Annotated in this window: 47 protein-coding genes (2 of these 47 only partly in view); 26 read left to right on the top strand and 21 right to left on the bottom strand. The window is 66.6% G+C overall.

The window, feature by feature from the left end; translation table 11 throughout:
- A protein-coding gene (locus DFO63_RS04300) for an acyl-CoA dehydrogenase family protein (RefSeq protein WP_014037754.1) crosses the window boundary here: on the top strand, positions 1-394 show its end. 755 nt of this gene lie to the left of the window's left edge; the window shows 394 of its 1,149 coding nt (coding positions 756-1,149); its start codon lies beyond the left edge, outside the window; its stop codon occupies positions 392-394.
- Between the two features lie 76 nt (positions 395-470).
- Here the strand turns inward: DFO63_RS04300 and DFO63_RS04295 are convergent, their stop codons facing one another.
- Positions 471-1,382, bottom strand: coding sequence for a hypothetical protein (locus DFO63_RS04295; RefSeq protein WP_119006500.1), 912 nt, complete (start codon positions 1,380-1,382; stop codon positions 471-473).
- Positions 1,383-1,633: 251 nt separating this feature from the next.
- Between DFO63_RS04295 and DFO63_RS04290 the strand changes: the two genes are divergently transcribed.
- The gene (locus DFO63_RS04290) at positions 1,634-1,921 is read left to right on the top strand and encodes a hypothetical protein (RefSeq protein ID WP_119006983.1); all 288 of its coding nucleotides are present in this window, start codon (positions 1,634-1,636) and stop codon (positions 1,919-1,921) included.
- Positions 1,922-2,063: 142 nt separating this feature from the next.
- Here DFO63_RS04290 and DFO63_RS04285 read toward each other — a convergent pair whose 3' ends face one another.
- The 3 genes from DFO63_RS04285 to DFO63_RS04275 are packed head-to-tail and all read right to left on the bottom strand — an operon-like array spanning position 2,064 to position 7,177.
- Complete coding sequence (locus DFO63_RS04285; protein ID WP_049443195.1) at positions 2,064-5,237, bottom strand: multidrug efflux RND transporter permease subunit; 3,174 nt, start codon at positions 5,235-5,237, stop codon at positions 2,064-2,066.
- A 15-nt stretch (positions 5,238-5,252) separates the two neighbouring features.
- A complete protein-coding gene (locus DFO63_RS04280) occupies positions 5,253-6,521 on the bottom strand; it encodes an efflux RND transporter periplasmic adaptor subunit (protein ID WP_014037750.1) in 1,269 nt (422 codons plus the stop codon).
- Positions 6,521-7,177 (bottom strand): TetR/AcrR family transcriptional regulator, encoded by a 657-nt coding sequence (locus DFO63_RS04275; protein WP_014037749.1) that lies wholly within the window; start codon positions 7,175-7,177, stop codon positions 6,521-6,523. The genes DFO63_RS04280 and DFO63_RS04275 overlap by 1 nt, the downstream gene beginning before the upstream one ends.
- Before the next feature lie 250 nt (positions 7,178-7,427).
- On the opposite strand from DFO63_RS04275, the gene DFO63_RS04270 reads away from it, so the two are divergent.
- Complete coding sequence (locus tag DFO63_RS04270) at positions 7,428-12,404, top strand: NAD-glutamate dehydrogenase domain-containing protein (RefSeq protein WP_119006499.1); 4,977 nt, start codon at positions 7,428-7,430, stop codon at positions 12,402-12,404.
- Between the two features lie 147 nt (positions 12,405-12,551).
- Here DFO63_RS04270 and DFO63_RS04265 read toward each other — a convergent pair whose 3' ends face one another.
- Positions 12,552-14,348 carry a hypothetical protein gene (locus DFO63_RS04265; RefSeq protein WP_119006498.1) on the bottom strand — a complete coding sequence of 599 codons (1,797 nt, stop codon included), beginning with the start codon at positions 14,346-14,348 and terminating at the stop codon, positions 12,552-12,554.
- A gap of 283 nt (positions 14,349-14,631) precedes the next feature.
- On the opposite strand from DFO63_RS04265, the gene DFO63_RS04260 reads away from it, so the two are divergent.
- Together DFO63_RS04260 and DFO63_RS04255 are read left to right on the top strand one after the other, a co-directional pair.
- Positions 14,632-15,405, top strand: coding sequence for an NAD kinase (locus DFO63_RS04260; RefSeq protein WP_006376667.1), 774 nt, complete (start codon positions 14,632-14,634; stop codon positions 15,403-15,405).
- Between the two features lie 47 nt (positions 15,406-15,452).
- A complete protein-coding gene (locus DFO63_RS04255) occupies positions 15,453-16,397 on the top strand; it encodes a 5'-nucleotidase (protein ID WP_119006497.1) in 945 nt (314 codons plus the stop codon).
- Between the two features lie 88 nt (positions 16,398-16,485).
- Here DFO63_RS04255 and DFO63_RS04250 read toward each other — a convergent pair whose 3' ends face one another.
- From DFO63_RS04250 to asnS, 12 genes are all read right to left on the bottom strand, one after another.
- A complete protein-coding gene (locus DFO63_RS04250; RefSeq protein ID WP_119006496.1) occupies positions 16,486-17,037 on the bottom strand; it encodes a DUF2939 domain-containing protein in 552 nt (183 codons plus the stop codon).
- A gap of 42 nt (positions 17,038-17,079) precedes the next feature.
- The gene (locus DFO63_RS04245; protein ID WP_119006495.1) at positions 17,080-18,072 is read right to left on the bottom strand and encodes an aldo/keto reductase; all 993 of its coding nucleotides are present in this window, start codon (positions 18,070-18,072) and stop codon (positions 17,080-17,082) included.
- Positions 18,072-18,758 carry a DUF2461 domain-containing protein gene (locus DFO63_RS04240; protein ID WP_032127674.1) on the bottom strand — a complete coding sequence of 229 codons (687 nt, stop codon included), beginning with the start codon at positions 18,756-18,758 and terminating at the stop codon, positions 18,072-18,074. The genes DFO63_RS04245 and DFO63_RS04240 overlap by 1 nt, the downstream gene beginning before the upstream one ends.
- Complete coding sequence (gene sbcB / locus DFO63_RS04235; protein ID WP_014037744.1) at positions 18,755-20,194, bottom strand: exodeoxyribonuclease I; 1,440 nt, start codon at positions 20,192-20,194, stop codon at positions 18,755-18,757. The genes DFO63_RS04240 and sbcB overlap by 4 nt, the downstream gene beginning before the upstream one ends.
- The gene (locus tag DFO63_RS04230) at positions 20,194-21,561 is read right to left on the bottom strand and encodes an NAD(P)/FAD-dependent oxidoreductase (protein WP_119006494.1); all 1,368 of its coding nucleotides are present in this window, start codon (positions 21,559-21,561) and stop codon (positions 20,194-20,196) included. The genes sbcB and DFO63_RS04230 overlap by 1 nt, the downstream gene beginning before the upstream one ends.
- A gap of 31 nt (positions 21,562-21,592) precedes the next feature.
- Positions 21,593-22,867 carry a kynureninase gene (gene kynU, locus DFO63_RS04225; protein ID WP_049443201.1) on the bottom strand — a complete coding sequence of 425 codons (1,275 nt, stop codon included), beginning with the start codon at positions 22,865-22,867 and terminating at the stop codon, positions 21,593-21,595.
- Between the two features lie 204 nt (positions 22,868-23,071).
- Positions 23,072-23,593, bottom strand: coding sequence for a 3-hydroxyanthranilate 3,4-dioxygenase (locus tag DFO63_RS04220; protein WP_049443315.1), 522 nt, complete (start codon positions 23,591-23,593; stop codon positions 23,072-23,074).
- Positions 23,594-23,612: 19 nt separating this feature from the next.
- Positions 23,613-24,275 (bottom strand): carbonate dehydratase, encoded by a 663-nt coding sequence (gene can / locus DFO63_RS04215; RefSeq protein WP_014037740.1) that lies wholly within the window; start codon positions 24,273-24,275, stop codon positions 23,613-23,615.
- 72 nt (positions 24,276-24,347) lie between these two features.
- The gene (locus DFO63_RS04210; protein ID WP_101765762.1) at positions 24,348-24,986 is read right to left on the bottom strand and encodes an FMN-binding negative transcriptional regulator; all 639 of its coding nucleotides are present in this window, start codon (positions 24,984-24,986) and stop codon (positions 24,348-24,350) included.
- A gap of 7 nt (positions 24,987-24,993) precedes the next feature.
- A complete protein-coding gene (locus DFO63_RS04205; RefSeq protein WP_014037738.1) occupies positions 24,994-25,308 on the bottom strand; it encodes a hypothetical protein in 315 nt (104 codons plus the stop codon).
- A 7-nt stretch (positions 25,309-25,315) separates the two neighbouring features.
- Entirely contained in the window at positions 25,316-25,615 is a 300-nt protein-coding gene (locus tag DFO63_RS04200; protein ID WP_014037737.1) for a hypothetical protein, read from the bottom strand.
- A gap of 30 nt (positions 25,616-25,645) precedes the next feature.
- Positions 25,646-27,040: an asparagine--tRNA ligase gene (gene asnS / locus DFO63_RS04195; protein ID WP_014037736.1), complete on the bottom strand. Its 1,395-nt coding sequence runs from the start codon at positions 27,038-27,040 to the stop codon at positions 25,646-25,648.
- Positions 27,041-27,168: 128 nt separating this feature from the next.
- Between asnS and DFO63_RS04190 the strand changes: the two genes are divergently transcribed.
- From DFO63_RS04190 to zipA, 7 genes are all read left to right on the top strand, one after another.
- Positions 27,169-27,507 carry an iron-sulfur cluster assembly accessory protein gene (locus DFO63_RS04190; protein ID WP_006452998.1) on the top strand — a complete coding sequence of 113 codons (339 nt, stop codon included), beginning with the start codon at positions 27,169-27,171 and terminating at the stop codon, positions 27,505-27,507.
- Between the two features lie 94 nt (positions 27,508-27,601).
- Positions 27,602-28,144: a CbrC family protein gene (locus DFO63_RS04185; protein ID WP_101766424.1), complete on the top strand. Its 543-nt coding sequence runs from the start codon at positions 27,602-27,604 to the stop codon at positions 28,142-28,144.
- Between the two features lie 185 nt (positions 28,145-28,329).
- On the top strand, positions 28,330-28,767 hold the full coding sequence (rpsF, locus tag DFO63_RS04180) for a 30S ribosomal protein S6 (protein ID WP_006452997.1): 438 nt from the start codon (positions 28,330-28,332) through the stop codon (positions 28,765-28,767).
- 11 nt (positions 28,768-28,778) lie between these two features.
- Positions 28,779-29,009 carry a 30S ribosomal protein S18 gene (gene rpsR, locus DFO63_RS04175; protein WP_002804494.1) on the top strand — a complete coding sequence of 77 codons (231 nt, stop codon included), beginning with the start codon at positions 28,779-28,781 and terminating at the stop codon, positions 29,007-29,009.
- 105 nt (positions 29,010-29,114) lie between these two features.
- Positions 29,115-29,564 (top strand): 50S ribosomal protein L9, encoded by a 450-nt coding sequence (rplI, locus tag DFO63_RS04170; protein ID WP_014037734.1) that lies wholly within the window; start codon positions 29,115-29,117, stop codon positions 29,562-29,564.
- A 259-nt stretch (positions 29,565-29,823) separates the two neighbouring features.
- Positions 29,824-33,327, top strand: coding sequence for a chromosome segregation protein SMC (smc, locus tag DFO63_RS04165; protein WP_119006493.1), 3,504 nt, complete (start codon positions 29,824-29,826; stop codon positions 33,325-33,327).
- A gap of 46 nt (positions 33,328-33,373) precedes the next feature.
- Positions 33,374-34,111 (top strand): cell division protein ZipA, encoded by a 738-nt coding sequence (gene zipA / locus DFO63_RS04160; RefSeq protein WP_049443204.1) that lies wholly within the window; start codon positions 33,374-33,376, stop codon positions 34,109-34,111.
- Between the two features lie 101 nt (positions 34,112-34,212).
- Here zipA and DFO63_RS04155 read toward each other — a convergent pair whose 3' ends face one another.
- Complete coding sequence (locus DFO63_RS04155; protein WP_049443205.1) at positions 34,213-35,337, bottom strand: pyridoxal phosphate-dependent aminotransferase; 1,125 nt, start codon at positions 35,335-35,337, stop codon at positions 34,213-34,215.
- 258 nt (positions 35,338-35,595) lie between these two features.
- Between DFO63_RS04155 and ligA the strand changes: the two genes are divergently transcribed.
- From ligA to DFO63_RS04110, 9 genes are all read left to right on the top strand, one after another.
- Entirely contained in the window at positions 35,596-38,067 is a 2,472-nt protein-coding gene (gene ligA / locus DFO63_RS04150; RefSeq protein WP_182474413.1) for an NAD-dependent DNA ligase LigA, read from the top strand.
- A gap of 49 nt (positions 38,068-38,116) precedes the next feature.
- Positions 38,117-38,602 carry a GNAT family N-acetyltransferase gene (locus DFO63_RS04145; RefSeq protein WP_014037728.1) on the top strand — a complete coding sequence of 162 codons (486 nt, stop codon included), beginning with the start codon at positions 38,117-38,119 and terminating at the stop codon, positions 38,600-38,602.
- The gene (epmA, locus tag DFO63_RS04140; protein WP_119006492.1) at positions 38,599-39,555 is read left to right on the top strand and encodes an EF-P lysine aminoacylase EpmA; all 957 of its coding nucleotides are present in this window, start codon (positions 38,599-38,601) and stop codon (positions 39,553-39,555) included. Before DFO63_RS04145 ends, epmA begins: the two co-directional genes overlap by 4 nt.
- A 138-nt stretch (positions 39,556-39,693) precedes the next feature.
- Complete coding sequence (locus tag DFO63_RS04135) at positions 39,694-40,422, top strand: DUF3011 domain-containing protein (protein WP_119006491.1); 729 nt, start codon at positions 39,694-39,696, stop codon at positions 40,420-40,422.
- A gap of 47 nt (positions 40,423-40,469) precedes the next feature.
- Positions 40,470-41,534 carry an S-methyl-5-thioribose-1-phosphate isomerase gene (mtnA, locus tag DFO63_RS04130; protein WP_049443209.1) on the top strand — a complete coding sequence of 355 codons (1,065 nt, stop codon included), beginning with the start codon at positions 40,470-40,472 and terminating at the stop codon, positions 41,532-41,534.
- Positions 41,535-41,751: 217 nt separating this feature from the next.
- Positions 41,752-44,478, top strand: a complete 2,727-nt coding sequence (gene gyrA / locus DFO63_RS04125) for a DNA gyrase subunit A (protein ID WP_119006490.1) — start codon at positions 41,752-41,754, stop codon at positions 44,476-44,478.
- A 131-nt stretch (positions 44,479-44,609) separates the two neighbouring features.
- Positions 44,610-47,138 (top strand): membrane-bound PQQ-dependent dehydrogenase, glucose/quinate/shikimate family, encoded by a 2,529-nt coding sequence (locus DFO63_RS04120; RefSeq protein ID WP_119006489.1) that lies wholly within the window; start codon positions 44,610-44,612, stop codon positions 47,136-47,138.
- A gap of 126 nt (positions 47,139-47,264) precedes the next feature.
- Positions 47,265-48,353 (top strand): lysozyme inhibitor LprI family protein, encoded by a 1,089-nt coding sequence (locus DFO63_RS04115; RefSeq protein WP_119006488.1) that lies wholly within the window; start codon positions 47,265-47,267, stop codon positions 48,351-48,353.
- A gap of 47 nt (positions 48,354-48,400) precedes the next feature.
- Positions 48,401-50,032, top strand: coding sequence for a peptidoglycan-binding protein (locus tag DFO63_RS04110; RefSeq protein ID WP_119006487.1), 1,632 nt, complete (start codon positions 48,401-48,403; stop codon positions 50,030-50,032).
- Positions 50,033-50,083: 51 nt separating this feature from the next.
- On the opposite strand, the gene DFO63_RS04105 is transcribed toward DFO63_RS04110, so the two are convergent.
- Positions 50,084-51,073: a zinc-dependent alcohol dehydrogenase family protein gene (locus DFO63_RS04105; RefSeq protein WP_119006486.1), complete on the bottom strand. Its 990-nt coding sequence runs from the start codon at positions 51,071-51,073 to the stop codon at positions 50,084-50,086.
- Between the two features lie 118 nt (positions 51,074-51,191).
- Here DFO63_RS04105 and DFO63_RS04100 point away from each other — a divergent pair, with 118 nt between their 5' ends.
- The 3 genes from DFO63_RS04100 (at position 51,192) to DFO63_RS04090 (ending at position 54,152) form a co-directional block, all read left to right on the top strand.
- Positions 51,192-52,097 carry a LysR substrate-binding domain-containing protein gene (locus DFO63_RS04100; protein WP_049443215.1) on the top strand — a complete coding sequence of 302 codons (906 nt, stop codon included), beginning with the start codon at positions 51,192-51,194 and terminating at the stop codon, positions 52,095-52,097.
- A gap of 51 nt (positions 52,098-52,148) precedes the next feature.
- The gene (locus DFO63_RS04095; RefSeq protein ID WP_049443216.1) at positions 52,149-52,658 is read left to right on the top strand and encodes a DUF4952 domain-containing protein; all 510 of its coding nucleotides are present in this window, start codon (positions 52,149-52,151) and stop codon (positions 52,656-52,658) included.
- 63 nt (positions 52,659-52,721) lie between these two features.
- Positions 52,722-54,152: a serine hydrolase domain-containing protein gene (locus DFO63_RS04090; protein WP_119006485.1), complete on the top strand. Its 1,431-nt coding sequence runs from the start codon at positions 52,722-52,724 to the stop codon at positions 54,150-54,152.
- Positions 54,153-54,168: 16 nt separating this feature from the next.
- On the opposite strand, the gene DFO63_RS04085 is transcribed toward DFO63_RS04090, so the two are convergent.
- Positions 54,169-54,561 (bottom strand): DUF3037 domain-containing protein, encoded by a 393-nt coding sequence (locus DFO63_RS04085; RefSeq protein WP_049443217.1) that lies wholly within the window; start codon positions 54,559-54,561, stop codon positions 54,169-54,171.
- A complete protein-coding gene (locus DFO63_RS04080; protein ID WP_021202746.1) occupies positions 54,539-55,315 on the bottom strand; it encodes a HipA family kinase in 777 nt (258 codons plus the stop codon). The genes DFO63_RS04085 and DFO63_RS04080 overlap by 23 nt, the downstream gene beginning before the upstream one ends.
- 455 nt (positions 55,316-55,770) lie before the next feature.
- Between DFO63_RS04080 and DFO63_RS04075 the strand changes: the two genes are divergently transcribed.
- The gene (locus DFO63_RS04075; protein WP_049443219.1) at positions 55,771-56,100 is read left to right on the top strand and encodes a hypothetical protein; all 330 of its coding nucleotides are present in this window, start codon (positions 55,771-55,773) and stop codon (positions 56,098-56,100) included.
- A gap of 168 nt (positions 56,101-56,268) precedes the next feature.
- Positions 56,269-57,671 carry the 5' portion of a prolyl oligopeptidase family serine peptidase gene (locus DFO63_RS04070; RefSeq protein WP_119006484.1) on the top strand. The gene runs 1,060 nt beyond the window's last position, so the window shows 1,403 of its 2,463 coding nt (coding positions 1-1,403); its start codon is at positions 56,269-56,271; the stop codon falls past the right edge of the window.

Raw genomic sequence — 57,671 nt, 5'->3', positions numbered from 1 at the left:
CGGCATCGCCCGTGCTGCCTATGAAGCGACCCTGGCGTACGTGAAGGAGCGCAAGGCGTTCGGCGCGGCCATCGGTACCTTCCAGATGACCCAGGCCAAGATCGCCGACATGAAGTGCAAGCTGGACGCAGCGCTGCTGCTGACCCTGCGCGCGGCATGGGTGAAGGGCCAGGGCAAGCGCTTCAGCACCGAAGCAGCGGTGGCCAAGCTGACCGCTTCGGAAGCGGCGATGTGGATCACCCACCAGGCCGTGCAGATCCACGGCGGTATGGGCTATTCCAAGGAAATGCCCCTGGAGCGCTACTTCCGTGATGCCAAGATCACCGAGATCTACGAGGGCACCTCGGAGATCCAGCGCCTGGTGATCGCCCGCAACGAGACCGGGCTGCGCTGAGTTGCATGGCCGCGCCGCTGCAAGGGCGGCGCGGCCCCCTGCCATGCAGGGATGACGACATCCCACCGGCAGCGAGTCAGCGCGGCACATCGCACTGGAGCTGCCTGCCATCCCAGCGGCAGATGGGGCCGGACGGCGCTGCGCCCGGATTGACGATGATCCGCACGCCATACAGCTGCGCTGAATCCAGCCAGTTCTGGTAGCTCTGTTCGTCATTGAAGTGATAGGCGCCAGAGTAGCCTTCGCCGGTTTCGGCATTGGATGCCGCGCCATCGGGAATGCGGTTGCCGCTGGCGTCCACGCTTTCGCCGGAAACGTATCGGGCTCTATCGACGGAGTCCGGTGAGATCACCAGCCTGGTCCGGGAGCCATCGCGCCAGGTGATGACATAGGTGACCGTCTGCACCCCGAACAGCTTGCTGATCCAGCTCAGGACGATCGAAGAGAGGGTGGTGGCCAGCGAGTTCCACGCCGCGTGTTCGCTGTTGGCGCCGCTGAAGGCCTGGCCAATGGCGAGTTCCAGCTGGCTGCGGTAGGTTGCCGAATGGACCACGTCATAGGCGTTGAGGTCTTTCATTGCTGGCGGGAAGGTGATCCCGTTCGCGCTCTGTGGGTCGTCGGGATGGATGGGGACGACGGCGCCGCTGCCGAAGGCCTGCGGGACGAACTGTGTCCCGGATGCAATGTGGCCCTGCGGCAGTGCAAGGATCCGCTTGAACGTCGCGGTCACTTCCGCCGGGACCGCTGTGGGAACGGCACGATAGCGCCGCAGCTCGCGGTCATATTCCACGGTGTAGCCATTGAGCCGACGCTGGTCCGGGTCGACCACGACCGTCAGGCCCACTCCGGACTGGAGTGCGGCCGAGCGCGGGTCGGCGCAGGGGCTGCAGGGCACGACGCCACCCGCACGGGCGGGCGATGGTGAGGTGATGGCAGCTGCAAGCAGGAGGCAGGCGGCGAGCCGCTGACTGCGAGGAAAGCCGGGCATGGGAGCTCCTTGTACAGTCCATTGAAGGAGCGACATGGATAGCGTCGCCACGCGAGCAGCGTTGCGAGGCAGTTCACACCTTCTTCGGCTGTGTTGGCAGGCGTCAACGATCGCCGCAGATGACCTGGACGAGCCGGCACGAGCCGACAGCCGCTGTCTGGCAGCGTTGAAGTGGCTGGCCGGCACTGGATGATCACGACAGCGTTGGCCTTCCCACTACAATGCCATCCGCTTTCACGGAGAACGTGCAGATGATCTACCGCGGTTGGGGAATCATGACGCTGGTGACGCCGATTGCAGCGATCCTGCTGCTGGCGTACTTCTTCCCGCATGACGCCCCCAAGGGCAATATTCCGCTGCAGCAGGTGCTGCTGGGGGCGGGTATCGGCGCAACCGTGAACGTGCTGCTTGGCCTGTGGCTCAACCGTGCGCCCCGGCAGAAGGGCGAGGCTGCGCGCCATCATTTCTTCTTCGTACCGATGCAGTGGGCCGCGCTGGTTCTGGTGGCGGTGTGCGTGGTGGTCGCACTGCTGCGCTGAGGCGTAGCGCCTACAGCTCTGGTAGGTGCCAACCTTGGTTGGCACGAATCGAAGAGCGCCAACCAAGGTTGGCATCTACCAGACAGGAAAGAAAAAGGCCCCGGATCACTCCGGGGCCTTTTCGTTTCAGCGCACCACCGGATCAACGATCCGGGCGGTGTGCAGCATCCGCGTCGCGCTGGCGTTCCATGAACTCCTTGGACGGTTCATCCAGCTTGTCACCCAGCATGCGGCGCACGACCACGAAGAACACCGGGATCATCAGCAGGCCGAGCAGGGTGGCGAACAGCATGCCGCCGATCACGCCGGTACCGATGGCGTGGCGGGAGTTGGCGCCGGCACCGGTGGAGATCGCCATCGGGATCACGCCCATGATGAACGCGAACGAGGTCATCAGGATCGGGCGGAAACGCAGGCGGGCCGCTTCGATGGTGGCATCGCGCAGGTTCCTGCCGGCTGCGCGCTGCTCCACCGCGAACTCCACGATCAGGATCGCGTTCTTCGCCGCCAGGCCGATCACGGTGATCAGGCCGATCTTGAAGAACAGATCGTTGGGCAGGCCTCGCAGCATCGACAGGCCCAGTGCGCCCAGCACGCCCAGCGGCACGACCAGCAGCACCGCCACCGGGATCGACCAGCTTTCATACAGGGCTGCAAGGCACAGGAACACCACCACGATGGACAGCACCAGCAGCAGCGTCGCGGCATTGCCGGCCAGGATTTCCTGGTAGGACATGCCCGACCAGTCGTAGCCGAAGCCGGCCGGCAGGTCGTCGTTGACGATGCTCTCCATGGTCTGCATTGCTTCACCCGAGCTGGTGCCCGGGGCCTGCGAGCCGACGATGTTGATCGCCGAGTAGCCGTTGTAGCGGCTCAGCGACGGCGGTGCCGACACCCATTCGGACTTGACCACCGTGTTGAGCGGGATCATCGCGTTGGTGCCGTCGGCATTCGTGGTCAGGCTGGACGGGCTGTAGAAGCTCTTCAGCGATTCCTGGCCGGTGCGATACGGGCCATCGGCCTGCATGGTCACGCGCTTGATGCGGCCTTCGTAGAAGAAGTCGTTGACGTACACCGGGGCCAGCATCAGCTGGATGGTGCTGTACACGTCCGACACCGACATGCCCATCGACTGCGCCTGCACGCGGTCCACGTGCAGCTGCAGCTGCGGGGCGTTTTCCAGTCCGTTCGGGCGCACGCCGACCAGTGCTTCGGGCTTCTGCGCAGCCTTGCCCAGCAGGATGTTGCGCGCCTGGGTCAGCTGTTCGTAGCCGGCACCACTGCGGTCCTGCAGCCACATGTCGAAGCCGCCGAACTGGCCGAGGCCCTGCACGGTGGGCAGGTTGACCACGAAGATCTGCGCTTCCTTGATGCCGTAGAACGCGCCGTTCATGTTCTGGATGAACTCGGGCGCGGTGAACTTGCGTTCCTCCCACGGTTTCAGGCGGATGAAGCCCATGCCCACATTCTCGCCGGAACCGACGAAGCTGAAGCCGGCCACCTGCAGCATGCCTTCATAGCCATCCTGCTTTTCCAGGATGCCACGCATCTGCGCGAACACTTCGTTGGTCTGGCCCTTGGTCGAGCCCGGCGGCAGCTGCACGATCGCCAGCGCATAGCCCTGGTCTTCTTCCGGCAGGAAGCTGCCCGGCATGCGGGTGAACAGGAAGCCGCACAGCGCGGTCAGCACCACGAACAGGATCATCCAGCGCGGCGCATGGCGCACCGCCGAGGTGATGTGGCCCACATAGGTGTGGCTGATCTTGTCGTAGTACTTGTTGAAGGTGCGGTAGACGATGTTCGGGTTGTCGTTGTGCGTCGGCTTGAGGAAGGTCGCGCACAGCGCCGGGGTGAAGCCCAGGGCCAGGAACGCCGAGAACGCCATCGAGATGGCGATGGTCAGCGCGAACTGCTTGTAGATCTCACCGGCGGCACCACCCTGCAGGGCGGACGGGATGAACACCGCGGCCAGCACGACGGTGATCGCCACCACCGCGCCGGTGATCTGGGTCATCGCCTTCTGCGTGGCCGGCTTCGGCGCCAGGCCTTCCTCGGTCATGATGCGTTCGACGTTCTCGATCACCACGATCGCGTCATCGACCACGATGCCGATCGCCAGCACCATCGCGAACAGGGTCAGCTGGTTGATCGTGAAGCCGATCATCCACATGCCCAGGAAGGTGCCGAGCAGGGCCACCGGGATGACCAGGGTCGGGATCAGCGTCGCGCGGAAGTTCTGCAGGAAGATCAGCATCACCAGGAACACCAGGAACACTGCTTCAAACAGTGTCTTGACCACTTCCTGGATAGAGATCTTGACGAAGGTGGTGCTGTCGTACGGCGAGAACCAGGTCACGCCGGACGGGAAGCTGGGCTGCAGCTCGTCCATCTTGGCGCGCACCGCATCGGCCACGTTCAGGGCGTTGGCGCCCGGCAGCAGCTGGATGGCGAAGGCGCCGGTCGGCTTGCCGTTGTACTGGGTGTCGAAGCCGTAGTTGTTGGCACCGAAGGCAACGCGGGCGATGTCCTTCAGCAGCACGCGCGAACCGTCAGCGTTGGCGCGCAGGATGATGTTCTCGAACTCCTGCGGCGAGCTGAAGCGGCCTTCGGCCGAGACCGTGGCGGTGAAGTGCTGGCCTTCCGGCGACGGATCCGAACCCAGCGCACCGGCAGCGAACTGCACGTTCTGCGCACGCACCGCGGCCAGCACCTGGCTGGCCGACAGGCCGTAGCCCTGCATCTTTTCCGGGTTCAGCCAGATGTTCATGGCGTACTCGGAACCGAACTGCTGGGTGCTGCCGACGCCGGGGATACGCGAGACCTGGTCGAGCACGCGCGAACCGACGATGTCGTTCAGGGCATCACGGTTGATGGCCGGCGTATCGGACTGCAGCGCGATCACCATCAGGAAGCCGGCGTTGGCCTTGGCCACCACCACGCCCTGCTGGGTCACTTCCGAAGGCAGGCGTGGCGTGGCCAGCGAGACCTTGTTCTGCACCTGCACCTGGGCGATGTCCGGATCGGTACCGGTCTCGAAGGTCAGGGTGATCTGCGCACGGCCGTTGGAGGCCGACGAGGAACTGAAGTACAGCAGGTGATCGATACCGGTCAGCTGCTGCTCGATCACCTGGGTGACCGATTTCTCGGTGGTGTCCGCGCTGGCGCCCGGGTAGGTCGCCGAGACGGTGACCTGCGGCGGGGCGATGTTGGGATAGGACTCCACGCCCAGGTTGAGGATCGCGATCACGCCGCTGAGCGAGATCAGGATCGCAACCACCCAGGCGAAGACTGGATGCTCGATGAAAAATTTAGGCATGACGGAAGGTTCCCGTTACTGCTTGTTCGAATCGGTGGCGGCCGGCTTGGCCGCATCGGCCTGCTCGGGCTTGGCCGCGTCGGCCGGTGCCTTGCCTGCGGCCGGTGCTGCGCCCGCCGGAGCGGCGCCGCCTGCGGCAGGCTTGCCGTTGGCGTCCTGCCCCGGGGTCCACGGCTTGGCCACCGCCGGTGCACCTTCCTTGACCTTCTGCACGCCGGCCACGATCACCTTGTCACCGGCGGCCAGGCCGTCGCTGACCAGCCAGTTGCCGTTCTGCGCGCCATCGGTCTTCACGTTCTTGCGCACGACCTTGCCATCGGCACCGACCACCATCACGTAGCCGCCGGTGGTGTCGCGCAGCAGGGCCTGCTGCGGCACCAGGTAGGCGTTGTTGCGCTCGCCCAGGTTGGCCTGGAAGCTGACGAAGGCACCCGGCAGCAGGATCTGCTGCGGGTTCGGCAGCAGCGCACGCAGCGACACCGCACCGGTGGCCGGGTCGACCGTGGTCGAGGAGAAGTCCAGGGTGCCGGGCTCACCATAGGTGCTGCCGTCGGCCAGCTTGACGTTGACCGTAGCCTTGCCGTCACCGGACAGCGCCAGCGCGCCCTTGGCCTGCTGCGCACGCAGCTGGGTCAGCTCATCCACGCTCAGCGAGAAGTTGACGTACAGCGGGTCGAGCTGGTCGACGGTAGTGAGCAGGGTCACATCGCCCTGGCCAACCAGCGCGCCCTCGGTGACCTGCTGCTTGTTGGCCACGCCGCTGATCGGTGCGGTCACTTCGGTGTAGCCCAGGCTGATGCGCGAGGAGGTCACCGATGCTTCGGCCTGCTTGACCGCGGCCAGCGCGGTGCGCTCGGCCGATTCGGCATTGTCCAGGTCGGCCTTGGAGACGAACTGCTGCGGGGCCAGCGAACGTGCGCGGTCGGCGGCGACCTTGGCGTTGGCGTAGGTCGCGCGGGCCGAGGCGAGCTGCGCCTCGGAGGCGTTGAGCGAGGCACGCAGCGGCGCCGGGTCGATCAGGAACAGGGTCTGGCCCTGCTTGACCTGCGAGCCTTCCTGGTAGACGCGCTTGAGCAGCACGCCGGGCACGCGTGCGCGGACGTCGGCGCTGCGGAACGGCGACAGGCGGCCGACCAGCTCGCGCTGCAGCGGCAGGGTCTGCGGCTTGGCGTCGATCACGCCCACCTCCGGCGGCGGGGGCATCTGCTGTTCCGGCTTCTTGCAGGCAGCCAGAGCGACAGCAACGGCGCACGTCAAGGCAAGGGTGCGGAGTGGGGCGGTCATCAGGAGGAACTCCGGGGTTGGTTTGTAGACGGGGCCGGCGACGGCTGTGGCGCGAACGCGCGCAGGAAGCTGTCGACGGAGAACTCTGCCCAGCGCCGACGCAGGAGCGCGTCATCACGATGGGGGGTATGGAAGCGCTGTTTGTCGAAATCCTGACCGGCGATCATGCTCAGCAGCAGTTCGGCCATGAAGTGCGGGTCGTCATGCCGGAGCTGGCCTTGCATGCAAACGGTTTCAATCCATTCAGCAAGATGAAGCGTCAGCGCGCCGGCACCATGCCGGTACAGCGTACGCGCCTCTTCGGGAAACTGGGCCGCCTCGGCTGCAATCAGCCGGCAGGCCTGTCCTACGTGCGGTTGGTTGAAATGCTCCAGGAAGTCGGTGGCGAACTGGAGCAGGCTGGCACGCAGGTCGTCACCGCGGAGTGCACGCAGCATGGCCCCGGTGGCGTGGCCGACGTGGCGCTGCATCACCCGGCGCAGCAGTTCCTGCTTGCTGCCGTAGCGCGAGTACAGGGTCTGCTTGGAGCAGCCGGCATGCTGGGCCACCGCGTCCATGCTCATCTGCATGCCCTGCTGGGCCAGCAGTTCGCGCACGGCATCGAACACGCGCTCATCGCGCGCGTCGAGGGCAACGGGGAGGTAGGCCGGGTTCACGCGGTGGACTATACCGTCCAGTTCAGGATTGTGGAATCGAATCGGCGTCGCCGCGTGTGTCTTCCGGTAACACGCTTTGCCGATCCTGTCGGCAGTGCTGAAGCAGGCGCCAGCTCCATACCGGAGCGAACTGAATAGGCGTCTAAACCGCAGCAAACCCGAATCTGGTTATTCCGTCCTGCAGCAAGGCCTTTTCGTGCGGTAGGGCTACAATTTCATTTTCCCAACTGAGCAAGCGCATCGCTCTGCCATGAAACCGCAAAAAACCGCAGCCAAGACCGTGAAAAACAAGACCAAACCAGCAGAGTCGGAGGTCGCAGTGACCGCTGGTTTCTCCCTGGAGCCGGTGTACACGGCATTGCGCAAGCGTTACCCCGCGGCCGCACAGGCCGAAGCGGTGGCCTTCGCCACTGACTTCTACAAGCGCATGGAGTCGGACGAGTTCCCGCACCACAGCGCTGAAGAGTGGGCCGCGCTCGCGGCTGAGACGCTGGAATTCGCCCGGACCCGCAAGGCCGGCAAGGCCAACGTCCGCGTGTTCAATCCGACCGCGAAGGCCAACGGTTGGGAATCGCCGCACACCGTGCTGCAGATCGTCAACGACGACATGCCGTTCCTGGTCGATACCGTCACCATGTCGCTGGCCGAGCAGGGCGTGGGCGTCCACGTACTGGGCCACCCGGTGCTGCGCTTCACCCGCGACAAGGCCGGCAAGCTGGTCAAGGTCGGCGAAGGTGACACCGAGTCGGTGATGCTGCTGGAAATCGACCGCCAGCCGGCCGAAGCCATGGCTGCCATCGAGCAGGCCATCAACAAGGCGCTGGACGAAGTGCGTGCGATCGTGCGCGACTGGCAGCCGATGAAGGACAAGGCGCTGGCGCTGGCCGACGACCTGGGGAGCCGCCAGCTGCCGGTCGACGACGCGTCGCGCAAGGAAGCACAGGAGTTCCTGCGCTGGGCCGCCGACAACCACTTCACCTTCTTCGGCTACCGCGAGTACCGCGTCGAGAAGCAGGGCAAGGAAGAAGTGCTGGCGCCGCTGAACGACACCGGCCTGGGCCTGATGCGCGGCAAGGACAAGTCCGCCGCCCGTCCGGTCAAGACGCTGGCCGCGCAGGGCCTGAACACCACGTCCGGTCTGAAGGACGCGCTGATCCTGACCAAGACCAATGCCCGTTCGCGCGTGCACCGCGCCGGCTACATGGATTACATCGGCGTGCTGGAATTCGACGCCAAGGGCAAGATCATCGGCGAGCAGCGCTTCCTCGGCCTGTTCACTTCCAGCGCCTACAACCGTCGCCCGTGGGAAATCCCGCTGGTGCGCCAGCGCCACGAGCACGTGATGAAGCAGTCGGGCCTGGCCCCGGCCAGCCACAGTGGCAAGGCCCTGCGCCACATCCTGGAAACCCTGCCGCGCGAAGAACTGTTCCAGTCCAGCGAGGACGAGCTGTTCCGCACCGCGATGGGCGTGCTGGGCCTGCAGGAGCGCGTGCGCAGCCGCCTGTTCCTGCGCCGCGACAAGTACAGCCGTTTCATCTCCGCGCTGGTCTACCTGCCGCGTGAGCGCTTCAACACCGACGTGCGCCTGCGCATCGAAGCGATGCTGAAGGAAGCGCTGCACGGCGAGTACGTCGACAGCTCGGTGGTGCTGGGCGAATCGCCGCTGGCCCAGGTGCACCTGATCGTGCGCCCGAAGCCGGGCGAAATGCTCGACGTCGATACCGCCGAACTGGAGCAGAAGCTGGCCCAGGTACTGCGCAACTGGCAGGACGACCTGCGTGAAGCGCTGGTGACCCGCCACGGCGAGACCGAAGGCCTGCGCATCGCCGCCCGCATCGGCAAGGCGCTGCCGGCCGGCTACATCGAAGACAACAGCACCGCGGTTGCCGCCAACGATGTCAGCCAGCTCGACGCCCTGACCGGCCCGGACGACCTGCGCCTGAGCCTGCAGGCCGTGCCGCGCGAAAGCGGCGATGGCCTGCGCCTGAAGCTGTATCGCCAGCTGGACGACATTCCGCTGTCGGACGCGCTGCCGATGATGGAAAACATGGGCCTGCGCGTGATCGCCGAGCGTCCATACCGCCTGTCGGTCGACAACGCCCCGGTGTACGTGCAGGACTTCGAGGTCGAGTCGACTGCCGGCGCGATCGATGCCGCCAGCGTCGATGAAGCCTTCGGTGAGACCTTCGCCCGCGTCTGGCACGGCGATGCCGAGAACGACGGCTTCAACCGCCTGGTGCTGGCTGCGGGCCTGCACTGGCGCCAGGTCGCCATGCTGCGTGGCTACTGCAAGTACCTGCTGCAGACCGGCGTGCCGTTCTCGCAGGCTTACGTGGAGGGCACCTTCGCGCGCTACCCGCTGCTGGCCCGCCTGCTGGTCGAGCTGTTCGAAGCCCGCTTCGATCCGGCCACCGGCCACGAAGGCAAGGACGACATCGCGGCTGGCCAGGCCCAGCTGAAGGCCCACTTCGACGTGCTGGCTGCTGGCGACGACGCCACCCTGAAGGTGCTCAAGACCGTGGTCGACGCCCGCAAGGGTGACCGCGACGCGCAGATGCAGGCCGCGCGCGATGCGCTGCTGAAGCTGATGGACCGCGTGTCGAGCCTGGACGAGGACCGCATCCTGCGCTCGTTCATGGGCGTGATCGACGCGACCCTGCGCACCAGCTACTACCAGACCGATGCCAACGGCCAGCACGGCCACGTCATCAGCTTCAAGTTCGATTCGGCGCTGGTGCCGGACCTGCCGAAGCCGCGCCCGTACCGCGAAATCTTCGTCTACGGCCCGCGCGTGGAAGGCACCCACCTGCGCTTCGGCGCGGTCGCCCGTGGCGGCCTGCGCTGGTCGGACCGTCGTGAAGACTTCCGTACCGAAGTGCTGGGCCTGGTCAAGGCACAGATGGTCAAGAACACCGTCATCGTGCCGGTCGGCGCGAAGGGCGGCTTCTTCGCCAAGACCCCGCCGGTGAACGGCGACCGTGATGCGATCTTCGCCAACGGCGTGGCCTGCTACAAGCTGTTCATCCAGGGCCTGCTGGACATCACCGACAACATCGTCAACAACAAGATCGTGCCGCCGGTGGATGTCGTGCGCCACGACATGGACGATCCGTACCTGGTGGTGGCCGCCGACAAGGGCACCGCGACCTTCTCCGACATCGCCAACGGCCTGGCCATCGCGCACGGCTTCTGGATGGGCGATGCGTTCGCCTCCGGTGGTTCGGTCGGTTACGACCACAAGGGCATGGGCATCACCGCACGCGGTGCGTGGGAGTCGGTCAAGCGCCACTTCCGTGCGCTGGGCCGTGACAGCCAGAGCCAGGACTTCACTGCGGTCGGCGTCGGCGACATGTCCGGCGACGTGTTCGGCAACGGCATGCTGCTGTCGCGCCACATCCGCCTGGTCGCTGCGTTCGATCACCGCCACATCTTCCTGGACCCGAACCCGGATGCGGCCACCACGTTCGTTGAACGTGAGCGCCTGTTCACCGTGCCGCGTTCGAGCTGGGCGGACTACGATGCCAAGCTGATCAGCAAGGGCGGCGGCGTGTACCCGCGTACCCTGAAGTCGATCGAGATCACCCCGCAGGTGCGTGAAGCGTTGGGCCTGGACGAGAACGTCAAGGCGCTGTCGCCGAACGACCTGATGAGCGCGATCCTGAAGGCGCCGGTCGACCTGCTGTGGAACGGCGGCATCGGTACCTACGTCAAGGCCGCCAGCGAGCAGCACAGCGATGTCGGCGACCGTGCCAACAACGCGCTGCGCGTGAACGGTGGCGAGCTGCGCTGCAAGGTGGTGGGCGAGGGTGGCAACCTGGGCATGACCCAGCTGGGCCGCATCGAAGCCGCGCAGGCCGGCGTGCTGCTCAACACCGACTTCATCGACAACTCGGCTGGTGTCGACACCTCCGACCATGAAGTCAATATCAAGATCCTGCTCAACGATGTGGTGCGGGCCAAGAAGCTGACCGTCGAGCAGCGCAACAAGCTGCTGGCTTCGATGACCGATGAAGTCGCCGAGCTGGTGCTCAACGACAACTACCGCCAGAACCAGGCGCTGAGCCTGATGGAGCGGATGGCGGTCAAGCGCCTGGGTTCCAAGCAGCACTTCATCCGTACCCTGGAACAGCAGGGCCTGCTTGATCGCCAGATCGAGTTCCTGCCGTCCGATGCCGAACTGTCGCAGCGCAAGGCACGCGGCCAGGGCCTGACCCGTCCGGAACTGTCGGTGCTGCTGTCCTACTCCAAGCTGGTGGCGTTCGCCCAGCTGCTGGATTCGGACATCCCGGAAGATCCTTACCTGTCCAAGGAACTGCAGCGCTACTTCCCGACCCCGCTGCAGAAGAAGTACGCCGACGCGATGGAGCGTCACCGCCTGAAGCGCGAAATCATCGCCACGGCCGTGACCAACCAGACCATCAACCGCATGGGCGCCACCTTCCTGATGCGCATGCAGGAAGACACCGGCCGTTCCATCGCCGAGGTCGCCAAGGCCTACACCATCAGCCGTGAAACGCTGGATGCACGCGCGCTGTGGGCACAGATCGATGCCCTCGACGGCAAGGTGCCGGAGTCGGTGCAGATCGACGCACTGGAAGTGATCTGGAAGCTGCAGCGCTCGTTCGTGCGCTGGCTGCTGTCGCGCCCGGGCGCGATGCCGGGCATCACCGAAGCGGTCAACCGCTACCAGGGTCCGTTCAACGACATCCGCGTTGCCTCGGGTGTGCTGCCGGATTCGCAGCGTCCGACCTATGAAGCCCTGGTGGCTGAATGGAAGGAGAAGGGCCTGCCGTCCGCGCTGGCGCAGCAGCTGGCCGAACTGCACTTCCTGGAGCCGGCGTTCGACATCATCGAACTGGCCCGTACCCGCAAGCTGAAGCCGGTGGACGTGTCCAAGGTCCACTTCCGCCTGGGCGATGCCCTGCAGCTGCCGTGGCTGTTCGAGCAGGTCGATGCGCTGGAGGTCAACGGCCGTTGGCATGCCGTGGCACGTGGCGTGCTGCGTGACGAACTGGCGGCCAACCACCGCAACCTGGCGGGCCAGGTGCTGGGCACCAAGGGCAGCAGTGCTGAGGCGAAGGTGGCGGCCTGGATGGGCCGCGACGACAACAGCCTGCGCTTCACCCTGGCGATGCTGGCCGAACTGGCCGAGCAGAAGACCCTGGACTACCCGACCGTCTCGGTCGCGGTCCAGCGCCTGGGCCAGCTGGCCGCACATGGTGCGTAAGTGAAGTAGTGCCAGGCCATGCCTGGCATGAGTGAAACGGAACGGCCCCGCGAAAGCGGGGCCGTTCTGTTTTGCGGCGCATGCCTGAGTCTGGTGGTGCCGGCCACCGGCCGGCACTGCCGCTTGGATCAATGCCGGGTGTTGGAGTTACGGCCTGAGGCTTTCGTTGTATCGGGCCACATCTGCGGCAACACCATTCATGTGCAGCACCTCATCGCGCTGACCGTGATTAATGGCGCGGCTGCCGTCTTCCAGGATGCGGGTGCTGGTTGGATACATGGGCAGTACGTTGCCCGAGCCGATGACCGGTACCGGCTGCTTGCCGTTGATCTTCATGCCCAGGGCCTTGCCGACTTCTTCGCGCAGGACGTCGGTCGAGCACAGCACATTGGTCGCAACCACGAAGCGCTTGTTGGCGGCGGAATGATGGGAGCCGCCGCAGCCCTCGGCGAAACCGCCGTAGTAAAGGCCGTCCGAGGGCCTGGTCACGTAGTTGAAGTCGGGCTGTTGTGCCAGCCATTCCGGAATGGCATGGGTAGAAATTCCTGCGGGGACCCTGTAATTCATTGCGGCTGCTTCACGCAGGCGAAACGTTGCGCCGGAGTGCTGCAGCGCCACGTTGGTCTTCCTGAGGCTCTCGCGCATCAATACGAGGATGTCCTCATCCGGCCGGCCTGGGCCTGGAGGGCCCACCAGAGTGACGTCGATGGTGGCGGTTTCGCGGACCCAGTCGAACCGGCCGTTGACCCTCGTCAAGCGGAAAGATGCCCGCTCGCGGCGCTTGAGAGTATCGACCCTGTTGCCGGTGACCGTGATGCTTGCATTGGGGTGGGTGTTTACCACTTCGATACGCGCGTGCTCCGTCATCCGGCCTGAGTTCGTGGGGAAGCTCACGTTCCTGCCGTTGCTGGTAATCGAGGTAAACATCGTCTGGGCCTTGTCGAGGCGACCATTTGGCAGCGCGTCAGCGTCGAAGTGCTGGACTGGATAGCGCAGCGGATGCCATTGCCCGCTGCCCACGCCGCCGTCGTCGAGATAGATCAGTTCCATCGACTGGCCAGGCTCGATCACCCAGTAGGCGTTGGCGTGATCGAAGAGGTTTGGTGCGGCCAGCGCTATGGCGCGATCGAGCGCCGGATGCACGGAGACGGTGCGACGATCCCGATCGCTGGCCACGTCAGGGAGACGCAATGACCTGTACGAATCTTCCGGTGTAATCTCAACTACCGTTCGGGGCGCGTCGGGCTTGTCCATATGCCTGGCGATGCTGACCGGAACAAGGGTCGCGTAATCAAGCTTCCATTTGCGATGGTTCGGATCGAACACGAAGTGATGCACATCACCCGTCCCCAGCTTCATCTGCGCATCGGGGAACAGCGTGTTGTTGCCCATGATCCGGGTAGGCCACGTCGCATGGTTGGTGACAGTAATCGTGTCATAGGGAAGATTGGGCTGGCTGGGCAACCCGATCTCGCCGGCCCACTGGCCGTCGTACAGCGAGACTTTGGTGATGAATTTGCGGCCCATGGTGGGCACCCACCAGCGCTCGGTATTGTGAGGGATCAACTCCCGTACGTCGCCGATGACTTCCCATCCCTGTTCGCGCTTGTCCAGGTCCACCCATTTCGAGGCAGGGATGATCATGCGGTTGGCATCCGGCGGCAGATGCGAGAACTTTCCGATGAGTTCGAAGTTCTGGTCTTTGCCAGCGGAGTTGGAGATCAAGAAGGACATTTCCCCTGGCTGGGACTGATGTGAAGGCAGTCGTGCCCGCTCCATCCAGTCCATGGCGCTTACTGTGAAATCCACATGGGTGTATGTGTCAGGTAGTTGCTCCTGGTGGTTGATCCTGCTGGGTGTCAGGTGGGCGCTACCGGACTGCGCGAGGCTGTTGCCTGCTGGCAGCAACGCCGCCAGGGCGATTGCGAGGTGGTGGATTCTCATGGGCTCTCTCTTGGATAGGCGGCCGATCAGCGACGTGCCCTGCGGGCCTGCGCCAACGCTGGGTGTGCCAGGCGAACCTGATCGGCACATCAATGGTCATGAGAGTGGTATGAGAAGCCTATCGGACGATATCGAGATGTCGTTGCTGTCGCCGGGGAGGGCTGGATCCTGCCGCACCGCTGAAACCCTCATTGAATCGAATGAGGTGCCCGATCCAGCCTGCGGTTGCGCTGCCCGGGGGGCGAGGTATGCTTTGCCCAGCCCTTCCGGATCTGCCGCGCTGATGAGCGACACCCCCCGCATCGCTTTCCTGGCCAGCACCACCGAGCCCGCGCAGATGGCCCGCGCGGCGATGGTCTCGCGCTATGGCGACCACGCGCCGGAACAGGCCGACGTGCTGTGCCCACTGGGCGGCGATGGCTTCATGCTGCAGACCCTGCACCGGCATGGGCACCTGGGCAAGCCGGTATTCGGCATGAAACTGGGCACGGTCGGCTTCCTGATGAACCAGTACCGTGGCGACGACGACGTGCAGGCCCGCATTGCCCGTGCCGAACCGGCCAACCTGCGCCCGCTGGAAATGGTGGCGCTGACCGAGTCGGGCACCAGTACCGGTTCGCTGGCCTACAACGATGTGTCGCTGCTGCGCCAGACCCGGCAGGCCGCGCATATCGGCATCGACCTCAACGGCCAGGAACGCGTGGCGGAGCTGATCGGCGACGGCGTGCTGGTGGCCACCCCGGCCGGCAGCACCGCCTACAACTATTCCGCGCACGGTCCGGTGTTGCCGCTGGGTTCGCATACCATCGCGCTGACGCCCTTGGCCCCGTACCGGCCGCGTCGTTGGCGCGGGGCGATCCTCAAGGCCGACACCGAGGTGCGCTTCCGCGTGCTCGATCCCTACAAGCGGCCGGTCAGCGTCACGGCGGATTCGCACGAGACCCGCGACGTGGTCGAGGTGACCATCCGCGAGTCGAAGGACCGCCGCGTGACCCTGCTGTTCGACCCGGAGCACAACCTGGAAGACCGGATCCTGAGCGAACAGTTCGTTTTTTGAGGACAATGGGCGGCCGGCCCCGCCGACCGCTTGAAGGACCCCCACCGATGGGCGACAACTCCCCCCGTTTGCTGACCGTCGCGGTGACCTCGCGCGCCCTGTTCGACCTCGAGGAAAGCCATGCGCTGTTCGAGAGTGATGGCGTGGCGGCCTATGCCGAATTCCAGCGCCAGCACGAGGACGACATCCTCGGCCCCGGCGTGGCCTTCCCGGTGGTGCGCAAGCTGCTGGCGCTGAACCAGGGCGCCAGCCCGGAGAACCCGCGCGTCGAGGTGATCCTGCTGTCGCGCAACTCGGCCGATACCGGCCTGCGCATCTTCAACTCGATCCAGCACTACGGCCTGGGCATCATCCGTGCGACGTTCACCGCCGGCGAGCCGACCTGGCCGTACGTGAAGCCGTTCGGCACCGACCTGTTCCTGTCGGCCAACCCGGAATCGGTGCGCAGCGCGCTGCGCCATGGCATTGCGGCGGCGACCATCCTGCCCAAGCCGCCTGGCGAGACCGCCGCTGCGGCGGCCGACCAGATCGATACCGGTCGCCCGGCCGGCCAGCTGCGCATCGCCTTCGACGGTGACGCCGTGATCTTCGGTGACGAGAGCGAGCGCATTTCGCGCGAGCAGGGCGTGGAAGCCTTTGGTCGCCACGAGCGCGAACGCGCCCGCGAGCCGCTCAGCGGCGGTCCGTTCCGGGGTTTCCTGTCGGCGCTGCATACATTGCAGGAAGTGTTCCCGGCCGGCGAGAGTGCGCCGATCCGCACCGCACTGGTCACCGCGCGATCGGCACCGGCGCATGAGCGGGTGATCCGCACCCTGCGCGAGTGGGGCGTGCGCCTGGACGAGGCGCTGTTCCTCGGCGGCCGCCACAAGGGACCGTTCCTGCAGGCGTTCGGCGCCGACATCTTCTTCGATGATTCGCAGCACAACATCGACAGTGCCCGCGAGCATGTGGCTGCCGGCCACGTACCACATGGTGTCGCAAACGAGAGCTGAGGCTACGACGGGTGGGTGCCAACCGTTGGTTGGCACTGCCATGCATCCGTGCCCACCAAGGTGGGCACCTACGAGAGCGCCGCTCCCGTCACGGGCTGCCGGACATCCCCAGCTGCAGGTCCACCACCTTCCAGCGCAGGCCCTGCGGTTCCAGCACCACCTTCAGCGGCGGCTGGCCGGGGCCGCGATCGACATCGATCACGAAGCGGTCCATTGCCTCGAAATGGTGCTCGGCATGCTTCAGCGGCCGCGCCGGTTCGGTCGCACCGAAGGCATCGCCGCCCTGCAGCTCATTGCGGCCACGCTTCCACAGCACGTGGCCCTGCAAAATCGCGCCGATCCCGGTCGGGGTCACCATGGTCTCCACCGCGGCACCGCCAAGCTGGTCGCCCAGCCCATAGAGCAGGGCGCCGAACGGGCTGGCTGCCACGTCGGGGCCGGCCTGGCGCACCAGGTAGTCATTGAGTTGCGCACGCAGGCTGCTGCGCACGCGCGGGAAATCGACGTAGCGCTCCAGGCGAGCGGTGTCGCGCTGCTCGATGGCCTTGGACAGGCCATTGACGGTCATGTAGGGGCCGCCGAACCACCAGGCCGCGACGGCCAGGACCAGCAGCACAATGAGTGCGGTGAGTTTCTTCATGCCGACCAGACTGCCGCAATGGCGGCAGTGCCGGGTGAAGACTCAATGACTGGGCGAACCACGGCCGTCACCGAAGGCATCGACCAGCTGTTGCCGTTCGGCCGGGGTCAGTGCTTCCAGCCGCGTCGCCAGCACCTCGTCGAGGCTGCGGGTACGGGTGGTGCCGAGGATGCCGCTGGCCACGCCGGGATGGCCCAGCGCATAGGCGAAGGCGGTCTGGGCCGGGCGTTGGCTGCGGATCGTGCCCATGGCGCGCCGCATCTGGCGGGCGCTGCGCATCAGCTGGCGGCTGCTGGGTTTCAGCCAGGCGCGCGCCAGGTACCAGCCATCGGCCAGCCGTGGCAGGCGAGGACGCGGGGGCAACAGGTGGCCTTGCGCCAGCACGGTGCCGGCCAGCACGCCAATACCCACTGCCTGCAGCTGGTCGATCAGCGGTTCGCGGTCCTGCTGCAGGGCGTTGTAGTCCAGCAGCACCACATCGAACGCGTCGGGCTGGGCGATCATCCAGCGCAGGGTCGATGCCGAGTGGGTGTTGATGCCGGTGTGCCGGATCAACCCACGCTCGCGCAGGCGCTGCAGCGCGGCCAGCAGGTCGTCGTTGATGTCGTGTTCGCTGGCGCCATGCAACTGGTAGATATCCAGATGATCCAGGCCGAGGTTGCGCAGCGACGCCTCGCAGCTGGCGGTGATGGCCGCGGGCGAGAAGTCGCGCTGCTCGGCGCCGCTGATGCCGGCCTGGCCGGTGAGCGTGCCGCCTTTGCTGGAGATCACCAGCGCGTCGCGCGGGTACTGCTTCAGCAACGGGCGCAGGATGCGGCCCAGGCGCGGCTCGGCATGGAAGCCGGAATAGTTGTGGCCAGTATCGAGCAGGTTCACGCCATGGGCGAGCGCATGCTCGACCACGGCGGCCGCCTCATGCTCCGGGAAACGGCGATGACCCCAGAAGCCGGAGCAGCCCAGGCCGATCGGTGAAACGGCCAGGCCGGTGCGGCCGAGCACGCGCCGCTGGCGGGCCAGCGGAAGATGCTGAGACATCAGAACTCCAGGTCCAGCGCGGCGCACAGGTAGTCCACGAACGGGCCGAGCGCCGCCAGGTCCTTGCCCAGCGTGGAAAGCAGGCGCGGCCCGGTCATGGTGGCATCGTCCAGCGAGCGCCACATCACCCAGTTGCGGTGCTTGAGGTCGTCGATGAACTCGAAGTCGGCCGGGAAGCCACGCGGGGGCCGCACCAGCTTCTCGCTCTCCTCGAAATCGAAGCGCTTGCGCAGGGCCGGCGCATGCGCGGCGGCCTTCCAGCTGCCCGGGTTGTCGAGGATGAAGTGGCGCACGCGACGCTGGGTTTCAGGCTCCGGATGCCACAGGCCGGCACCGACGAAGCTCTCGCCGGGCTGCAGGTGCACGTAGAACGAAGGCGCGGCCACTTCGCGGCGGCGCTCATGGAACAGGCGCGCGCCCTGCCAGGTCTTGTACGGTGACTTGTCGTTGGAGAAGCGCGCGTCGCGATGGATGCGGAACAGCGAGCCGCCCACGCCGCGGGTATCGGCGCGGAAATGGTCGCTGACCTCGGCCAGGGCCGGCTGCAGGTCGCCCAGCAGGCGCAGGAACGGCTGCCGTACGTGGTCTTCATACTGCTGGCGGTGGTCGTTGAACCAGGCCTTGTCGTTATGCCGCGCCAGGCTGCGCAGGAACTTGAAACTGGCGTCCGAGAAGTAGGTGCTCACAGCGTCTCCTGCAGGTGCTGGCCCCAGTCGCGCAGCGATTGCAGCAGGGCCTGGCGCCGCGCGTCGTCGGGCGCTTCGGCGGCCAGTGCATCGAGCTGCTGCTGGTATTGGGGCAGGTTGAGTTCGCCCAGCCCGCCGTCGCCGAGCAGGCGCTGGCGGCGGTAATCCTGCCAGCGCTGGCGTTCCGCCGGCGCGAGGCTGTCGGGGTGGTTGCGTGCGCGGTAGCGGAACAGCAGCTCCGGCAGGCGCGGGTCGCGGAAGCGGCCTTCCAGCGCAGCCAGCTGCTCCGGCGCGGTGGTGCGTGCCAGCGCAAGCAACGGCTTGTCGCCGTTGCCGAGGAAGCCGTCGTACAGCGAGGCATCGACGTCGGCCACGGTGGCGGCGCGGGGCTGGTTGTAGACCTGCCGGGCCTTCTCGGCCAGCTGTGGGGCGAACGCGCGCAGCCGTTCCACCTTGGCTTCGATCGCGGCCACGTCCAGGCCGAGACGAGCGTGGTCATCGGCGCGCAGGTGGTTCCAGGCGATCAGCGCCGGCACCTTGTTCAGATGTACTTCCTTCAGCGGCACCCGCGCCACGCCTTCGGGCAGCTCGCTGGCGCGCATGTACAGGCGCTGCGCGATCACCTCGGCCGGCAGTTCCAGCAGGTCGTCAATCTCGCCTTCCAGGTCGAACACGATCACCCGGTTGTTGATGGTCGGGTGCACGGCCAGCGGCAGCACCGGGGCCGCACACAGGCGGCTGGCCGGGTAGCGCATGGAAATGTGCAGCACCGGCTTCATCGCGGCCACGTCCAGCAGGCTGCCGACGAAGCGTTTGTCACGCAGCTTCAGCGCGTAGTCCCACAGGCGTGGCTGCGACTGCTTGAACAGGCGTGCCATGCCGATGGTGGCGCGTACGTCGGACAGCGCTTCGTGCGCATCGCCCTCGCGCACGTTGTTGGCCTCGGCCAGGTGCTCGAGCTTGAACGATGTGGCGCCATCCTCGCGCAGCGGCCACTGGATGCCGTCCGGGCGCATCGCGCGCATCAGCCGCAGCATGTCCAGCAGGTCCCAGCGCGAATTGCCGTTGCGCCACTCGCGCTCGTACGGGTCGTGGAAGTTGCGGAACAGGCCGTAGCGGACGAATTCATCGTCGAAGCGCAGCGTGTTGTAGCCCAGCGCGCAGGTGCCGGGGCGCGACAGCTGCTCGTTGATGCGGTCGAAGGCCTCGGCCTCGCTGATGCCCTCGGCCAAGGCCTGCTGCGGGGTGATGCCGGTGACCAGGGTGGCCATCGGCGAGGGCAGCAGGTCATCGGCCGGGCGCACGAAGAAGCTGACCGGGGTGTCGATTTCGTTGAGGTCAGCGTCGGTACGGATCGCGGCGTACTGCGAGATGCGCGTGCGCCGCGGGTCCTGGCCGAAGGTTTCCAGGTCGTAGAACAGGAAGCTGTCGGCCATCAGTGCGCGCCCTCCAGGACCGGCAGCTGCGCGTGGATCTGCGCTTCCAGTGCGGCCCAGTCGATGTTGTCCAGTGAATCGTGACCGGCGGTGGCGGCCACCAGCATGTCGCGCTGCAGCTCGGTGCGGCGCAGCGCCTCGGCGTAGGGCGTGTGCAGGAAGGTGACCATCGTGTAGTGCGGTACGAAACGGGTCGGCCAGCGCCGCTGCAGTTCCTGCTCCAGTTCGCGCTGCAGCAGGAACGCAGGATCGGCGACGCGGTCGCGCATCTCCAGGTAGTTCTCCAGCGCCATCTGCTGGATGGCACGTGCATTCGGCTTGCGCTCGGCTTCGAACGCGGCGAACGCGCCTTCCAGGTCATCGGCCTCCATCAGGTGGCGGGCCAGCGCAACGCAGTCCTCGAACGCGCAGTTCATGCCCTGGCCGTGGAACGGCACCATCGCATGCGCGGCATCGCCGATCAGCACGGCGCGGCCGTGCTGGTGCCAGCGCTCCAGGGTGAGCGTGCCGAGCAGGCCCGGCGGGTGCTGTTCCCAGTCCGCGCGCAGGTTCGGGATCAACGGCAGGGTGTCGGCGAACTCGCGTGCGAACAGCGCCTCGGCCTGCGCGCCGGTGTTGACCGTGGCGAAGCTGGGATCGCCCAGGTTGGGCAGGAACAGGGTGACGGTGAAGGTGCCTTCGTGGTTGGGCAGGGCGATGCACATGTAATGGCCGCGTGGCCAGATGTGCAGCGCATTGCGCTCGATGCGGAAGCTGCCGTCGGCGGCCGGCGGGATCTCCAGCTCCTTGTAGGAGTGGTCGAGGAAGGCGATGTCCTCGCCCAGCGGCGCACGGCGGTTCATCGCCGCGCGCAGTGCCGAACCGGCGCCGTCGGCACCGATCAGGGTGTCGAAGCGGATGTCGTGCGGGCTGTCGTCGCGGTCATCGATGAAACGCGCGTGGCCGGCATCGAAATCAACGGTGTGCAGGCGGCGATGGAAGTGCACGGTGGCGCCGGCCTGTTCGGCCAGTTCCAGCAGCGTGGTGTTCAGATCGCTGCGGTGGATCGACCAGATCACTTCGCTGTCATCACGGCCATAGCGCTGCAGCTGCGGTTCGCCGTCGCGCGGGTGCACCATGCGGCCGCGCATCATCACCGCGCGTGCCATCACTTCATCCTCCACACCCGCCTGGCGCAGCGCATTGCGCCCGCGCTCGGCCAACGCCAGGTTGATCGAGCGGCCACTCTCGTAGTCGGCCACGCGCGGATCACCGCGGCGTTCGTACAGGGTGATGCGCCAGCCTTGCCGTGACAGCAGGATGGCCAGCAGGGACCCGGCCAGGCCGGCACCGATAATGCTCAACGAGCGGGAAGCATGTGCGATCAACGAACTGTCCAGCAGTAGGGGAGGGACCGGCTTAAAGGCCAGCCCAGGCTTCCACTTCCTCGACGAAGTGGTGCACGTCCAGGTAGCGGTTGTAGAGCGGGGTGGGCGAGATGCGGATCACGTCGGGCTCGCGCCAGTCACCGAGCACGCCGATGCCGCGCAGGTGCTCGAACAGTGCGCGGCCACGCTCGCGGCCACCGATCACGCGCAGCGACAACTGGCAGCCGCGGCGCTGGGGGTCGGCCGGGGTGATGATGTCCAGCACCTGCGGCAGGCGCGCGCGCACCAGCGCCTCGAGCATGCCGGTCAATGCCAGCGATTTGCTGCGCAGCGCTTCCATGCCGGCGCGCTCGAACAGGTCCAGCGAGGCACGCAGCGGTGCCAGGCCGAGAATCGGTGGATTGCTCAGCTGCCAACCCTCGGCGCCGATCGCGGGCGTGAACTGCGGCGCCATCTGGAAGCGGGTGGCTTCCTCATGGCCCCACCAGCCGGCGAAGCGCGGCAGGGTGGTGTCGCGGTGGTGGCGCTCGTGCACGAAGGCGCCTGCGACTGCCCCCGGGCCGCTGTTGAGGTACTTGTAATGGCACCACACGGCGAAATCGGGGGCTACGTCATGCAGGCGCAGCGGCAGGTTGCCGACCGAGTGCGCCAGGTCGAAGCCGATGCGTGCGCCCTGCAGGCGTGCGGCGCGGGTGATCGCATCGAGGTCGAAGGCCTGGCCGGTGCGGTACTGCACGCCGGGCCACAGCACCAGCGCCAGGCGCGGGCCGTGTTCGGTGATGGCGCGCTCGATGGCGTTCAGCGAGATCGTGCCGTTGGCTTCGTCCGGCTGCACTTCCACCAGACATTCGGCCGGGTCGAAGCCATGGAAGCGGATCTGAGCTTCCACGGCGTGGCGATCGGTCGGGAACGCGCCGGCTTCCATCAGGATCACCGGGCGCTGGGCGGTCGGCCGGTAGAAGCTGACCATCATCAGGTGCAGGTTCACGCTCAGCGTGTTCATCGCCACCACTTCGCTGGGCAGCGCACCGACCACGCGGGCCAGCTGCGCGCTCACCAGGCGGTGGTAGGACAGCCACTGCGTCGGGCCGGTGAAGTGGCCTTCCACCGCCAGTTCGCCCCACTGCTTCATCACTTCCTGCACCGCCGCCTGCGCGCCGCGCGGCTGCAGGCCCAGCGAGTTGCCGACGAAGTAGGTCTGCTCGCCGCCACCGTGGCGCGGAATCAGGAATTCATTGCGCAGCGGGCGCAGCGGATCGGCGGCGTCCAGGGCGATGGCGTGGGTGCGGCTGAGCAGGTCGGACATGGTCGGGCAACAGGCTGCAACGGGACCGCCAGTGTAGCGCCTGGGGCATGGCCCGGTAGCTGCCAACCCAACGCTAGTGCCGCTTGGCCCGGTAGTCGCCAACCTTGGTTGGCGCACGTACAAGCAAGCGCCCACCAAGGTGGGCAACTACCAGAGCGGGAGCGAGCAAGCGCCCACCAGGGTGGACATCTACCGTTCGATGGCTCAGCCCGCCGCTGGCACCGGCAGCGGATCCACGTGCCCGCACTGGCTGCAGGTGCGCAGCTCCAGGCTGGCGTGGTAGCGCGCGAATACCTTGGGCAGGTCGGTTTCGATGTTCTGCAGCGGGAAATACTCTTCGTGCAGCTTGTGGTTGCAGCGCTCGCAATGCCAGATCACGCCATCCATCTCGTGCGGCAGGCGCTTGCGCTCGACCACCAGGCCGATGCCACCGGGCGGGCGCCGCGGCGAGTGCGGCACTTTCGCCGGCAGCAGGAAGATCTCGCCGGCACGGATCGGAATATCACGCACCGCGCCGTTTTCCTGCACCTTCAGGACCATCTCGCCTTCGAGCTGGTAGAACCACTCCGGACCTTCGTCGTAGTGGTAGTCGGTGCGCGAATTCGGCCCGCCGACCACCATCACGATGAAATCACCGTTGTCGATCATCTTGTTGCCCACCGGCGGCTTCAGCAGGTGGCGGTTCTCTTCGATCCAGGCGTGCAGGTTGATCGGCGAAGCGAGCATGGTGGTCATCCGTAAGGGATCAGTCGCGCTTGCCCTTGCGCGGGACGTAGGACAGGGCCTTTTCATAGGCCGGCTGCAGCTCTTCCTGCGAACCGACGTCGATGCCCATCTCGCGCACGCGTCCGTCCTTCAGGCTGTAGACCCAGCCGTGCACCATCAGCTTCTGGCCGCGGGCCCAGGCGTCCTGCACGATGGTCGAGCGGCACAGGTTGGCGACCTGCTCGATCACGTTCAGTTCGCACAGGCGTGCGTGCTTGAGCTCATCAGTCTCGATCGCATCGAGGATGCCGGTGTGCTTCTGCATCACGTCACCGACGTGGCGCAGCCAGTTGTCGGCCAGGCCGACGCGGGTGTTGTGCAGGCAGGCATGCACGCCGCCGCAGCCATAATGGCCAACGATCAGGATGTGCTTCACCTTCAACTGGTCCACCGCGTACTGCACCACGCTCAGGCAGTTCAGGTCGGTGTGGGCGACCACGTTGGCGACGTTGCGGTGCACGAACACTTCGCCCGGGGCCATGCCGATGATCTGGTTGGCCGGCACGCGCGAATCGGAACAGCCGATCCACAGGTACTCGGGGTGCTGCTGCTTGGCCAGCTGGTGGAAGAACTCGGGGTCTTCCTTCTCGATCCGGTCGGCCCAGTCGCGGTTGTTCTGCAGCAGCTTGTGGATGTCTTTCATGTACGGGTCCCTGGCGTCGGGTGGGGGCTCGCCGCAGCCGTCCGGCTGCGTCGTCGCGGGAATCTGGGGCGTTCAGTCGCTGCGGGCGGCCTGTTCGCGGTGCCAGCGCATCCACTGCGCCAACTCGGTGGAAGCGGGGGTGCCCAGCTGTTCCAGTTCGGCGATCACCGCGCGCTGGTTCGCATCGGGATGGTTCTGGCTCAGTTTGAGCTTCAGCTGCACGTGTTCGACCTGGAAGCGGAAACCGACGATGGCGCGCAGCTCCGGGCCATGTTCGGCACGCGTGGCATCGAACTGCCAGGCCTGGCCGACACTCGCTTCGAAGTGGTCGCTGATCGCACCAACCAGCTCGGCCAGCGCATCGGTTTCGTCGAAGGTCTGCAGCTGGCCACGCAGCTCGGCAGCAGCGTAGTTCCAGGTCGGCACCCGCGCGGCGGGCTCCTTGTCCGGGTACCAGCTGGCCGAGACGTAACCGCGTGGGCCGTCGACCAGTACCTTGGCCGCGCCGCCCTGGCGCGACTGCGGGTTGGCGCGGGCCCAGTGCCCGCGCAGCTCGATACGCTCGCCATCACGCCGGTACAGCACCGGCATCCGGGTCAGCTCCGGCAGGCCATCATTGCCGGCGGTGAGCACGGTGACGAATGGATCGCGCGCCAGCAGGCGGTCCAGCCAGAGCAGGTCGGTCTCGGCGAAGGCGCGCGGGGTGAACATGCGAGGGTCAGGCGCGCCCGCCCAGCGACTGGATCATGCGACCACGCAGGCCCTCGTCGCTGTCGGCCTGCGGCGGCTGCACTTCGTGCAGGCTGAAGCCGCGCACCAGCGCGTCTTCCTCGTCCAGGCCGTCGTACTCGACGAATTCGGCGTCGAACAGCTGCGAACGCGCGGTGTCTTCGCTGTCATAGCTCAGCGTGTTGCCATCGCTGTCGAGCACCTCGGCGGTGCCGGCCGGGCGCACGCGCAGGCGCGCCCAGATCAGGGTGTTGCCGAGGCTGGCCAGCCACCAGCTGTCGCGCGAGGCGGAGATGTCATTCATGGAGGTATTACCAGAGCGAGGCCAGCCAGAGCAGGGCGGCCATGCCCAGTCCGGTCAGCAGGGTCAGCAGCGATACCCAGGCCGGCGTCGCCAGCCCGGACAGCGAACGGTCCGGCTGTTGGCGATAGTCGCGGCGCAACAGCCAGGCCAGGGCATCGGGCTTGAGGAAGGCGCCGCTGCCGAAGCGCTCGGCGAGCGCCGGATGGCGGTCGCGTACGTGCACCAGGGTCAGCGGCCAGAAGATCACGAAGGCACTGAACCCGGCCACTGCAACGCCGACGAAACAGAGGGCGAAGAACAGGGTCATGGGAGCGGTACCTCCGTGGTCGTGTGGGGCTTAGAAGTCCGCGCTGCCCGGGGCGCGCGGGTAGGGGATCGCATCGCGGATGTTGGACAGCCCGCAGACGTACACCACCAGGCGTTCGAAGCCCAGGCCGAAGCCGGCGTGCGGCACCGAACCATAACGGCGGAAATCGCGGTACCAACTGTAGTGCTCACGGTCCAGGCCGAACTGGGCCATGCGCGCGTCCAGCACGTCCAGACGCTCTTCGCGCTGGCTGCCGCCGATGATCTCGCCGATGCCCGGGGCCAGCACGTCCATCGCGGCGACGGTCCTGCCGTCGTCGTTCAGGCGCATGTAGAAGGCCTTGATGTGTTCCGGATAGTTGGTCACCACCACCGGGCGGCCGACGTGCTCCTCGGTCAGCCAGCGCTCGTGCTCGGTCTGCAGGTCCAGGCCCCATTCGACCGGGAAGTCGAACTTCTTGCCGGACTTCTGCAGCAGGCTGACCGCATCGGTGTAGTCGATGCGCTCGAACGGCGCGTTGATGAAGTCTTCCAGCTTGGTGATCGCGTTCTTGTCCACGCGCTCGGCGATGAAGGCCAGGTCGTCGCCGCGCTCGTTCAACACCGCGCGGAACAGGTACTTCAGGAACTCTTCGGCCAGGCGTGCGTCTTCGGCCAGGTCGGCGAAGGCGATTTCCGGCTCGATCATCCAGAACTCCGCCAGGTGGCGGGTGGTGTGGCTGTTCTCGGCGCGGAAGGTCGGGCCGAAAGTGTAGACCTTGCTCAGCGCCAGGCAGTACGCCTCGACGTTCAGCTGACCGGACACGGTCAGGAACGTTTCCTTGCCGAAGAAGTCGCGGCTGAAATCGATCGCGCCCTTCTCGTCGCGCGGCAGGTTCACCATGTCCAGGGTGGACACACGGAACATCTGGCCGGCGCCTTCGGCGTCGGAGGTGGTGATGATCGGGGTGCTGATCCAGTTGAAGCCGTTCTCGTGGAAGAAGCGGTGCACGGCCTGGGCCAGGCAGTTGCGGATGCGGGTGACCGCGCCGAACAGGTTGGTGCGCGGGCGCAGGTGCGCCACTTCGCGCAGGAACTCCGGCGACATCGGCTTGGGCTGGATCGGGTAGGTGAGCGGGTCTTCGACCCAGCCGACCACCTCCAGCGCGCTGGCCTGGATCTCGAACGACTGGCCCTTGCCCTGCGACTTCACCAGCGTGCCGGTGGCGATGACCGAGCAGCCGCTGGTCAGGCGCTTGATCTCATCGAAGTTGGCCAGGCTGTCGCCGGCCACGACCTGGATCGGGGCGAAGCAGGAGCCGTCGCTCACATTCACGAAGGCCAGATTCGCTGAACCGCGCACCGTGCGCACCCATCCGCGTACCGTGACTTCGCCGCCTTCCGGGATCTTCCCGGCAAGCGCATGTTCAACGCTGACCACCGTCATGACTTGAATCCTCTGCTGATCGACTCGATCTGTGAACACGGGAGTTTACCGGTTGCAGCGTTCTGCTTGCGAGGCATTTTTCGTGGCAACGGCTCCTTATAATGTCCCCGTACCTCTGGAGTAGCCCCATGGCCGTCAGCCTGACCCCCATTGCCTTCGAACGCGTGCAGCGCTTCGTCGCCCAGACCCCCGGTGCGCTGGGCCTGCGTTTCGGCGTGACCAAGACCGGCTGCTCCGGCTGGGGCCACGTGACCGACCTGGCCCGCGACGAGCGCGAGGGCGATACCGTGTTCGACCAGGACGGCGTGAAGATCTACGTCGACGCCAAGAGCCTGGCGCTGGTGGACGGCACCGTGATCGACTTCGGCAAGCACGGCCTGAGTGAGACGTTCACGTTCAGCAACCCGAACGCCACCGCCGAGTGTGGCTGCGGCGAGAGCTTCACCACCGACGCCGACAAGGCCTGAGGGCCGGCCGCCGGGCATGGCCCTGCGCTGACAAGGCGTGCTCTGGTAGGTGCCGACCTTGGTCGGCACGCTGGGCTCGGCAGGGATCCCGAGGATGGAACGACCGGCTTTCACCTATCACCCCAATGCCTACGCCCTCTCCTTCGAAGAGGTCGACGGGGTCTGTGACTGCTGCGGGCAACCGCGGACGCTTCGTTACCGGGGGCCGTTCTACACGCGCCTGCGTCCCGATTACCTGTGCCCCTGGTGTATCGCCGATGGCGGGGCAGCGGCCAGTTACGAGGGTGAATTCACCGGCTGGAGCGATATCGAGGGGGTATCCCCGGATCCGGCCGATCCGCCGCCGACCATCGCCCGTGAGCTGCTGCTGGAGATCTGCGAGCGCACCCCGGGTTACTCGTCCTGGCAGCAATCGGTCTGGTTGAGCCACTGCGAACGGCCCTGCGCCTTCCTCGGCTACGCCGGCAGCGACGATCTGCTGCCGATCCTCGACCAGGTCCGGCCTGACGTGGTCGAGATCAATCCGCGCGACGCCGAGTGGGTGCTGGAGCATCTGAGCCGGGACGGGATGATGGTCGGCTGCCTGTTCCAGTGCCTGGAATGCGGCCAGCATCGCCTTCACGTCGATCTGGGATGAGCACGTGCCGGACATGGTGCGGCGCTCCCGTTCAGGTTGCCCGGTTCCCGCCCGGTTGCCCGGTGGCGCCGCTTGCCGCATAATGCGCGGCTTCCTGCCTTCCTGGCGGGAATCCTTGCCCCACCGCGGTCTCAACGGCGGGGGGCTGTCCGGCCGCAAGGCCACATCCGAAAGGTAGAAAAAACATGAGTCGTCATTACGAAATCGTGTTCATGGTCCACCCGGACCAGAGCGAGCAGGTCCCGGCCATGATCGAGCGCTACAAGTCGCTGGTCGAGAACGGCAACGGCACCATCCACCGTCTGGAAGACTGGGGGCGCCGCCAGCTGGCGTACCCGATCCAGAACCTGGTGAAGGCCCACTACGTGCTGATGAACATCGAAGCCGACCAGGCCGTTCTGAACGAACTGACCGAAAGCTTCCGCTTCAACGACGCCGTGCTGCGCAACCTGGTCATCAAGCGTGACGAGGCTGACACCGAGCAGTCGCTGATCATGAAGAGCAAGGACGAGAAGGGTGACAAGCCGGAGCGCGGTGAGCGCCGTCGTCGTGACGACGAAGAAGGCGAGTCCACCACCACCGCTGACAACGAAGCCGGCGACGACGCCGCTTCCGCCGCCTAAGGAGCCTTCCCATGTCCAAGTTCTTCCGTCGCCGCAAGTTCTGCAAGTTCACGGCTGAAGGTGTGAAGGAGATCGACTACAAGGATCTCAACACCCTGCGCCAGTACCTGACCGAGAACGGCAAGATCGTGCCGAGCCGCGTCACCGGTACCAAGTCGAAGTACCAGCGTCAGCTGGCGACCGCCGTCAAGCGCGCTCGCTTCCTGGCCCTGATCCCGTACACCGACAACCACGACGTCTGATGCCCGGCGGGGCGGCCCGGTGCCGCCCCCGCTGTGCCAGCTATTCGGACAGCCTTTGTTGCGGGGCATCGCCTCGCTAACGAATAACTCATCTGGAGCAATACCATGCAGCTGATCCTCCTGCAGAAAGTCACCAACCTCGGCAACCTGGGCGACCTGGTCGACGTGAAGCCGGGCTACGGCCGTAACTTCCTCGTGCCGCAGGGCAAGGCCGTTCCGGCCACCGAGAGCAACAAGGCCGAGTTCGAAGCCAAGCGCGCCGAATACGAAGCCAAGGCCCAGGCCATCCACGCCGACGCTGACGCCCGCAAGGCCAAGCTGGAAGGCGCGAGCGTGACCATCCCGGCCAACGCTTCGACCGAAGGCAAGCTGTACGGCTCGGTCGGCGCCCGCGAAATCGCCGATGCCTTCACCGCTGCCGGCCTGCCGGTCAGCAAGAGCGAAGTCATCCTGGGCGAAGGCGCCTTCCGCAACATCGGCGAATACGACGTGCTGGTCCACCTGCACGCCGACGTCGAGACCACCGTCAAGGTCGTCGTCGTCGCCGAAGCCTGATCCCACGCCGCAAGGCCTGGAATCACCGCAGAACGGGCGCCCGCAAGGGTGCCCGTTTTGTTTTATGGCTCCGTTTCGTGGCGTCGGGCCACGTCCGGCCGGCGGGGTAGGGCTGGACAATGTTCCACGCCCATTCGTAGAACACGGCCACATCGGTATACTCAGGGCGTCACACCCGTTCCACGGGCATCGATCCCAACAGGATCAATGACTTGGAGGGTAAACGCAGGCCGCTTGCCGGCCCCAGTCCGGAACCCCTATGCGTCTTTCCACGATCAAGCTGTCCGGCTTCAAGTCGTTCGTCGATCCGACCACCCTGCACCTGCCGACCAACATGACCGGCGTGGTGGGGCCCAATGGCTGCGGCAAGTCGAACATCATCGACGCCGTGCGCTGGGTCATGGGCGAGAGCTCGGCCAGCCGCCTGCGCGGCGACTCGCTGACCGACGTGATCTTCTCCGGTTCCAATGCCCGCAAGCCGGTCTCGCAGGCCACCGTCGAGCTGATCTTCGACAACTCGGACCACACGATCTCGGGCGAGTACGCCTCGTTCAACGAGATCTCGGTCAAGCGCACGGTCAGCCGCGACGGCACCAGCAACTATTACCTCAACGGTACCAAGTGCCGCCGCCGCGACATCACCGACCTGTTCCTCGGCACCGGCCTGGGCCCGCGCAGCTACTCGATCATCGAGCAGGGCATGATCAGCCAGATCATCGAGGCGCGGCCGGAAGACCTGCGTGTGTACCTGGAAGAGGCAGCCGGCATCTCCAAGTACAAGGAGCGCCGCAAGGAGACCGAGACCCGCATCCGCCACACCCGCGAGAACCTGGACCGGCTGGGCGACCTGCGCGACGAGATCAGCAAGCAGCTCGAACACCTCAAGCGCCAGGCCAAGCAGGCCGAGCAGTACCAGGCGCTGCAGGAAGAGCGCCGGGTCAAGGATGCCGAGTGGAAGGCCCTGGAGTTCCGCGGGTTGGACGGTCGCCTGTCCAAGCTGCGCGAAGGGCTGTCGCAGGAAGAGACGAAGCTGCAGCAGCTGATCGCCGACCAGCGTGACGCCGAGGCCCGCATCGAGACCTCGCGCGTTCGACGCGAAGAGGCCGCCGACGCGCTCAACACCGCGCAGGCTGCGGTCTACCAGGTCGGCAGCACGCTGGCGCGCCTGGAACAGCAGATCCAGCACCAGCGCGAGCTGTCGCAGCGCCTGCACAAGGCACGCGATGAAACCCGCCAGGCACTGGCCGAACTGGGCCAGCACATCAGCGGCGACGAGGCCAAGCTGATGGTGCTGCGCGAAGCGGTCGAGGCCGCCACCCCGCAGCTGGAGGAGCTGCAGGAAGAAAACGAGATCAAGCAGGAAAGCCTGCGCGAGGCCGAAGACCGGCTGGCCAGCTGGCAGCAGCGCTGGGAACAGCACACCTCGCAGAGTTCGGAGGCCTCGCGCGCCGGCGATGTCGAGCGCACGCGCGTGGACTACCTGGACAAGCAGATCCTCGATGCCGACCGCCGTCGCGAGGCTCTGGCCGCCGAGCGCGCCGGGCTGGACGTGGACGCGCTGGAAGAAGCCTTCGAGCAGCTGCACCTGCAGCACGACACGCAGAAGACCGCGCTGGATGAATTGAGCGAAGACGTCGAACTGCGCAAGCAGGGCGTGGCGGCAGTGCAGGAACAGCAGCGCAATGGCCAGAACGAACTGGCCGAACTGCGCAAGCAGGCCAACGGCCTGCGCGGTCGCCTGGCTTCGCTGGAAACCCTGCAGCAGGCCGCGCTGGGCCAGGAGCAGGGCGCGGCCGTGGCGTGGCTGAAGGCGCGCGGGCTGGATTCGGCGGCGCGTGTCGGCGAACGCCTGGACGTCGATGCCGGCTGGGAAAATGCGGTGGAAAGCGCGCTCGGCCAGTTGATCGAAGGCGTGCTGGTCGATGACCCGGGCAGCCTGGTTGATGCCCTCGGCGAACTCGGCGACGGCCACATTGCGCTGGTCGCCAGTGCGGGTGCCGACGTCAAGGCTGCACCGACTTCGCTGGCGGCACGCGTGCGCGGCCCGGCCGCGATCCGTCGCCTGCTGGCGCACCTGCATGGTGCCAAGGACCTGTCCGAGGCGAAGGCCCTGCAGGCCAGCCTTCCGGAAGGCGATTCGATCATCACCCAGAGTGGCGAACGCCTGGGTCAGGGCTGGCTGCGCGTGTCGCGCTCCGGTGCAGCCCAGCAGGGCGCGCTGCTGCGCGAACGCGAGATCAACGAGCTGCGCGAGCAGATCGAACAGCTGCAGGATCGCGAGGCCGAGCTGGAAGAACAGCTGGGTGGTTTCCGCGAGCAGTTGCAGGCGGCTGAACAGCAGCGCGAAGACGCGCAGCGTGCGCTGTACCAGGCCCATCGTGCGGTGTCCGAGCTGGCTGGCCAGCTGCAGGGCCAGCAGGGCAAGGTGGAAGCGGCGCGTACCCGCATCGACCGCATCGAAGGCGAACTGAAGCAGCTGCAGGAAACGCTGGAAGCCAACAACGAGCAGGCGCGTGAAGCGCGCTCGCGGTTGGAGAACGCGGTCAGCAGCATGGGTGACCTGGAATCGACCCGGCAGGGGCTGGAGGGAGAGCGCCGCCAGCTGACCGAGGCCCGCGACCTGGCCCGCGACGCCGCACGTGCGGTGCGCGAGCGCTCGCATTCGCTGGCCCTGACCCTGGAATCGCAGCGTGCGCAGCTGGCTTCACTGAGCCAGGCGTTGGAGCGCATGGGTACCCAGCGAGGGCAGTTGGATTCGCGACTGGGTGAGCTGCATTCACAGCTGGACGAAGGTGATTCGCCGGTCGAATCGCTGCAGGCCGAGCATCAGAATGCACTGGAAGAGCGCGTGCGGGCTGATCGCGTGCTGACCGAAGCGCGCACGTTGTTGGACGGCATCGACGCCGAGCTGCGCAATTACGAGCAGACCCGTCACCAGCGCGACGAACAGGCGCTGGCCCAGCGCGAGCGTATTTCGCAGCGCAAGCTGGACCAGCAGGCGCTGGTGCTCAGCGCGGACACCCTGCAGGGCGCGGTGGAGAAGGCCGGTTTCGTGCTGCAGGACGTGCTCAACGCACTGCCCGAGGACGCCCGCCTGGGCGACTGGGAGCAGACCGTGCACCAGATCGACGGCCGCATGCGCCGGCTGGAGCCGGTCAACCTGGCCGCCATCCACGAGTACGGCGAGGCCTCGCAGCGTTCGGACTACCTGGATTCGCAGCACACCGACCTGACCACGGCGCTGGAAACCCTTGAGGATGCCATCCGCAAGATCGACCGCGAGACCCGCGGCCGCTTCAAGGACACCTTCGACCGCGTCAATGCCGGCGTGCAGGCGCTGTACCCGCGCCTGTTCGGTGGCGGCCACGCCTACCTGGAACTGACCGGTGAAGACCTGCTCGACACCGGGGTGACCATCATGGCGCGTCCGCCGGGCAAGCGCGTGTCCAGCATCTCGCTGCTGTCCGGCGGCGAGAAGGCGATGACCGCGGTCGCGCTGGTGTTCGCCATCTTCCAGCTGAACCCCGCGCCATTCTGCCTGCTGGACGAGGTGGACGCGCCGCTGGACGAAGCCAACGTCGGCCGGCTGGCCAACATGGTCAAGGAAATGAGCGAGAAGGTGCAGTTCCTGTTCGTCAGCCACAACAAGGCGACGATGGAGGCCGCGCACCAGCTGTCGGGCGTGACGATGCGCGAACCGGGCGTCAGCCGCCTGGTCAGCGTGGATCTGGAAGAAGCCGCGCGATTGGCGGGCGCGGCCTGACGTGCCATCCTAGTTACCTGAATGAACTAGCCGGAGAACCTATCGAATGTCCGACACGGCACTGTTGCGCATCGGCATCCTGGCCGCCGGCCTGCTGTTGATCGCCGCGATCTTCCTGTTTGGCCGTCCGAAGAAGAAGCCCCAGGGGCGCCGCGTGGACAGCGCGGAACCGACCAGCGGCGAGCGCCGCGAACCGGTCCTGGGCGAGGACGGCGTTGTCGTGGCCGATGGCCGCGTCGAACCGGGCATGGGCACGGAAGGCGAGCAGGCCGAACTCGGCCTGGCCGATACCGATCCGGGCGCCAGCGATCTCGGCAAGCGCGCCACCCAGGATTTCGACAAGATCGTTTCGCTGTTCGTGGCCGCCCGGGCCGGCGAGCAGCTGCGCGGCGAAGACATCGTGGTGGCGGCGGAGAAGACCGGCCTGGTGTTCGGCCACATGAACGTGTTCCACCGCTTGGTGGAAGGCCACCCCGAGCGCGGCCCGATCTTCTCGATGGCCAGCATCATGAAGCCGGGCAGCTTCGACATGGCCAACATCCGTGCCATGGAAACCCCGGCCATCGCCTTCTTCCTGACCCTGCCGGCGCCGCTGACCGCGCTGGACGCCTGGGAGAAGATGCTGCCGACCGTGCAGCGCATGGCCGAACTGCTGGATGGCGTGGTGCTGGATGACAGCCGCAACGCCCTGGGCCGCCAGCGCATCGCACACATCCGTGACGAGCTGCGCGCCTACGACCGCCAGCACCAGGCCCCGCCGCTGACCAAGACCCCGCGCTGGTAAAGGCATTTTTTGGGGTGTGCCGACCAACGGTCGGCACCCACAACAGTAGATCCACGCCATGCGTGGATAGGGCGAACCAAGGTTCGCCCCCACCAACAGGGTCAGGCCGGCACGCCGGCCACCTTCGCGAACGCGCGGCGGAACGCGGCCATCTCGTCCTCGCTGCCGACGGTTACGCGCACGCGCTGCGGCCAGATCGGCCAGCTGCGCCCGATCACCACGCCGTTGTCGGCCATCGCCTTGGCGAACGTGCTGCCGTCGCGTTGCACGTCGACCACGAAGCAGTTCGCCTCCGACGGCAGGCAGCTGAAACCGCGCTTGCCCAGCCATGCGATGGTGGCCTGGCGCACCTTGGCGTTCTGCAGGCGACGCTGCGGAATCAGCTGCGGATCGTGCAGGCTGGCCAGCGCCGCCGCCAGCGCGGGAACCGGCAGCGGGTTGTCGCCGAGGCTGGCCAGCTCGCGCAGACGCTCGGGATGTGCGGCCGCTACGCCCAGGCGCAGGCCGGCCATGCCGTACAGCTTGGAGAACGTACGCAGCACGATCAGATCGTCGCGCTGCGTCACCTGCTCGATCAGGCTGGGCTGCTCGCTGTACTGCAGGTAGGCCTCGTCGACCAGCACGCGGGTGGAGGCGGGCTTGTGGGCCAGCAGCCAGGCGAGCTCATCCGGTGGGCTGATCGAGCCGGTCGGGTTGTTCGGATTGCACACGTACAGCAGCCCGGTCGGGCGCGCGTGCGCGGCTGCGACCATCGCACGCAGGTCGTGTGCGCCGTCATTGCGCAGCGGCACCTTCTGCACGTGCGCGCCATGCGCGGCAGCGACCTCGCCCAGCGTCTCGAAGGTCGGGTCGGCCACCACCAGTCCCGCCTGCGGGCCGGTCCACAACGTGGCGGCGCGGTTCAGCGGTTCGCTGGAGCCCGGATAGAGCCGCACATGGTCGGCCGGGATGCGGGCCTGCTCGATGAAGGCATCGCGTACCTGTGCCGCCAGGGCGAAGCGGTAGCGTCCGCAGCTGGCGATGCTGTCGCGCGCCGCCTGCTGGGCGGCGGGGGAGGGACCGTACGGGCATTCGTTGAAGTTCAGTAGTACGGCGCCTTCGGCAGGGGGCGCGGCGACGGCGGCCGCGGGTTGGGCCTGGCCGAGTTGCGGCAGGCCGCTGCTGGCGACGGCGAGGCCGGCACCGGCCAGTTGCAGGAAGCGTCGACGGGAGGCGGGCAGGGGCACGGGTGGGATTCCGAGGGGCAACCGTCGCACGCTAGCGCTGGCGGGGGTGGGCGGCAAGCCCGCCTTTTGTGGAGTCGAACCATGCTCGACCGCAGATGTGCCAACCAAGGTTGGCACCTACCAGGGCGGGGGAAGTGGTTGGCACGTACCAGAGCGGGGGAGTGCCAGTCGAGCAAGCTCGACGCTACGAAAGGCGGCGGCGTTACAGGGCCTGACGGCCGGGCGCGGTAGAATCCCCGGCCATCCCAGAACCACCGGATCCCGATGAGCCCCAGCCCCGCCGAACGCGCCGAAGACCTTCGCCGGCAGATCGCCCAGGCCAACCGCGCCTACCACGAGCTGGATGCGCCGGAGATCCCCGACGTCGACTACGACCGGATGGTGCGCGAACTGGAAGCGCTGGAGCGCGAGCACCCGGAACTGGCCCGTGCCGACAGCCCGACCCAGCAGGTCGGTGCGCGCCCGTCCGGTCGCTTCCCCGAAGTGCGCCACGCGGTGCCGATGCTGTCGCTGTCCAATGCCTTCAGCGATGAGGAAGTGGCCGACTTCGTGCGCCGCATCGATGAACGCCTGGGCCGTCGCAGCCTGCGCTTCTCGGCCGAGCCGAAGATGGACGGCCTGGCGATCAGCCTGCGCTACGAGGACGGTCATTTCGTACTCGGCGCAACCCGCGGTGATGGCAGTACCGGCGAGGACGTGACCGCCAACCTGCGTGAGATCGGCGACGTACCCAAGCGCCTGCACGGCAAGGACTGGCCCGACGTGCTGGAGGTGCGTGGCGAGGTCTACATGGCCCGCGCCGACTTCGAGGCCTACAACGAGCGTGCGCGCCAGCAGGGCGGCAAGGTGCTGGCCAACCCGCGCAACGCGGCAGCCGGTTCACTGCGCCAGCTCGATCCGAAGATCAGTGCGCAGCGCAGGCTGAGTTTCTTCGCCTACGGCACCGGCGAAGTGCAGGGCGGCGAGCTGCCGGACACCCATTCGGGCACGCTGGCCCAGCTCGGTGCCTGGGGCTTTCCGGTCAGCGAGTTGTGCAAGGTGGTGGAAGGCACCGACGGCCTGCTCGGCTACTACCGTGACATCGGTGAGCGCCGTGATGGCCTGCCGTTCGATATCGATGGCGTGGTGTACAAGCTGGATGACCGCGCCGGCCAGCAGGCGATGGGTTTCGTTTCGCGCGCGCCGCGCTGGGCCATCGCGCACAAATTCCCGGCGCAGGAACAGAGCACTACGGTGGAGGCGATCGAGATCCAGATCGGCCGCACCGGTGCCGCCACGCCGGTTGCGCGACTGGCGCCGGTGGCTGTGGCCGGCGTGATCGTATCCAACGCCACGTTGCACAATGCCGACCAGATCGCGCGCCTGGATGTGCGCGTGGGCGACAGCGTGATCGTGCGACGTGCGGGCGACGTGATTCCGGAAGTGGTCAGCGTCATCCTCGACCGCCGCCCACAGGGCACCTCGCCCTGGCAGATGCCGACGCGCTGCCCGGTGTGCGGCTCGGAAATCGTGCGCGAGGAAGGTGCCGCCGCATGGCGCTGTTCTGGTGAACTGTCCTGCCCGGCGCAGCGCAAGGAGGCGATTGCCCATTTCGCTTCGCGTCGTGCGATGGATATCGACGGCCTCGGCGACAAGTACATCGAAACCCTGGTCGACGCCGGCATCGTCAGGAGCGTGGCCGATCTGTACCGGCTCAACCGCGACCAGCTGCTGCACCTGAAGCTGGTGCTGGATGCCGAGGACCCTTCCGCACTGGCCGCCGCGCTGAAGCTGCACCTGCCGGCCGAAGGCAGCGGCGCGGTGCTCAATGCGGTGCTCAAGCTGGATGGCAACGATCCGGCGTGGCGCGCGCAGGCGCTGGCGCAGCCGGCCAGCTTCGAATGGAACACGAAGAAGATCGCCACCAAGTGGGCCGACAACCTGATCGCGGCAATCGACGCCAGTCGTGCGGCCACGCTGGAGCGCCTGCTGTTCGCGCTTGGCATCGAGCACGTCGGCGAGAGCACGGCCAAGGCGCTGGCGCAGTGGTTCGGTGACCTGGAGCTGATCCGCCACCTGCCGTGGCCGTTGTTCAAGCGTGTGCCGGACATCGGTGGCGAAGTTGCGCGTTCCCTCGGCCATTTCTTCGAGCAGCAGGGCAACCAGCAGGCCATCGATGACCTGCTGCAGGTCGGGCAGGTGCGCATCAGCGATGTGCACGCGCCCAGCGCCAAGCTGCGCGAAGGCCTGGATCTGGCGCAGCTGCTGGTTGAATCGGAAATCCCCGGCATTACCCGCCTGCGTGCGGAGAAGCTGGCGGCTGCGTTGCCGGGCGCTCAGGCGGTGCTGGATGCCGAGCATGGCCAGTTCGTCAACGCCGGCCTGCCGGACGACACTGCGCGCGGTCTGGCCGAGTGGCTCGATGCCGATGGCCATGGCGCGATGCTGCTGGCGGCCGAGAAGGCGATGCAGCAGATCCTGATCAGGGCGCCGGCGCTGGCCGAGATCGTGGCCGGACCGCTGGATGGGCAGACCGTGGTGCTGACCGGCACCCTGGCCCAGCTCACCCGCGATGCCGCCAAGGAACGCCTGGAAGCGCTGGGTGCCAAGGTTTCCGGCAGCGTGTCGAAGAAGACCAGCTTCGTGGTGGCCGGTACCGAGGCCGGCTCCAAGCTGGACAAGGCGCAATCGCTGGGCGTGCCGGTGTGGGACGAAGACCGCCTGCTGGCCTACCTCGCCGAACACGAATGATGACCCCGCCGGGTGCCTGGCGCCCGGCATGAAACACAAAGGAACACCGATGCAGACCGCCCCGCTGGATTTCCGCCTGGCCACCCGTGCCGACGAAGAACTGTTGATCGAGCTGATGCGTGAGTTCTACGCCGAAGACAGGATCGACTTCGATGACGCGCGCGTGCGTCGCGGCGTGGATGCGCTGCTGGCCGATCCGCGCAATGGCGAAGTGCTGCTGTGGCTGGACGAGGCGGGCGAGGTGGTTGGCTACGCGGTGATCGCGATGGGCTTCAGCCTGGAGCAGGGCGGCCATTTCATGCTGCTGGACGAGTTGTACCTGAGCCATCGCGCGCGCGGTCGTGGTCGCGGCAAGCAGGCGCTGGCCATCTGTGAACAGCGCGCTCGCGGGCGTGGCGTCAGCCGACTGCGCCTGGAAGTGAACCACCACAACGAACTGGCCCGCCGCCTGTACCTGGCCAGCGGCTACATCGACGACACGCGCGATCTGCTGACCCTGCCGCTCGACCATCCGCGCCCGGAGGGCATCCTGTGAGCGAGGGCCTGCTGCGCGCGCTGCAGCAGCGTGCCACGCTCAATGCGCTGGTACGCCGCTTCTTCGCCGAGCGCGACGTACTGGAGGTGGAAACGCCGATCCTGTCGGTGGCAGGCAACACCGAGCCGAACATCGACAGCTTCCATACCGATTTCACCGGCCATGTCGATGCCGGTGGCCGTCGTCGGTGGCTGCGCACCTCGCCGGAGTATCCGCTCAAGCGCCTGCTGGCGGCCGGCGTGGGCGATTGCTACGAACTGGGCAGAGTGTTCCGCAACGGCGAGGCCGGTGGCCGCCACAACCCGGAATTCACCATGCTGGAGTGGTATCGGGTCGGCTGGGACCACCACCGGTTGGTGCAGGAGACCGCCGAGCTGGTCGGCCAGGCGCTGGCCCTGGTCGGACGCCGTGCAACGCTGCGTGTGCTGAGTTACCGCGAGCTGTTCCAGCAGCACGTGGGCGTGGATCCGTTCGAGGCCGACGAAGCCGCGCTGCGTGCTGCGCTTGGCGACGTGCACATCGACCCGGTCGGGTTGACCCGCGATGACTGGCTGGACCTGTTGATGACCCACCACATCCAGCCGCAGTTCGATGACGGGGTCATGACCGTGGTACATGACTGGCCGGCCAGCCAGGCCGCGCTGGCCCGCATCCGTGCCGGCACGCCGCCGCTGGCCGAGCGCTTCGAGCTGTATCTGGGCGCGGTGGAGCTGGCCAACGGCTATCACGAACTGAACGACGCCCAGGAGCAGCGCACGCGCTTTCAGCGTGACCTGCAGCGCCGACACGAACGCGGCCAGGTGCAGCCGGCGCTGGACGAAGCATTGCTGGCTGCGCTGCCCTCGATGCCGGCCTGCGCGGGTGTGGCGGTGGGCGTGGACAGGCTGCTGATGGCGATGAACCGCACGCCGCGTATCGCCGACGTGTTGGCCTATGACTTCGCCCACGCGTGACGCTCGCGTGTTGCTGAACATCGCAGGCTGAACGAAACGCGGGTTCTGTGCGCTTGCGTCGGTAAGCAGGATGATGCTCTTATCACGGCCAATGCCGGACACTGGCATGCAGTTCATCCATTCCTGCTGGGGAAGGCTTTGGTCAAGTGGTTCGCGGTTGTCGCTGCACCGGTGTACTCCATTGCGCTCTGGGGTGCCTGGCTGCCGTCGCCGGCGTCGGCCCAGCAGGTGGGCTACGACGACGAAGTGGTGACCTGCGAATCACGCGACATGGGCTGGGTGCACTGCGATATCGAGGTCGCCAACGGCGTCGATCTGGTGCGCCAGCTGTCCAGCAACAGCTGCATCCGCGGCAGCGAGTGGGGGACCGACCGTAGTGGCGTGTGGGTCACCCTGGGCTGCCGTGCCGAGTTCCGCGCGCGCCGTGCCGCGGGTGCCTCACCGGCAGCGAACGAAGGCAAGCGCCTGGTGCGCCGCGTGGTTCGCTGTGAATCCAATGGTCGTCCGCAGAGTTGCCCGGTACGGCTCGATGGCGCGCCGGTGCGCCTGCTGCGCCAGTTGTCGGTGCTGCCATGCCGGGAAGGGCAAGGTTGGGGCTACAAGCGCAATGAAGTCTGGACCAGCCGTGGCTGCCAGGGCGATTTCGAGGTGGCCGATGATGACGGACGCTTCGTCGACATGCCGCGCCGCCTGACCTGCGAATCGAAGTCGAAGAAGCGGCGTTTTTGCGGTGCCAGCATCTCCGTTGGCGCCGTGGTCTCCGAGCAGCTGTCCAGCACGCCCTGCGAGGAAGGCAGCACCTGGGGCTGGAACCGCAACGGGATCTGGGTGGACGGCGGCTGCCGCGCCGAATTCTCGGTGAATTGAGCCCCGGCAGTCTCCAACCCTGCCGGGCGTGGCCCTACAATGGGGCCATGAACACTGCCTCTGACATCGACTACGCCCGTTACGACCACATCCGCCCGATCCTGTGGACCGGCGATGCCCTGCAACTGCTGGACCAGCGCAAGCTGCCGTTCGTGGTCGAGCACGTGGTCTGTCATGACAGCGACGAGGTTGCCAGCGCGATCCACGCGTTGACCGTGCGTGGCGCGCCGGCAATCGGCATTGCCGCTGCCTGGGGTGTCGTGCTGGCCGCACGCGCGGTGCAGGCCGTCGATGGTGCGCACGCCCTGCAGCAGCTGGAACCGGCCCTGCAGCGCCTCAACGCATCGCGCCCGACTGCGGTCAACCTGGCCTGGGCGCTGGCACGCATGCGCCGTTGCCTGAACGCCGCCGGCGCCGACTGGAAGGCATTGCTGGAATCGGAAGCGCAGGCCATCGCCGAGGAAGACCTGGCCGCCAACCGCCACATGGGCGCACTGGGCGCGGGCCTGATCGACGCCGGCAGCGGCGTGCTGACCCACTGCAATACCGGCTCGCTGGCCACTGCAGGCTTCGGTACCGCGCTGGGTGTGATCCGCGCCGGCATGGCCCAGCATCGCATCGCCCGCGTGTTCGCCGGCGAGACCCGGCCGTGGCTGCAGGGTGCACGCCTGACCGTGTGGGAGCTGCAACAGGATGGCATCGATGCCACCCTGATTGCCGATTCCGCCGCCTCGCACCTGATGAAGACCGGTGCCGTGCAATGGGTGATCGTGGGTGCGGACCGCATCTGCGCCAATGGCGATACCGCCAACAAGATCGGCACCTACCAGCTGGCCATCGCCGCCCGCCACCACGGTGTCAGGTTCATGGTGGTGGCACCGTCCTCGACCGTGGACATGGAGACCGTGGACGGCAGTCAGATCGAGATCGAGCAGCGCGACCCGGGTGAGCTGTACGGCGTGGGTGGCACCCGTACCGTCGCCGAGGGCATTGCCGCCTGGAACCCGGTGTTCGACGTCACCCCGGGCGAGCTGATCGACGCCATCGTGACCGAGCGCGGGGTCATCCTGAACCCGACCGCCGAGAACATGCGCGCCGCCTTCGGCGGTTGAAGTGCAGGGGAGGGGCGGCGTGACCTCCGCCCCCGGTAGTGCCGGCCGCTGGCCGGCAACCCCCTAAGTTCCTGATTTGTGCCGGTAAAATCCCCGTAAAGGGAGGCGGAAGACGGCCTGTTGTGGTAGTATCCACAGGTTGAATCGAGGTTCCGGCACGACCCCCTCCCGCAGAGGGCTGCGCCGGACTGGACCGCTACCAGACAACGGAACCCGAATGGCAGAAACCGCCAAGGAAATCATCCAGGTCAACCTGGAAGACGAGATGCGCAAGAGCTACCTCGATTACGCCATGAGCGTGATCGTGGGCCGCGCGCTGCCGGATGCGCGCGACGGCCTCAAGCCGGTGCATCGCCGCGTGCTGTACGCGATGAACGAACTCAACGCGCACAGCAACAAGCCCTACTTCAAGTCGGCGCGTATCGTCGGTGACGTCATCGGTAAGTACCACCCGCATGGCGATCAGTCGGTGTACGACACGCTGGTGCGTCTGGCACAGCCGTTCTCGCTGCGCTACATGCTGGTCGACGGCCAGGGTAACTTCGGTTCGATCGACGGCGACTCCGCTGCAGCGATGCGATACACCGAGGCGCGCATGTCGCGCCTGGCGCATGAGCTGATGGCGGACATCGACAAGGAAACCGTCGATTTCCAGCCCAACTACGATGAAAAGGAACTGGAGCCGACGGTCATGCCGACCCGGTTCCCGAACCTGCTGGTCAATGGTTCGGCCGGTATCGCGGTGGGCATGGCGACCAACATTCCGCCGCACAACCTGAGTGAATCGATCAACGCCTGCATCGCGCTGATCGACAACCCGGACATCGATGTCGACGGCCTGATGGAGTACATCCCGGGCCCGGACTTCCCGACTGCCGGCATCATCAATGGCACCGCCGGCATCGTTGCCGGCTACCGCACCGGCCGTGGCCGCGTGCGCATCCGTGCCAAGGCCGATATCGAAGTGGCCAACAACGGCCGCGAATCGATCATCGTCACTGAAATTCCTTACCAGGTGAACAAGGCGCGTCTGATCGAGAAGATCGCCGAGCTGGTCAAGGAAAAGAAGATCGAAGGCATCAGCGAGCTGCGCGATGAGTCCGACAAGGACGGCATGCGCATCTACATCGAGATCAAGCGCGGTGAATCTGCCGAGGTTGTGCTGAACAACCTGTACCAGCAGACGCAGATGGAATCGGTGTTCGGCATCAACATGGTGGCGCTGGTCGATGGCCGCCCGCAGTTGATGAACCTCAAGCAGATGCTGGAGGCGTTCGTCCGCCACCGTCGCGAAGTGGTCACCCGCCGCACCGTGTTCGAGCTGCGCAAGGCGCGCGCCCGTGCCCACGTGCTGGAAGGCCTGACCGTTGCGCTGGCCAACATCGACGAGATGATCGAACTGATCAAGACCTCGCCGAACCCGAACGAAGCCCGCGAGCGCATGCTGGCGCGCGTGTGGGAGCCGGGCCTGGTCGGTGCGATGCTGGGCGCGGCCGGTGCCGAAGCCTCGCGTCCGGAAGACCTGCCCAAGGGCGTGGGCCTGATCGAGGGCGGCTACCAGCTGACCGAGATCCAGGCCACCCAGATCCTGGAGATGCGCCTGCACCGCCTGACCGGGCTGGAGCAGGACCGCCTGACCGACGAGTACAAGCAGCTGCTGGAAGTGATCGCCGGGCTGATCCACATCCTGGAAGATCCCGACCGCCTGCTGCAGGTGATCCGCGAGGAGCTGGTCAACGTCAAGGCCGAATTCGGCGACGAACGTCGTACCGAAATCCGCCACAGCGAAGAAGACCTGGACATCCTCGACCTGATCGCGCCGGAAGACGTGGTCGTCACCGTGTCGCATGCCGGCTACGTTAAGCGGCAGCCGGTAAGCGTGTACCGCGCACAGCGCCGTGGTGGCCGTGGCCGCAGTGCGGCGGCGACCAAGGAAGAGGATTTCATCGAACAGCTGTGGCTGGTCAACACGCACGATACGCTGCTGACCTTCACCAGCTCGGGCAAGGTGTTCTGGCTGCCGGTCTACCAGCTGCCCGAAGCCGGTTCCAACGCCCGCGGCCGTCCCATCATCAACTGGATCCCGCTGGAGCCGGGCGAACGCGTGCAGGCCGTGCTGCCGGTGCGTGAGTACGCCGACGGCCAGTTCGTGTTCTTCGCCACGAAGAACGGTACGGTCAAGAAGACCCCGCTGAGCGAGTTCGCCTTCCGCCTGGCCCGCGGCAAGATCGCGATCAACCTCGACGAGGGCGATGCGCTGGTCGGCGTTGGCCTGACCGATGGCGAGCGTGACATCCTGCTGTTCGCCTCCAACGGCAAGACCGTGCGCTTCGGTGAAGACAAGGTCCGCTCGATGGGCCGTACCGCCACCGGCGTGCGCGGCATCAAGATGCCGGCCGGCGAGGAAGTGGTCAGCCTGATCGTGGCCGAAAGTGCCGGTGGCATCGAGGACGAGAACGAGGACGACAACGGTGTCGAGGAAGCCGTCGCCAATGGCGATGCGGTGATCGACGGCGCCGATGACGCCAGCGTGCAGTACATCCTCACCGCCACCGAGAACGGCTACGGCAAGCGCACCCCGCTGCCGGACTACCCGCGCAAGGGCCGTGGTACGCAGGGCGTGATCGGCATCCAGACCACCGAGCGCAACGGCAAGCTGGTCGCCGCAGTGCTGATGGGGTCGGGCGACGAAGTCCTGCTGATCTCCGATGGCGGCACCCTGGTGCGTACGCGTGGCTCGGAAATCAGCCGCGTCGGCCGCAACACCCAGGGCGTGACCCTGATCCGCCTGTCCAAGGACGAGAAGCTGCAGGCGGTGGAGCGCATGGATGCCTCGATCGACGAGGACGAGGACGAGGTGGCTGTGGCTGCCCCGGCCACGACCGCGACCGCGACCGATGGCGCCCCGGCGGCTGCCAGCAGCGAGGACGCCGCACAGGAGTGATCCTGCCGCGAGCCTGAGGTACCCGACGACGCCGGCCCTGTGCCGGCGTCGTCGTATCCGGATGCTGCACATACGCGCGCGCTTCACGTCGGCGGTGGGATAACGGCGCATGCTGCCCCCGGAGATCGACGATGTCCGCCACGCCGCCGTCTGCTCCTGCTCCCGTCCGCGCCTTCCGGCATCCCCTGGTCACCGTGCTGTCGCTGCTGCTGATCGTGCTCGGCCTGCTCATCGGCGGGCTCGGCGCGTGGCTGCTCAGCCTGGGCGGCTCGGCGTACTACGCCATTGCCGGGCTCGGCCTGCTGGTCAGTGGCATCCTGTTGTTCGGCAACCGCCGCAGCGGCGCGCTGCTGTACGCGCTGGTGTTCATCGGCACGCTGCTGTGGACCTGGTGGGAATCGGGCAGCGACTACTGGCGCTGGGTACCGCGGCTCGGGCTGGTGACCGCGCTTGGCATCGTGCTGGCGCTGCTGGCGCCCACCCTCCACCAGCCGGTCTCCCGGCGCCTGTCGCGCAGCGTGGCCGGCGTGCTGATGCTGGTGTTCGTCGCTGCCTTCGGATTGGCGTTCGCGCCGCATGGCGAAGTGGACGGGCACCAGCCGTTCCCGGAAGGCGCGGCCAGCGCCGGGCTGGAACCCACGCGCGACACCACGGGCCTGCAGCCCGCTGACCAGCCCGCCGAGGGGGACTGGCCCGCATGGGGCCGCAGCAATGCCGCCACCCGCTATTCGCGGCTGCAGCAGATCACCCCGGCCAACGTGGCCACGCTGCAGCCGGCCTGGCAGTTCCGCACCGGCGATATGCCGAAGAAGCGCTGGGGTGCGGAAACCACCCCGCTGAAGATCGGCGACCGCCTGTACCTGTGCACCGCCCGCAACCGCCTGATCGCACTTGATGCGGCCAGCGGCAAGGAAGTGTGGCGGTTCGATCCGAAGGTGAAGGACGCTTCGATTCCGTACACTGCCGCCTGTCGCGGCGTGAGCTACTACGAGCAGCCGGCCACACCGACCTTCGCCGACGCGGCATTGGCCGATGTCGCTGCTGATCTGGCGTTGCCGGAACCGCCACCCAGTACCACCCGCAGTGCTGCACCGGGCAGTCGTCCGGCATGCTGGGCGCGCATCATCGAAGGCACGCTGGACGGGCGCATCATCGCGGTCGATGCGGACAGCGGCCGTCCGTGCGCGAATTTCGGCAACAACGGCCAGGTCGACATCACCCTGGGCATGGGCGAGGTGCCCCCTGGATACGTGTCGATCACCTCGCCACCGGCCATCGTGCGCGGGGTGATCGTCACCGGCCACCAGGTGCTGGATGGACAGTGCCGCGATGCGCCATCGGGCGTGATCCAGGCCTACGACGCGATCACCGGCAAGCTGCGCTGGGCATGGGACATGGACCAGCCCGAGCGCAGCGGCCTGCCGCCGCATGAGCAGACCTACACGCGCGGCACGCCGAACATGTGGACCACCGCGACCGGTGATGAGGCGCTGGGGCTGGTCTATCTGCCGCTGGGCAATTCCGCGGGCGATTACTGGAGTGGCTCACGCACGGAAAACCAGAACCGCTATGCGACGTCGCTGGTGGCGATCGATGTGGCCACCGGCAAGCCGGCCTGGCATTTCCAGGCCGTGCGCAAGGATGTGTGGGATTACGACCTGGGTTCGCAGGCCAGCCTGATCGACTACCCGACGGCGGCGGGCAAGGTGCCGGCGCTCCTGCTGCCGACCAAGCAGGGTGATCTCTATATCCTCGACCGCCGCAACGGCCAGCTGCTGACCGCCGCCGAAGAGCGCAAGGTGCCGGTCGGTGGTGTCGAACCGGAACAGCGCTCGCCCACGCAGTTGTTCTCGCTGTACCACACGCTGCGCCGCGAGCATGACCTGACCGAGCGCGACATGTGGGGCATCACCCCGATCGATCAGCTGATCTGCCGCATCCAGTTCCGCAAGGCCTACTACGAAGGCTTCTACACGCCGCCGAGCAGTGATCGCCATTCCATCGAATACCCCGGCTACAACGGCGGCTCGGACTGGGGCAGCGTGTCCATCGATACGCGCCGCGGCGTGATCGTGGCCAACTACAACGACATGCCCAACTACAACCGGCTGGTGCCACGTGCCGAGGCCGACCGGCTGGGCTGGCTGCCACGCGAGAAGATCCGGTTCGACAAGGGCGGCGCTGAGGGCGCGGGCGACCCCCAGGTGGGCACACCCTACGCCATCCAGGTGAATGCCGGTTGGCGCCTGCCGTTCACCGGTCTGCTGTGCAAGCAGCCGCCCTATGGTGGCATCCGGGCCATCGATCTGCGCACCGGCAAGCTGCTGTGGGATCGGCCGTTCGGCAGTGCGCGCGGCAATGGGCCGTTCGGCATCCGGTCCGGCCTGCCGATCGAGATCGGCACGCCGAACAATGGCGGTTCGGTGGTGACTGCCAGCGGACTGATCTTCATCGCCGCCGCGACCGATGACCTGCTGCGTGCCATCGACCTGAAGACCGGCAAGGAGCTGTGGCACGCCAAGTTGCCTGCCGGCGGCCAGGCCACGCCGATGGTATACGCGCAGGGCGGGCGCCAGTACGTGGTGATCATGGCTGGCGGCCACCATTTCATGGAAACCCCGAACGGCGATTACGTGATGGCCTTCGCCCTGCCGAAATAGCGGCTGCCGGCCTGAACACGGCATGCGGGGGCTGTGACCGCTGTCGCTGAAGTTGCGCTGGTGAGCGGGCAGCATCCATCATCGGAACAGGACGGGGCCGGTCAAAGCCCCCAGGGAAGGAATCGCATGCTGAACTCTGAACGCCTGCCGGGGCGCGCCACCCGGTTGCTGGCAGGACTGCTTCTGCTTGGCCCGTGCATGGGGGCAAGCGCGCAGGCGTCACCCCAGCCCGCCGTACGCAAGGTGCCCAGTGGTGCCGAACTGATCGCGGGCGATGCGCGCTATCTGAGCCCTGCCCATGCGCCCTGCATGGCGGCCGCGGGCAACGCGCTGGACGCCCGGCGTCGTTGTGCCGACGCTGAGTTCAAGGTGCACGACGATGCGCTCAACGCCGCCTATAGCGCGGCGCGCTCCGCGCTGACGGCCAGTGACCAGCAGGTGCTGCGCGACCTGCAGCGGCAATGGCTGCGCCAGCGCGACAGCCGCTGCCCGGAGGGTGGCACGGCCGTTGCCCAGCTGGATGCACAGCAGTGCCGCACGCACATGACCCTGCTGCGTGCCCGCCAGTTGCAGGGCGGTGGTGCGGCGGCGCTGGTGGCGGAAGCCAAGGCGGCCCCGGCGCCGGCGCAGGCCGCTGTGCACACCGCCGATGCCGCACCCGACGAGCAGGGCAGGATCGTCCTGCGGCCCGGCGAGGGCAGGATCACGCCTGCACTGCAGGTGGTTTTCCAGGTGGCCGATTGCGGCGGCACCGACAACGTGACGACCTGCCGGGTGCGCAGCATGAGCGTGACCCGTGGTGGGCGCAACGTGGCGGTCACGGGCGCGCAGCCGCGCCTGACCCGCGCTGGTGCCGATGCCCAGGGGGCGGCCGCCGTGCTGCTGACCGCTTCGGATTTCAATGGCGATGGCGTGCCGGACCTGCAGGTATGGCAGGACAACAACGGTGTCTACAACGTACCGGTGCATGCGTTCTATCTGTTCGATGCCAAGGGCAACCGCTATGTGCGTGCCAAGGCATTGGAAGCGGCCATCGGTGGGCGCGACATCGACCATATCGACAATGGGCGGTTCGTGCTGCGTGCGAAGGTCAGCCCGTGCGAGCGTGAGGACAAGGTCATCCAGCTGCGCGGAACCGAGCCACGCACGCTGCTGCAGCGCCGCTATGACACCTGCAGGGGCGAGGCCCCTACCGAATCGGACCTGCTGAAGTAGGCCGTCCCCTGACGAACGGATGCGTTCCGGAACTGGAGAGCTGAAGGATGAGCGAAGGCTATGGAAAAGGTGGGGTGGGCTTCGGCCTGACCCGGGACCAGTCGGTCGAGATGATCGTGCGCACCTGCATCGACAACGGCATTACCGACCATCGGCAGATTGCCTATGTGCTGGCCACGGCGCAGCACGAATCGCGTGATTTCGCCGCGCCCGAGGAAGACTGGGGCAGGAAGCAGGCGGTGGATCTGCGCTACTTCGGCGGCGAGGAGTATTTCGGCCGGGGCTTTGCCCACCTTACCCACGTCAACAACTACGAGCGGCTGGGCGAGGCACTGGGGATGGGCCGCGAGCTGGTCGAGCATCCGGAACGGGCTGCCCAGGCGGAAATCGCCACCAAGGTGCTGGTGGTGGGGATGCGCGATGGCATGTTCGGTGCGCGGCTGTCCGACAACGTCAACGCCAACCATGCCGACTACCGGCAGGCGCGGGCCTCGGTCAATGGCGGTGAGCTGATCAACGGCAGTCCCTATCCGGACGCCATCGCCACGCTGGCCACCGGATGGGAATCCCAGGTCGCCGGCCTGGTCCAGCGTGTGCAGCAGCCAGGCTTCCAGATGCCGGTGCCGACTTTCCAGGCGCCCGTCGGGGCGATGGACCTGCACCGGGGTGACGCCAACCAGCAGGTGTTGGAAGCGCAGCAGTACCTGCAGCGGTTGGACATCCGCAACAACGCCAATGCCGCGATCAAGCCCGACGGTGATTTTGGCGCCTCCACCGAGCAGGCCGTGCGCCGCTTCCAGACCGAGCGGGGAATCAGCCCGGCCAATGGCCGCATCGACGATGCGCTGCTGGAACGCATGCGCAGCGACACGCTGGCGGTCGATCCGGACTTCAAGCGCCGGACGGTGACCGACCTGACCGGCCCGCTGGCCGACGGCAACCTTGGGCCCGGTGAGAAGGGCGAGCCGGTGTTCGAAATGCGCCGGCAGCTGGAGGCGTTGGGGTACCTGACCGAACCGAACCCACGTGTCGAGCGCGATGCGCGCACGTTTGATACCGGCATGCAGGCGGCCATGCGCAACTTCCAGCAGGACTATGGCCTGCCGCTGCGCCCCGGCGGCGTCATCGACGCGGATGCGCGCCGGCAGTTGAATGATGCCGCCGTCGCACGCGAGCATGCGCCGACCACCGAGTTCGACCGTGCGGAGAACTGGCCGCCGCAGCGCCCGCCCTATACGCGGGCGGAGTTCCAGCCGGAGCAGGTGCAGGCGCGGCAGCAGGCGGCGGCGAATCCACCGGTCGCTGGTCCGGCCACGCCGGAGCCCGCACCGCAGCCCAATGGCGTGGAATCGCTGTCGCCCAGGGACGCCGCGCTGTTCGAGCGCATCCGCCAGGGGGCACCTGGCACCATCGGCGACGAGCACGTGATGCAGGCGGTGCTGGAATCCAAGCGCAATGGCATCGACGATGCCGGGCGCGTCGACCGGGTGATGATGGCCGGAGATCGCCTGTGGGTTGCCGGGTTGATTCCAGGTGAGCGCGCCAGCGTGGATACGGCGCAGCCCGCGCGCTCGATGGAGCAGACCGTGAATGATCTGGCCGGTGACAACCGGCAGCGCGAGCACCAGCTCGCCCTCGACAGCCGCCAGCATGAGAGCCGCGGGCCTTCAATGGCCTGAGCCTGCGGCAGCGACGTGCCCGTTGTGGGCCTGTCGCTGCCGCCCAGGGGATTACAGCGTCACCACCACCTTGCCGATCTGCTCGTTCGATTCCAGGTAACGGTGTGCGTCCTGGATCTGCGCGAACGGGAACACCCTGGCGATCTTCGGTGCCAGCGTGCCCTTGTCCAGGCCATCGACGATGAACGCCTTGGCACGTGCCAGTGCGGCATCGTCGGAGACGATTTCCGAGTACAGGTAGCCCTTCAGCGTCAGCGACTTGCCCAGCACGTTGAACAACGGGAACGGGGTGGGTTCGTTGCTCAGCGCGCCGTACTCCAGCAGGATGCCGCCACGCGCCATCGCCTCGGTCAGCGGCACGAACTGCGGGCCACCGATCGGATCGAACACCACGCGGGCACCGGCACCGCCGGTGATGCGCGCCACTTCGGCTGACAGGTCCTGCTCCTCGGTGGCGATGACATGGGCGGCACCAGCATCGAGCAGGGCCTGACGCTTGCCCGGGCCACGCGTTACCGCGATCGGCGTGGCGCCCACCGCGTTGGCGATCTGGATCGCGGCCAGGCCGACACTACTGCTGGCAGCGGTGATGATGACGAAATCCCCGGCGGACAGGCGGGCCTGCTCCAGCAGCGCACCCCAGGCGGTGACGTACTGCATCCACACTGCGGCGGCCGTTTCAAATTCCAGTGCCTGCGGGTGCTTGACCACCAGTCGTGCCGGCACGTTGGCCAGCTCGCCATAGGTGCCCCAGCGCGCGATATCCAGCGGCGGCACCACGCTGACCGCATCGCCCACGGTGAATCCACTCGCCGCACTGCCGATGGCTTCGACCACGCCGGCCGCTTCGTAGCCCAGCCGGCTGGGGAACTGCGCCTCCTGCAGATAGGCGCCGTTGCGGAACATCACCTCGGCGCGGTTCAAGCCGATGGCCTTGACCCGGATCTGGACTTCGTCGGTGGCGGGGGCGGGAACGTCGATGTCGTCGATGCGCAGTACATCGGCATTGCCGTATTCGTGGATGCGGACAACCTGGCTCATGGGGGCTCCTGGACAAGGCCGGCGCAGGGGCCGGCGGAAAGGTGAGGGCTACTGTGCGCGTGGCCTGCATCCAGAATAAGGGGTAATCTGGCGTTTCATTAAAAAACAATTGTTTGCAATGGACCTGATCGCTCCCCTGCGTACGTTCGTCAAAGTGGCCGAGGTCGGCTCCTTCGCCGCTGCTGCCGACGCGCTGGACCTGTCGCCGCAGCTGGTCGGCAAACACGTGCAGTCGCTGGAACACCACCTGGGCGTACGCCTGCTCAACCGTACCACGCGCAAGCAGAGCCTGACCGACTTCGGCCAGGCCTACCTGGCGCGGGCGCGGGTGATCCTGGAAGAAGTGGAGGCGGCCGAGCAGCTGGCTGAAGTGGCGCGTGGGCGGCCGATGGGGCGCCTGCGCATCAGCGCACCGGTCACCTTCGGCGTGCATGCACTGGGACCGGCGGTGGTGGCCTACCTGCAGCAGTACCCGGACGTGCAGGTCGATCTGAACCTGTCCAACAGCCTGGTGGATATCGTTGAGGACGGCTTTGATCTGGTGTTCCGCACCGGCGATCTGGCCGACAGCGGGTTGGTGGCGCGACGGTTGGGGCCGTATCCGCTGGCGCTGTGTGCGTCGCCGGGTTATCTCGCTGCACGTCCGGCCATTACCCATCCGACCGATCTGAGCCGACACGAGTGCCTGGGATTCGCACATTCGATCATCCGCACGCGCTGGAGTTTCCGCGACACCGATGGCAGCGTGCTGACCGTGCCGGTGTCCAGCCGCTTCATGGTCAATCAGGCCGAGCCGCTGCTGACCGCCGCCATCGGAGGGCTGGGGCTGATCCTGCAACCGCACGAAATGCTGGCCGGAGCGATGGCGCGTGGTGAACTGGTGGAGGTGCTGCCGGCGTACGTGCCGGTGTCGACCTGGATCAACCTGGTGTATCCACGCGATCGCCAGCTGACACCCAAGCTGCGCAGCTTCCTCGACTTCTGCGTGGCGTGGTTCAACGAACAGACCATGGCACGGCGATAGCGCGACCATCGGTTAGCATGGTTTCCATCAACCGCGAAGGATCGCATCCTCATGTCGCCTCCATGGCCGGAACGTCTCGCGCGTTTCATGCTGCCAGTACTGCCTGCATTGCTGTTCACCACCGGTTTGCTGGCTGCCGAAAGTCCAGCACAGGCACTGGCGGAGTGGGAGGCGCACGGCCGTGCCGACGGCCTGGCCCGACCTGACATGGTCTGCCAAGACTTCCTGCAGGCAATGGGGCGGAAACCAGCGGGACTGGAATACATCGGCTGCAGCCAGGACGATGCGTCCTACATCAAGCCGATGGAAGCCCACTATCGGGTTGCGGGTGCCGGGGCAGCGAAGGTCGAAGCCTTCCTGCACGCAACGTTCGGCCTGCCTGCGTTGCGTTACGTCTGCTGTGGTTGGAGCAGCGGTGAACCCTATTACTGGCGCGAAGGTCCGGACGCAGTGAGGTACCAGATCGGCATGGGCGTGGAATCCCTGCCGCACGCGCGGAGCGAATGGCATCGCATCGAGGCATTCAATGTAACGGTTGAGGTGTTTCGGCAGAGTCCCTAGCGCCGATGCGGCGGACGCAGCCTTGGTCTAGGATGCATCCAGGGATCCCGCAAAGGAACGGCCATGAAGGCGGTTGGACGTTTGTTTCTCTGCAATGCGCTGGCCTGTTCGGTTCTGATGGCTACCCCGGTTTTTCCAGCAGTAGGCGCAACCTCTTCCGAGCGCGCACATCCACGTGCGCAGGACGCCATCGATGACTGGCTGGCGGCCTTCAATGCTGGCAGCCTCGAGGATCTGCAGGCATTCGCCGATACCTACGGGAAGAAGGAGGGCAGCAGCCCAGGGGACTATCTCGAATTCCGCGGGAGTACCGGCCCACTGCGCGTACTGGAAACAATCCAGAGCACGCCCAACCGGGCGAAGCTGCTGGTGATGGGTCAGCTGAACGAACGTGCGATGTGGGTGACGGCCGGCATGGACCCGGACAACCCGTCGCACGTGAAGCAGTTCCAGATCGAGGGCACTGAAACGCCGGGCAAGTACAAGCCGGCACGGGTTGCATTGCCTGTCCTGATGGCCGATGCCACAGCAAAACTGGAGGCGCTGCGGGCGCAGGACGCGCTGTCGGGAGCGCTGCTGGTGGCGCGGAACGGCGAGGTGCTGCTGGACTGGCGCGGTGGCGAGGCGAACCGCGAAGGCGGCATTCCGGTGGATGCGGATACGCGCTTCCGGCTGGCCTCGTCCAACAAGATGTTCACCTCGGTGGGCATCCTGCAGCTGGTACAGACCGGCAAGCTGGGGCTGGACGATACGATCGGCATGCACCTGCCGGACTATCCGAACAAGGCCGTTGCCGGCGCCGTGACCGTTCGCCAGCTGTTGACCCATACCAGCGGCCTGGGCGATTTCTTCGGGGATGATTTCGACCAGTATTCCGCCTCGCTGAAGACGCTGGATGACTACGTGCAGCGCTTCGCCAAGGATCCGCCGCAGTTCACGCCTGGCAGCCAGGACAGCTATTCCAACTATGGCTTCATCGTGCTTGGGCGCATCATCGAGGCCGTTTCCGGGCAGTCGTACTACGCCTATGTGGAGGAGCACATCCTGCGTCCGGCCCGCATGGCCGGCACCGGCTTCGAGCCGGAAACAGTGACGGTGCCACAGCGTGCCGTCGCCTACACGAAGCAGGATGGGCAATGGATGCGCGAAACGAAGTCGCTGCCCTGGCGCGGCATGTCGGCCGGTGGTGGTTACAGCACGGTAGGCGACATGATGAAGTTCGCCGAGGCGCTGCAAAGCGGAAAACTGGTCTCACCTGCATTGCTGCAGCAGGCCACCACAGCGCAGAACCACAAGGGCTGGTACGGCTATGGTTTCGTGGTGCAGGGCGAGGGCAGGGAGCACCAGTACGGCCATGAAGGCGGTGCGCCCGGCTCCAACAGTGCCATCGTGGTGCTGCCCGCGCAGGGCTATGTGATTGTCGGGCTGGCCAATGTCGATCCGGATGCGATCGGCAATGTGGTCAATTACATCGCGCGACGGGTGCCACTTTGATCGTGACGCGTGCCGGTCATTCCGGCACGCGCACCATCTTCGTCATCAGGTGTTCCACCACACCCGCAGGATCGGCGGTGCGGCCGACATGCGTGCTCGACATCTGCACGACCGAGCTGCGCTTGGCGGTGAGGAAATGGAAGCGCGCGCGCGCGGGCAGCTGCGCGATTGGTCCGGCGGTCGCGTCGCCGCGGCAGATGGCCACGATCGCATCCAGCCACGGCTGCAATGCGTCCTGGTCCAGCGCCGGCGCGAACGCGTGCAGGCGTGCCGGATCAATCTCGATGGCCGCTTCCAGATGGCGTGCGCCGGGGCAGGAGACGATCACCCCGACGTTGATGAATTCCTCGCGTTCCACCCGCGGTACCACGCGGATGACCGCGTAGTCATACGTGTGCAGCGTGGGCACGGATGGCCTCCTGCACGAACACCGCACGCACTTTCAGGCGGTGCTTGAGATAGTCGATGTAGCCCTGGCGATAGGCCTGCGGGCTGTCGAATGCCGGCTCGTTGACCAGCCAGCTGTCCGGCACCAGGCCGACGATGCGCTCGATCTCAGCATCGGTCAGGCGGGCGGCCAGCTCGGCATCCACCTCGGCGATGCGGCTGGCGAACGACAGCAGCACGTGGTCGCGGATCAGCACGAAGGGCTTCTCGCAGGCATCGCCGGCGTTGGCCCAGTCGTGATGGAAGTACATCGCCGCGCCGTGATCGATCAGGTACAGCTTTCGATGCCACACCATCAGGTTGGGATTGCGCGTGGTGCGATCGACGTTGCTGGTGAACGCATCGAACCAGACGATGCGCGAGGCCAGGTCGGCATCCACCGGCATCGCTGCCGGGTCGTAGTTGATCGCGCCGGGCAGGTAGTCCAGGCCCAGGTTCAGGCCCTCGCTGGCGCGGATCAGCTCCTGGATCTCCGGGTCGGGCTCGGTGCGGGCGAACTCGCGGTCCAGCTCGACGAACAGGATTTCCGGAATCGGCAGGCCCAGCGTGCGCGCCATCTCGCCGGCGATCAGCTCGGCGATCAGCGCCTTCGGGCCCTGGCCGGCGCCACGGAACTTCAGCACGGCCATGCCGTCGTCGTCGGTCTCGACCACGGCCGGCAGGGAGCCACCTTCCCGCAAGGGGGTGATGTAGCGGAGGGCATGTACGGTGCGCATGGACGCATTCTAGCGTGGCATCCGGGGCAGGCGTGCCGCACTAGGGTGGGGCGGCAGCTTAATGAACGGGTACCGCGCGAACCACCTTTTACAGGTCGCCTGCAATCTTCACTTGTTCCTTCCGCGCAGAGTGGCAGCATTCGTTTCAACGGAGCAGTACACCCGCGTGTGACCTTCAACGGGAGGCCCTCATGCCGCTACAGTGCAGCTGTCACGCTTCACCGTGTATGCAACGCAACGCGTGGTGTTGACCTTGACCTGACACGGTCACGCCATCGGCGCAGATGGCGATCCCCGCAGTCCCAGATAGCTTTCACGCATCGCGCCCCGGCGTTGCCCGGTTGGTCCTGCGATCCAGGTACTTGCGCCCCAAGAGAGATCCCTGCGTTGCCGTCGACGCTGGCAACGTGGGCCGCCGAATCCACGCTATCCCCACAGGCTTTGGAGGTGCTCCGATGAACGACGAATTCAATCCCATGCTGCCCCCACTGGATGATGCGAAGGCCGAGGAAATGATCGGCAAGGTCGTGCTGGTGGGTGTCACCCGCTATGGTGGCGACGGCCAGGTGCAGGGTCTGGAGCAGTACGCGGGCACCGTGCTGCGCATCAGTGCCGACGAAGGCGTGGTGCTGGCCGACGAAGACGATGGTCACGAGCGCTACCTGCCGCCCATGCTCGACCAGTACCAGCGGGCCGAGCCAGGCGAATACCGCATGCGCAACAGCGGCATGATCGTGGTCGACCCCGATTACCTGACGGCCTGGGACCTGCACGCCCAGCAGTGATGACAGACCACGCCTGGCAGATGCCGGCCCATCGCCGGCCTCTCCGGGCGTGTCCCACTTTGCCCCATCCGGCCACTAGCCCTTCCGGCCCATTCACCCCAACCCCTGCGGTGCTAGATTCGGGTCCATGCCCGATTCCGGGTACCCATTCACACCCAGGGGATAAGGATGCTGATCCGTCGAACCTCTCTGGCGGCGGCTGTTGCCGTTGCCACCGTCGGCCTGCTGGCCGCTGGCCCGGCCTTCGCTGATTACGCGAAGCCGCCGGAACACCTGCTCAAGGTGCTGAAGGCACCGCCGCCGCCGGCACCGAACGTGGCCCCGGGTGGGCAGCGCCTGCTGCTGACCACCGCGCAGACCTACCCGTCGATCAGCCGCGTGGCCCAGCCTTACCTGAAGCTGGCCGGCGTGCGCCTGGAGCCGAAGAACCGCAGCCGCCATGACACGCCCGGCGGCTACGGCATTCCGGCCTGCGTGGCCGATTTCACTCTGGTTGATATCGGCAGTGGCAAGGAAACCAAGGTGAACCTGCCGCAGGGCTGCGCCACCGGCGCGCTGTGGTCGGCCGATGGCAGCCACTTTGCCTTCCAGAACGCGGTCGATACCAGCGTGCAGCTGTGGGTGGGCGATGCCGCCACCGGCCAGGTGAAGCAGGTGCCGAACGTGCAGCTGAACCCGATCTTCGGCAACACCGTGCAGTGGCTGGGTGGCAGCCAGAACCTGCTGGTGAAGCTGGTGCCGGCCAACCAGGGCCCGGCGCCGTCCAATGGTGGTGTGCCGACCGGTCCGGATGCGCAGGAGTCGCTGGGCAGCAGCGGAGAAAGCAGCACCTACGAGGCCCGCGACACGCTGACCAGCGTGCATGACGAAAAGCTGTTCGCTTACTACGGTGCCTCGCAGTTGGCCGTGGTCGACACCGCCGCGGGCAGCGTGCGCCCGGTCGGGCAGCCGGCGCTGTTCAACGAGGTCAGCGCCGCGCCCGATGGCGTGCATGTGCTGACCGAATCGATCAAGGCACCGTACTCGCATGCCGTGACTTACCAGCGCTTCGCCAATGATGTGGCAGTGCTGGATATCAGCAACGGGCGCAGCACGCCGATCGCCAGCCTGCCGCTGGCCGACCGCGTGCCGGTGCACGGCGTGCCGGAGGGCCCGCGCGGTTTCGACTGGCGTGCCACCGATCCGGCGACCCTGGTCTACGCCGAAGCGCTGGACAAGGGCGACTGGAAGGTCAATGTGCCGCATCGCGATCGCGTGCTGATGCTGAAGGCCCCGTTCAACGGCAAGCCGACCGAAATCACCCGCACCGCGCAGCGCTTTGAAGGCTTCGCGTGGACCGCCGATCCGGCCGTGGCCTTCCAGTACGAGAACGACGAGAACCGTCACTGGATGCAGACCCGCATCGTCGATGTGGACCAGCCGAAGAAGGAAGGCCGCCTGCTGTGGGACATGTCCAGCGATGAGCTGTACGGCAACCCCGGCAACCTGGTCTTCACCCGCCTGCCGAATGGCGCGCAGGTCGTGCGCCAGGACGGCAACCACGTGTTCCTCAGCGGCCGTGGCGCCTCGCC

This window comes from Stenotrophomonas sp. AG209 (genome assembly GCF_003550055.1).
Taxonomy (GTDB): domain Bacteria; phylum Pseudomonadota; class Gammaproteobacteria; order Xanthomonadales; family Xanthomonadaceae; genus Stenotrophomonas.
This window is presented reverse-complemented; position numbering and strand designations above follow the sequence as displayed.

Bases quoted from the DNA above. Each gene is read 5' to 3' on its own strand.
- DFO63_RS04110 (WP_119006487.1), top strand. From the start codon at position 48,401: ATGAGCGAAGGCTATGGAAAAGGTGGGGTGGGCTTCGGCCTGACCCGG.
- can (WP_014037740.1), bottom strand. From the start codon at position 24,275: ATGAAAGACATCCACAAGCTGCTGCAGAACAACCGCGACTGGGCCGAC.
- kynU (WP_049443201.1), bottom strand. From the start codon at position 22,867: ATGTCCGACCTGCTCAGCCGCACCCACGCCATCGCCCTGGACGCCGCC.
- DFO63_RS04090 (WP_119006485.1), top strand. From the start codon at position 52,722: ATGAAGGCGGTTGGACGTTTGTTTCTCTGCAATGCGCTGGCCTGTTCG.
- DFO63_RS04280 (WP_014037750.1), bottom strand. From the start codon at position 6,521: ATGACCGCCCCACTCCGCACCCTTGCCTTGACGTGCGCCGTTGCTGTC.
- DFO63_RS04200 (WP_014037737.1), bottom strand. From the start codon at position 25,615: ATGACCCTGTTCTTCGCCCTCTGTTTCGTCGGCGTTGCAGTGGCCGGG.
- DFO63_RS04115 (WP_119006488.1), top strand. From the start codon at position 47,265: ATGCTGAACTCTGAACGCCTGCCGGGGCGCGCCACCCGGTTGCTGGCA.
- DFO63_RS04260 (WP_006376667.1), top strand. From the start codon at position 14,632: ATGAGCGACACCCCCCGCATCGCTTTCCTGGCCAGCACCACCGAGCCC.
- mtnA (WP_049443209.1), top strand. From the start codon at position 40,470: ATGAACACTGCCTCTGACATCGACTACGCCCGTTACGACCACATCCGC.
- DFO63_RS04290 (WP_119006983.1), top strand. From the start codon at position 1,634: ATGATCTACCGCGGTTGGGGAATCATGACGCTGGTGACGCCGATTGCA.
- smc (WP_119006493.1), top strand. From the start codon at position 29,824: ATGCGTCTTTCCACGATCAAGCTGTCCGGCTTCAAGTCGTTCGTCGAT.
- DFO63_RS04250 (WP_119006496.1), bottom strand. From the start codon at position 17,037: ATGAAGAAACTCACCGCACTCATTGTGCTGCTGGTCCTGGCCGTCGCG.
- zipA (WP_049443204.1), top strand. From the start codon at position 33,374: ATGTCCGACACGGCACTGTTGCGCATCGGCATCCTGGCCGCCGGCCTG.
- DFO63_RS04120 (WP_119006489.1), top strand. From the start codon at position 44,610: ATGTCCGCCACGCCGCCGTCTGCTCCTGCTCCCGTCCGCGCCTTCCGG.
- DFO63_RS04100 (WP_049443215.1), top strand. From the start codon at position 51,192: ATGGACCTGATCGCTCCCCTGCGTACGTTCGTCAAAGTGGCCGAGGTC.
- DFO63_RS04080 (WP_021202746.1), bottom strand. From the start codon at position 55,315: ATGCGCACCGTACATGCCCTCCGCTACATCACCCCCTTGCGGGAAGGT.
- DFO63_RS04245 (WP_119006495.1), bottom strand. From the start codon at position 18,072: ATGTCTCAGCATCTTCCGCTGGCCCGCCAGCGGCGCGTGCTCGGCCGC.
- DFO63_RS04265 (WP_119006498.1), bottom strand. From the start codon at position 14,348: ATGAGAATCCACCACCTCGCAATCGCCCTGGCGGCGTTGCTGCCAGCA.
- DFO63_RS04210 (WP_101765762.1), bottom strand. From the start codon at position 24,986: ATGTTCACCCCGCGCGCCTTCGCCGAGACCGACCTGCTCTGGCTGGAC.
- DFO63_RS04105 (WP_119006486.1), bottom strand. From the start codon at position 51,073: ATGAGCCAGGTTGTCCGCATCCACGAATACGGCAATGCCGATGTACTG.
- DFO63_RS04190 (WP_006452998.1), top strand. From the start codon at position 27,169: ATGGCCGTCAGCCTGACCCCCATTGCCTTCGAACGCGTGCAGCGCTTC.
- DFO63_RS04255 (WP_119006497.1), top strand. From the start codon at position 15,453: ATGGGCGACAACTCCCCCCGTTTGCTGACCGTCGCGGTGACCTCGCGC.
- DFO63_RS04270 (WP_119006499.1), top strand. From the start codon at position 7,428: ATGAAACCGCAAAAAACCGCAGCCAAGACCGTGAAAAACAAGACCAAA.
- gyrA (WP_119006490.1), top strand. From the start codon at position 41,752: ATGGCAGAAACCGCCAAGGAAATCATCCAGGTCAACCTGGAAGACGAG.
- DFO63_RS04285 (WP_049443195.1), bottom strand. From the start codon at position 5,237: ATGCCTAAATTTTTCATCGAGCATCCAGTCTTCGCCTGGGTGGTTGCG.
- DFO63_RS04145 (WP_014037728.1), top strand. From the start codon at position 38,117: ATGCAGACCGCCCCGCTGGATTTCCGCCTGGCCACCCGTGCCGACGAA.
- DFO63_RS04205 (WP_014037738.1), bottom strand. From the start codon at position 25,308: ATGAATGACATCTCCGCCTCGCGCGACAGCTGGTGGCTGGCCAGCCTC.
- DFO63_RS04095 (WP_049443216.1), top strand. From the start codon at position 52,149: ATGTCGCCTCCATGGCCGGAACGTCTCGCGCGTTTCATGCTGCCAGTA.
- rpsR (WP_002804494.1), top strand. From the start codon at position 28,779: ATGTCCAAGTTCTTCCGTCGCCGCAAGTTCTGCAAGTTCACGGCTGAA.
- asnS (WP_014037736.1), bottom strand. From the start codon at position 27,040: ATGACGGTGGTCAGCGTTGAACATGCGCTTGCCGGGAAGATCCCGGAA.
- rpsF (WP_006452997.1), top strand. From the start codon at position 28,330: ATGAGTCGTCATTACGAAATCGTGTTCATGGTCCACCCGGACCAGAGC.
- sbcB (WP_014037744.1), bottom strand. From the start codon at position 20,194: ATGGCCGACAGCTTCCTGTTCTACGACCTGGAAACCTTCGGCCAGGAC.
- rplI (WP_014037734.1), top strand. From the start codon at position 29,115: ATGCAGCTGATCCTCCTGCAGAAAGTCACCAACCTCGGCAACCTGGGC.
- DFO63_RS04185 (WP_101766424.1), top strand. From the start codon at position 27,602: ATGGAACGACCGGCTTTCACCTATCACCCCAATGCCTACGCCCTCTCC.
- DFO63_RS04295 (WP_119006500.1), bottom strand. From the start codon at position 1,382: ATGCCCGGCTTTCCTCGCAGTCAGCGGCTCGCCGCCTGCCTCCTGCTT.
- DFO63_RS04220 (WP_049443315.1), bottom strand. From the start codon at position 23,593: ATGCTCGCTTCGCCGATCAACCTGCACGCCTGGATCGAAGAGAACCGC.
- DFO63_RS04075 (WP_049443219.1), top strand. From the start codon at position 55,771: ATGAACGACGAATTCAATCCCATGCTGCCCCCACTGGATGATGCGAAG.